The organism is Trueperaceae bacterium (genome assembly GCA_036381595.1).
Lineage (GTDB): Bacteria > Deinococcota > Deinococci > Deinococcales > Trueperaceae > DASVCN01.
The window spans coordinates 115,344-173,014 of the sequence record DASVCN010000020.1; the positions used below are offsets into that span (position 1 = coordinate 115,344).

The window sequence follows — 57,671 nt, forward strand, 5'->3', positions numbered from 1 at the left end:
TCTTCGATATCGAGCGCCTCCGGGTCGACCCCGAACTCACGCAGCTTCATCGTCACCGCGTACTTCCCACTGAGGCGACCGAGGGGGAAGCGCCGCTGGTTCCCGACGAGCTCCGGGGGGAAAGGCTCGTATACGGCCGGGTCGGCGAGGACGCCCCTGATGTGGTTGTCCAGTTGGTGAGCGAAGGCGTTTTCACCTACCACCGGCTTCGATTTTGCCAATGGCACCTGCGCCATCCTCTCCACCTGCCGGGCCAGTTCGGTCAGCCGGCCGAGGTGGATTCCGGTGTCGAAGTCGTAGATGTGCTCGAGCGTCATCGCCACCTCATCGAGCGAGACGTTGCCCGAACGCTCGCCCAGGCCGTTTACCACGCAGTCGACCCAGTGCGCTCCGGCCTCGACGGACGCGCAGACATTCGCCATCGCCAGGCCGAAGTCGTTGTGGACATGAACGCCAACAGGGACATCAACCGCCCCGACGACCGCCTCGACCATCGCTCTGAAACCCGTGGGGCCGCAGGCGCCCATCGAGTCGGTCACACGTAGTCGATCGACGCCGGCCTCCTCCAGTGTCCGTACGACCTCTATGAGGAAGTCCGGGTCGGCACGGGTGGCGTCGGTGGGAGAGAAGGAGACGAAGGCTCCCTGCTCCTTGGCGTAGCGCACGGCTTCCGAAATCGTTTGCAACACTTCTGCGCGGGTGGTGCGGAGGACGCGCTCGAGCCGGATGTCCGAGATGCCGAACTGCATGCTCACGATATCCACGCCGCACTCCAGTCCGGCTTCGACGTGGTGGCGCCAATTGGGTACGTGGATCATCGAGATGCTTTCGATCTTTGCCCGGAACCCCTCGGCGACGAACGTCTTGACGATCTGCTTGTCCTCTTCGGACACTCCGGGGTACCCCACCTGGATCTGCTTGATTCCGATGTCGTCGAGGCGGTGAGCGAGCTCTATCTTCTTCTCCAGGGAGAAGGCGGCTCCCGCGGATTGTTCTCCCTCGCGAAGGGTGCAGTCGCAAAGGAAGACGTCACGCGCCGCGACCCTCTGCCGCACCTCGGGCAGGGAATTCCAGGGACTGAGGGGAAGGCTCATACAGCGTCCTTTCCGCCGTCTGATCCGGCGCTAGTTCTCTGCCAGGCGGCGATGATCTCAGCGGAGGTTGTCAGTTCGTGGCGAGCAGCCTGAACTCGGAGCGAGGCCTCGTGAAGCTCCTTGTTGGTCGTCGCCACAAGGTCCACGGGCAGGACCGCGTAGTAGTCGTGGAAGGTCGCGTCGCGGCCGGTCGACTCGACACATCCCTGAGTCGTGGTTCCCGTGAGGATCACCGTTTCCACGCCCGATTCCTTCAGTAGCCGGTCCAGTTCGGTGCGGGTGAAAGCGCTGCTCCGCCACTTCCTGACAACGGTGTCGCCACTCCGAGGCTTGACCATATCTACGAAGTCGTGACCCCAGGTGCCGAGAATGGTGTACTGCCCGTCCTTGCCGTCACGGGTCTTCAGACGCAGCCAGGCCGGGGAGTCGCTCTTGCCTTCGGGGAGGGTCGTCTGCTGGATGTAGACCAGGGGGACGCCGATTTTGCGGGCACGTTCGAGGAACTCGGCCAGAGGAGCGAGCATCGCCCGTATCGACTCGAGGTTCTTCCCTGCCTTGTCGAACGCCCCGCCAGGAGAGCAGAAGTCGTTCTGCACGTCGATGATCAGCACCGCGGTCCTCGAGGGAGCGACGATCTCGTCGAGCCGGTCGAGGACTTCGTGGTGGAAGATCCGCTTCATCTATGCCGCTTCCCGCGACCCGCTCCAGTCGGACGCGCGGTAACCGAGATCCGCGGAAACGGCAGCTCCGCAGGCGATCGCTCGGCCCAGGACCGCCTCCATCTGGGTGGGAGTCCAGCGGCTGCTGGGACCCGAAACGCTTATTACCGCGATGGCCGAACCATTCCCATCAAGAACCGGCACCGACAGGCCCGACACGCGCATGATCGTCTGCCCCACCGTCATCGCGGCTCCACGGCGCCGGATCTCCTCGAGTTCGATGAAGTACTGAGCCGGGTCGATAGTCGTCTGGGGCGTTACCTTCGTCAGACCACAGATGTCGACGATGCGCCGAGCTTCTTCGAGCGGCATGAAGGCGAGGAACACGCGACCTGTCGAACCCAAGGTCAATCTCTTTCGGTCTCCCACGCGCAGGCTGCGCCTGAGCTCCTGGTTGCTCTCGACCGAATGCACGCACACACGATCGAGGCCCTCTCGCAGGTAGAGCCCGACCGTCTCGCCAGTCAAGTCGCGAAGCTCCTCCATGTGCCGCTGTGACCTTGCTACCAGCTCGGCCTGGAAGGTGTTGCGCGAGACGAGCGTCAGCGATTGAGGTCCCACCCTGTACTTGCCGGACTGCTCGTCGCGCTCCACGAATCGGCGTCGAGCCAGGGTGGCGAGAAAACGGGCCACGCTGGCCTTGTTGACGTCGAGCCGCCTGCTGACCTCGTTCACCCCCAACGGTTCGGGGCTGGATGCGATCTCCAGGAGTACGTCGAGTCCGCGCTCAAGGGTTTGGATGCTCTGCATGTGTTTCTCCTAGAGAAACTCTTGTTGCTTAACGTGGAACAAGTTTAAGCAGGGCGGCATGACCTGTCAAGGTTCACCGGCCTTCAGTCGAGGCCCAGCGTCCGTTTGGCCCAGGCAACGCTGGGGGCGTCGATCATCTCCCCGTCCAGGTTGGCGACTCCCGATCCGCTATCAAGCGCTTTCCGATGCGCTTCCAAAGTGCGCCGGGCAAGCTCCATCTCCTCCTCGTTCGGTGCGAAGGCGTTCTGGACGAGCGGGACCTGACCCGGGTGGATGACGAGCTTGCCGGTGAAGCCAAGTTCTCGAGCATGAGCGCTGTCCTTCGCCAAGCCTTCGAGATCGTCGATCGGTGGAAAGATGCCGTCCAGCGGTGGTTGCAGCCCGGCGGCCAGGCTAGCGATCGCCAGCCGCGCCCGCGCCTGCTCGAGGAGCGGCTGATCGGCCCGCCAACGGAGTCCGAACTCGGCCAGGAGGTCGAGCGAACCCAGGGCGAACCTCTCCAACGCCGGGTGCGACCGGGCAAGCGAGCTCAGCCGTTCGAGGCCCGCTGCGCTTTCGATGGTGGCGACAAGGGGGAGGCCCAGGGCGCCAGGCGCGGCGAGGTGCTCCTCGGCGTCGACTTTCGGGAGCATGAGACCGTCGACTGGGACGCCTCCCTCGATGATGGCGCGGACGGCAGCCAGGTCGGCTTCACGCTCCGACCCGCCGGCGGCATTGATCCTGATGATGGCGCGGCACGAAGACCCCGAGCGGAGCAGATGGGCGCTCACCTCACGAGCGGTGGCACGCTCCTCGTCTGGCACCCCGTCCTCCCAATCCACCACGACGACGTCGGCCCTGCTGCCCAACGCCTTCTGCAGCTTGCGGCGGTCGTTACCGGGAACGAACAACCAGGCGCTCACCTGGAGGCCCGGCCGCCACTTCCCGCTGGCGCACCTTCCAGCAGGTGCGCCAGGAGAAGCTCCCCGGAGCGATGCACGTGCAGCCTGAGCAGCGCCTCGACCCGCTCCACGTTCCCCTGCTCGATCACCTCGATCAGAGCCAGGTGCTCGGCGACCGACTGCTTGATCTGGCCCGGAACCTTCAGCGGCGTGAAGGGCGGTTGCCCCAGCCACAGGCCATCGATCATCCGCACCAACCGCTCCATTCCACTCGCCCGGTAGAGGAGGAAGTGGAACTCGCGGTTGGCGCGCACGTAGCTGTCGCCGTCCCCCGTCTCGCCGGCGGCCGTCAGAGAGCCGGTGAGGCGCCGCAACTCCTTCACTGTTTCCTGCTCCAGCCTTGCTACCGCCCGGGCCGCGGCGTACGGCTCGAGCAGCTCGCGAAGCGCGAAGATCTCCCGAACCTCTTCCGGGCCGAACGACCTGACGAAATAGCTGCCCCGCCCCTTCGACTCCACCAGCCCATCGACCTCGAGCCTCCTCAACGCGTCCCTAACCGGTATGCGGCTCGTCCCCAGGAGGCTCGCCAGCTCCTCCTGAACCAGCCGAGCGCCTTCCGCCAGAGCGCCGTCGAGGATCGCGCGGCGCAACACCCGGTAAGCCTGCTCCTCCAGAGTTTCCTTGTTGACCGATGGCAGCGTCCGGCCTAGGGACATCTTCACTTCCCGTTCCCCTCTGTATACAGTTGACAGTATATGCGGGGCTTTCTAAGATGGCAATCCGACGACGACCTCGCCATTACAGCAGTTCGCCGGGTTCGTCGCTTGACGATCGGACCATAGGCAGGCCCTGCGACGAACGGGAGACGAACGACGATGGTGAAGAGCGGCAGCGTCGAAGACCAGGAACTCCACGCCGAGTTGCGGAGCGCGGTCAGGAAGTTGTGCCAGCGCTTCCCGTCGAGCTACTGGCGCGAGCTCGATGCCCGCAACGGGTATCCCGAGGAGTTCCTGGAGGCGATGACCGATGCCGGGTACTTGAGCGCCCTGATACCTGAGCAGTACGGGGGCTCGGGCCTCGGGATTACGGAAGCTTCGATAATCCTCGAAGAGGTGAACCGGTCGGGCGGAAACGCCGGCGTATGCCACGCGCAGATGTACATCATGGGGACCCTCCTTCGTCACGGATCGGAGGAGCAGAAGCGCCGCTATCTGCCGGAGATCGCCGCCGGAAGGCTGCGGCTGCAGGCGTTCGGGGTGACGGAGCCCGATGCGGGTTCCGACACCACGCGGATCAGAACGCAGGCGGTGAAGCGCGGCGACGTATACCTGGTCAACGGGCAGAAGATCTGGACGTCACGGGTGGAACACTCCGACCTGATGCTCCTGTTGGCGCGCACGAGCCCGGTTGCCCAGGGCGGCAAGAGGACAGACGGCCTTTCGATCCTGCTGGTCGACCTGCGTAGCGCGATCGGCCGCGGAATCACCATCGAACCGATCGACACGATGATCAACCATCATACGGCCGAAGTTTTCATCGAGAACCTCGAGGTGCCTATCGAGAACCTGGTCGGGGTGGAAGGCGGCGGCTTTCGCTATCTGATCGATGGGCTGAACGCCGAGCGCATCTTGATAGCGGCCGAGTCGATCGGGGACGGCGACTGGTTCATCGAGCGGTCGGTCGATTACTCGAACAACAGGCAGGTTTTCGGCCGGCCGATCGGCGCGAACCAGGGGATCCAGTTCCCCATCGCCCGCGCCTACGCCCACCTCAGGGCCGCCGACTTGATGCGCTATCAGGCCGCGCGGCGCTTCGACGAAGGCGAGCCCTGCGGAGGGGAAGCGAACATGGCCAAGATGCTGGCCGCCGACGCCGCCTGGGAAGCCGCCAACGCTGCGATGCAGACCCATGGGGGTTTCGGCTTCGCGCGCGAGTACGACGTGGAGCGGAAGTTCCGGGAGACCAGACTGTATCAAGTGGCGCCCATCTCGACGAACCTGGTCCTGTCTTACATCGGGCAGCACATCCTGGGAATGCCCCGCTCGTACTGATGCCTCCACTCGACGGCACACTCGTAGTCTCGCTCGAACAGGCCGTCGCCGCTCCGTTCGCCACCCGCCAACTCGCCGACCTCGGCGCAAGGGTCGTCAAGATCGAGAGGCCCGGCGGCGGCGATTTCGCCCGCCATTACGACACGACGGTCGACGGCAGTTCCAGCTACTTCGTCTGGACGAACCGTTCCAAACAGTCGATCACCCTCGATCTGAAGAATCCCGATGGAGCCGTCGTCCTCTCTCGCCTGCTCGACAAAGCGGACGTCTTCATCTACAACCTGGCGCCGGGCGCCGTAGACCGCCTCGGGCTGTCCGACATCCGCTCCCGCCTGCCCCGGCTGATCACCTGCTCGATAACCGGTTACGGTCCGGATGGGCCGCTCCACGACAGGAAAGCGTACGACCTCCTGATTCAGGCCGAAGCGGGTCTCATGTCGATCACGGGCACCGACGAGTCCCCGTCCCGAGTGGGTGTCTCCGTGGCGGACATAGCCGCCGGCATGTACGCCTTCAGTGGGATACTCACTGCGCTTCTGCACAGGCACCAGACCGGTGAGGGCGTTCACATCGAGGTTTCGCTGCTCGACTCGCTGGCGGAGTGGGTCAGCCAACCGGCCTACTTCGCCCACTACGGCGGAGATGCTCCTCCACGCTCCGGCCCCTACCACGCCACCATCGCCCCCTACGGTCCGGTGCTGACCGGGGAGGGTGACACGCTGCTGATCGGATTGCAGAACGAGCGCGAGTGGAGCAGTTTCTGCCGGCTGGTGCTGGAACTGCCCGAACTCGAGACGGACGAGAGGTTCGACTCCAACCCGAAGCGGGTAGCGAACCGGCTTGCCCTTCAGGAGGAGATGAACCGGTCGTTCGGTGCTCTGAGCACGGATGCGGCCACGGGCCTGCTGCGAGAGGCCGGAATCGCCTTCGGACGGATGAGGGGCGTGGAGGAACTCGTCGAGCACCCACAGTTGCGGGCACGGGGCCGGTGGCAGCCTCTGCCGACGGCGGGTGGGAAGGAGATCGAGGCTCTCCTTCCACCCGTCACATCGGACGCTTGGGATCACGTGATGGGACCGGTGCCCTCACTGGGGGAGCACACCGAGACGATCCTCGAGGAGCTCGGCTACCAACGAGAAGCACTAGCGAGGCTGCGTGATGCGAAGGCGATCTGAGCAGGAAAGGCGGACGAAGTGGGCGTGAAGGAAGGCTGGAAGGGCCGGTTCTACGAGGACTTCGAGGTCGGTGATGTCTATGAACATCCCCTTGGCAGGACGATCTCCGAGGCGGACAACACCTGGATGACGCTTCTGACCGTCAACAGCAATCCGATCCACTTCGACCACGAGTACGCGTCCCACACAGAGTTCGGCCGGCCGCTGGTGAACTCTCTGCTCACCCTCGCGGTCGTCACCGGTCTCTCCGTGAGCGACATCTCGCAGAACGCGGTGAACCTGGGCTGGGACGAAGTCAGGTTGCCCCAGCCCGTCTTTCATGGCGACACGATCTACGCCCGTAGCGAGGTGCTGAGCAAGCGGTTGTCGAAGTCGCGGCCGAGCATGGGCATCGTCTCGTTCCGTACTACCGGCCTGAACCAGTACCGGTCGCCGATAATCCACTTCAGGAGGACGGCGCTGGTGTACCGGCGGAAGCAGGAGAAGGAAGCGTGAAGAAAGCACTTGACCTCGAGCAGGTCTTCCCTGAGGTCAACGAGATCACCGATCAGCGCCTGCGTAGTTCGGTGATGAAGGTCTGGCAAGAGCTTTGGAATGCCTCCGAGTGGAACGATTTTGCCGAGGTGCCCACCTCCCGGGAGATTCCCTACTCCCACGTTCCCCACAACCGAGCCGTCGTCAGGATGGCGATAGCGGTTGCGGACGTTTTCGAGGAAGTTCATGGAGTGAAGGTCGATCGCGACCTGCTGATCGCGGCAGCGCTCCTTCAGGATGCAAGCAAACTGGTGGAGATGCGGCCCGGCGCCGACGGCAAGGCCGAGGCCTCGAGGATCGGCAAGAGTTACCCGCACGCCTTCTGGGCAGCCCACGTGGCTCTTCAGCAGGGGGTGCGCGAGGACGTCGTTCACATCATCCTGACTCACTCGCCAGGCTCACCGAAGTTCCCCGAATCGCTGGAAGGAAAGATCCTCTACTACGTCGACCAGCTCGACGTCCTGGCCATCTACAAGGACCGCTGGAAGAAGCAGCTGATGATCAGCAAGTAGGCCGGCAGCTTGGACCAGATAATTCATCGACCGGCCCCCTGTCGGCCGAACCGGCCTCCTCCGACGGATCACGGCAGCCCCCTCGCAGCGGGGAGGCAGTACCTGTCGCGCGTCGGCCCGGTAGGGGCCCTAGTACTGAGCCTTCTTCAGACGAGGGCGATATTGTGCCACAGGCTGAGCGCAGCCAACGAAGCGGATCGCAGAAGGAGAAAAGCGTGGAATTGGGGCTGATCGGCCTTGCAGTGATGGGGCAGAACCTCGTACTCAACATGAACGACCACGGCTACCGGGTAGCGGTGTACAACCGCACAACCGAGAAGATGCGCGATTTCATGCGCGGACCAGCGGCGGACACCGAAGTGAGGGGCTTCGAAACCCTCGAGGAGCTGGTGGGAGCCTTGGACCGGCCACGCAAGGTGATGCTAATGCTGCGGGCCGGGCCAGTGGTCGATCAAGTGATATCGAGCCTGCTCCCGATGCTCGAATCGGGCGACATCATCATCGACGGCGGCAACTCCAACTACAAGGACACCAGGCGGCGAGGCGAAGAGCTCGAGGAGAAGGGAATCCGCTTCCTGGGCACCGGCGTATCCGGCGGTGAGGAGGGGGCCCGCAACGGACCATCGATCATGCCTGGCGGTCCGAAGGAGGCCTGGCACGAACTCGAGCCGATCTTCCAGGAAATCAGCGCCAAGGTGGACGGCCAGCCGTGCTGTGAGTGGATGGGCGAGGATGGCGCCGGCCACTTCGTGAAGATGGTCCACAACGGCATCGAGTACGGCGACATGCAGCTTATCGCCGAGGCGTACCACATGATGCGCGACGGGCTGAACCTGAGCGCGAAGGAGATGCACGAGAGCTTCGCGCGGTGGAACCAGGGACCGCTCGACTCATATCTGATCGAGATCACCCGCGACATCCTGGGCACTTACGATGACGAGGGCAAGTTGGTGCTCAACCGAATCGTGGATCGGGCCGGCCAGAAGGGCACCGGCCGCTGGACCGCCGAGGAGGCGCTCGAACAGGGCGTGCCGCTGACTCTCGTCACCGAGGCGGTGTTCTCCCGTTCCCTTTCGGCGCTCAAGGAGGAGCGCGAGACAGCCGCGCAACACTTCAAGGGCCCAGGCGCGAGCTTCGATGGCGACCGTGTTGAGTTTCTAGACGATTTGGAGGCGGCCCTCTACGCCTCGAAGATCGTCTCCTACGCACAGGGTTACATGCTGATGGCCACAGCCAAGGAGACCTACGAGTGGAGCCTGGACCTGGGCGCGACCGCCGCAATCTGGCGGGGTGGCTGCATCATCCGCTCGCGGTTCTTGAACGACATCGAGGCCGCTTACAGGCGGGATCCGAACCTGACCAACCTGCTGCTCGACCCATTCTTCCGTGAGGCCGTGGAGAACGCTCAGGCTTCCTGGCGACGGGTGGTGTCCCAAGCTGTGGCGTTAGGCATCGCGGTACCGGCGATGTCGGCGGCATTGGCCTTCTACGACGGCTACCGCACAGCCGACGGCCCGGCCAACCTGATCCAGGCGCAGCGAGACTACTTCGGCGCCCACACCTATGAGCGGGTGGATAAGCCACGCGGGGAAAAGTTCCACACGAACTGGACGGGGCGTGGGGGCGAGGTGGCTTCGGGATCTTACGAGGCGTAGGCGAAGGGTTTACCTGCTTTCGCCCGCTACCCCCCGAACAGGCTCGACCTGTAGACAGAGCTTTCTCGCGCGGCTACGCTCTGCCCAAAGTATGGATGACCAGTGGAAGCACCAGCAGGTCATCGAGGACCTAACGGCTGTAACGCGTTCCTGGGATGCGCAAACCGACTCTCGTATCGAGAAGCAGTGCAATTGCCCGCTTCGAAGGCATCAGGGGACTGACCCGCCGAACACCAGTTATGGCGCTAACGGGGAACTGTTCCCTCCCCTTACCTACTTAACCTCAATGACCACCGTCGCCCAGTAGTCGAGCCCCGGCAAGGCGATCGCCGACCCTCGCTCGCCCTTCGAGATCGCCAGCTCGCGAGCGGCTTCCCCATCGTCGGGCGACGACCACACGACCTTCTCGAGATCGAAGTGGTTGGAAAGCAGGAGCGTGAGGTCCTCGAGCCGTCGGGGCCGCTCCTTTGGAACGTTCCAGAGCGAATTCTCGGCCCCAGCCAGGTTTACAAGGTTGATTACAAACTGGCTACCTCGCTGCCTGACGTTCAGCCAGATCGCGCCCGACTCGGGCCCGACGCTGAACGGTGCGCCTTCGAGGGCAATCTCCTCGTTCACTCCGGAGGCGAAAGAACCAGCCACGTTCTGCAGAGAGTCAGCGAAGAGGTAGTGGTGGCAGGCGGCGGTATGGTCGTAGTAGCGGCGCATGATCCGGCTGAACTCCGGTCGCATTCGCCCATGGTTGGCGTAGTAGGGATCGCGCAGAACCCCTGTCCCCTCGCCCAACAACAGATGGAATCCTCCCGCACTGGCGATCACAGCCGTCGTCAGCAGGGCAGAATGTTCGGCCCCCTCGCACTCCTCCCTGAACGGTTCGAGGTAGGCCGCCAGGATCACCTGCTTATTCGAGAGGTAGCGAGCGCGCGTCACCAGTTCCACCAGGTCTCTGTAGCGCTCGTGGGACGGCCACACCTCGATGTACACCGCGGCCTGGTCGCTGCCGGCCACTCGCTCGATCGGCCAATTGTTGACTGCATTGAAGATAACGGCAGCACCTTCCCGAAGGGTACCGACCCTCTGGGCAGCCTCGTCGATCAAGCCGGGGAAGTGCTCGGCCAGGTCCACCGCCTCCCCCTTGGCGTCGTAGCTCCACTTCGGGAAGCCGTACTGGTCCATGTGGATGCCGTCGAAGCCGGCACCCGTCAAGGCGCTCTCGAACTCGCGGAGGATGTGTTCACGCCACGGTGCATCGGGCCGGATGTCGGTGATGTAGAAGAGGTCGATCAGCGAGAGCCTATCCCCTTTCGCATCACGTAACACCCACTCCGGATGCTGGTCGACGAACTCCGGCTCCGGCCCATAGACGGCACCGTAGGCGATTGCAGCCATCCCCGCCGCATGGCAGGCGTCGACACGAGCACGAACAGTCGTTAGCGAGAGACTGCGTCCCATAGCGTCTACGAACTCGTCCTGAGGCGGCAGGAAGCGGTAGTGTCGGTACACCCAGTCGTAGAACTGCACGACGTTGACATGGAACTTGGACAGCTCCCGAACCCGCTCGACCCCAGATTCCCCAGGGGCGAACTCGCTGAGGAAACCGTAGCGGGGAGCAACGCGCCAGTGACTGGCAACGAGGACGGCGGTACGCGCGACGGCGGACGAGTCGCGGAAATCGAGTCGCAGCATCGCCTCGTAGCCGCGCCCGTCGATCGCGGGCGACCTTAACTGGATTTCCAAGCAGCTCCGCCCGGGTTCTAAGCCGACTCCTCGGCTTTCGCTTGCCACGACCCGGGAAAGGTCGCGCAACTCAGCGGAGAGGCGGCAGCTTACCTTTTGCCCGTTGTTCTCCACTTCCAAACGAAGCGTCACTGGTTCGCCAGGTTTGGTCATGGCTGAATCTGGATAGGCGTCGATAACAGTGATGGTCACGGGACCTCCAGAGCCTTGACCAAGGTGAGGTAAGTGGCGTGCGACCAGAGCAAGGGACAGGCGCTTCTGCCCCAGCGCTCCTCCCACTTCGGAAGGTATGCAGGGTCGTTGAGGAAGCGCGAGGTCTGCTCGGGCAGGTGGCCTTCGGGTGTTGCCTGCGATTCGATCCAGACAAGCAGCCTCTCGGCTTCGGTTCGGTCGCCCACCGCCAGATGGTCGTGGGCGAGCGCGGCACTGAGGATTATCCAGCTGCCGCCGCCGTAGTAGGTGTCACGCGCATACCGGTGCACGCCCCCCTCCGGATCGAGCAGGTCGGCACGGACCTTCCGGGCGGTTGCGCGGGAGATCGGGTGATCGGCGGTCAGGACGCCGTAGGGGACGGTAAGCCAGAGGAGGTTTCCGTCCACCTCCTCGCCGCCAACGTGCTTGCTGAAGTGTCCGTTCTGTACGCCGTGCGTCAGAAGATACGCCCGAACCGCGCTTGCGGCGCCCTCGTACTGCGGTTCGCCCAGGATCTTGGCAGCCCCGAGCAGGCCTGCGTAGACGGCTCCGAGCGTCGCCGAGTGTAACTCTTCAGCATTCTCTTCCCAGCAGTCGAAGTTGGGCCGTGCCCATAGCGCCAGCAGGTAGTCGGCCACCACTCGGGTGGCGGAACGTTGTGAATCGCTCGCCTCCAGGCCATGCCGGGACAGGTGCCGCTCGAGGGCCCACAGCCAGGTGGCCAGACCATCGAGCTGGAAATTGGGCCACTCGCTGCTGCCTGGACTACCGTCGGCGCGGTAGCGGGTGTGGAGCAAGTGTCCCGGCTGGAATTCGCCGTCGGCCGAGACTTGGCCTGCCAACGAGGCCTGGGCAGCGATAGTTTTCACGGTCCAGTTGTGGAAAGCCCCGGCGCTGTCGGAGTGACCCCAAAGGTCCATGGCCTCTGCGATGAACGCACCGTCACGAAACCAGCTGTAACGGTAGGTGGGGAAAGTAGGACAGGCGAGGTAGGCGCCCTCGGCCGACTGGCCCTCCCTTATGACAGCGAGGCTGGCAGCGACGAGGGGCGAGGTGGTTGCTGGTATTGACATTGTCCTCCGTGACAATCCGGCGGTGTAGCGACTAGCCCTTGATGCCGCCGGTGCTTATCCCCTTTACGAACACGTTCTGGAAAGCGACGAATACGATCACCACCGGAACGATGGCGATGAGCGAGGCAGCGAAGACGAGGCCCCACTGAGTGCCGTGCTGCGCCTGGAAGAGCCTTAGCGCGATGGGCAGGGTGCGGAGGCCCGAATCGTTGATGATCGTCAGGGCCCAAGTGAACTCGTCCCAGGAGGCCAGGAAGGCGAATATGGCAGCGGTCCCTAGCCCGGGGCCGGCAAGCGGCACGGCGATGCGCGCGAAAGCGGTAAAGCGGTTGGCGCCGTCGATGTAGGAAGCCTCGAGCAGTTCGTTCGGAATGGCCTCGAAGAATCCGCGGAGGAAGAAGGTCTGGAACGGTATCGAACCGACCACATAGAAGACGATCAGTCCCAGATGCGTATTGAGCAGACCCATCGTGCGGGCCTCGAGGAACTGGGGGATGATCATCAGCATGGCCGGAATCATCATGGCGATCAAGTACATGTAGAAGAGCAGGTCCTTGCCCGGGAAGCGCATGCGGGCGAAGGCGTACGCCTGAGTGGCGGCGATGGCGACGGTGAAGAAGGTCGTGATTATGGCGACTTTGAGGCTGTTGAGGAAGTAGCGCTTGAAGTTGTTGCTGCCCCAGGCGTCGACGAAGTTCTGGGCCGTTGGCCGATCAGGGAAGAAGTCGGCAGTGAAGACGAAAGCGTTGGGTTTGAGTGCCGTCGATACCGTGTAGAGGAACGGAATCATCATCACCAGCGCCCCGATGATCAGGGCGGCGTAGATGAGGATCCGCTTGAGAAGGGCCCGACTGACCATCAGTAGCTGTAGGTCTGACGGATGAATCTGAACTGAATGACGCTTATCAGCAGGATCAGGCCGGCCAGCACCCAGGCGATCGCGCTGGCATATCCGAAGTCGAGGAAGTTGAACGCCTGGTTGTACATGTAGGAGAGGAACACCTCGGTCGAATGGAAGGGGCCGCCCCCGGTCATTATGTAGAACTGTATGAAGCTCTGGAACGCTCCGATGGTGAGCAGCACGAGGATGAAGAGCGTGGCCGGGGCCAGTAGCGGAATCGTTACGAAGCGAGCGACCTGAAAGCCGCTTGCCCCGTCTATGCGCGCGGCCTCGGTCAGTTCCTTGGGTACGCCTTGAAGCGCGGCAAGATAGATGATCATCACCCAGCCGACCCCCTTCCAGATACCCAACAGGGCGATGACGGGCAGGGCCGTGGCCGCGTCGTTAAGCCAGGCGGTATTGGGATCAACCCAGCCGAGTGATTCACCGAAGAACCGGTTGATAAGTCCTTCGGAATTGAACAGGAACATGAAGATAAGGGAGACGACCACCCAGGAACAGATCACCGGCAGGTAGTAGATCAGTCGCAGCACCACCTTGCCCCGTGTCGCCTTCGCCAGTAGGAGGGCGATTGCGAGGCCGAGGATCATCTGCCCTGGAATGCTGATCAACGCGTAGACGACCGTATTGCGCAGGGCAATCAAGTTCACCGGATCCTGGAAGACACGGGCGTAATTGGCGAGACCGATGAACTCGCTGGTACCGCGGATCCGCCATTCGTGGAGGCTCATCCAGAAGGCGTAGAGCAGGGGATATAGGGCGAATGTCCAGAACCAGATGAGCCCCGGGGCGAGGAAGAGGGCGGCGACGACGTATTCGCCCTTCCTCCACGGCGACACACGCGGGAAGATTCTGAAGCTGCTCCTCGCTACGGGTGCTGTTCTCACGCGGTTCATCTCATCGCTCCTGTTCGGGGGGTGCCCGGCGGTCGCCGGGGCACCCCGGTGAGCTACTTGAGTAGAGCGTCCACTTCGGCAGCGGCCCGATCGAACGCTTCCTGGGCGGATGCGTCGCCGGCCACCACGCGCTGGAAAGCCGTCTGGATAATTCCTTCTATCCTCGGCCACTCGGGGTGGGGCGTGCGCGGCTTAGCCGTCTGAAGCTGCTCGAGGTAGATGCCGTAGAAGGGGTGCTCCTGGATGTATGGATCCTGCAGCGCCTCCTTGATCACGGGGATCTGCCCGGTCGGAGCCATCGTCATCTGCGCCCACGGGCTAAGCAGGAACTGGGTGAACTTCCAGGCAGCCTCTTTGTCGTCGGAGTCGCTGAACATCACGATGTCCTCGCCGCCAACCACTGATATCGAGCCGCCATCGCCCGCCGGGAAGGGCGCATGAGCGAAGTTCATGTCGGGGTATTGGCTGGTGATGCTCGGGTAGGCCCACGGACCGTCCTGGGTGGCCACGTACTGACCGCTGCCCAGGCCCTCCCAGCTGCCCAGTCCCGAACCTGCGATAGTCGGGGCCAGGAAACCCTCGTCATAGAGCCCGACCAGCATCTCGACGGCCTCGACCGTGGCCGGGCTGTTGAGGTAGCCGGACGCGACGGTGATGTCCGGATCGGTCACCGCGCCGCCGTTGCTCCAGATCCAGGGTAGGAAGTACCAGGCGTAGGGACCCGGCAGCGAATAGCCGAAGACCTCCTCGGTAGGGTCGCTGGCCTCCTGAACGAATGTCACGAACTCGTCGAAGGTTGCCGGTGGCTCGTCGATGGCATCGCTGTTGTATAGGAAGACCTGGGTGTTGGTGTCGAGCGGCAGGCCGTAATAGTGGCCGTCCCAGAAGTTGGTCGCGAGGATTCCCGGGAACACCGAGCTCTGAAGTTGGGCGAATCCGTCGTATTCGTCGAGCTGCTCGAGCGCGCCCATGTCTGCGAACTCGGGCACCCAGATGATGTCCATCCGCACGAGGTCGGGCACTACGCCGCCAGCGAAGGCGGTGAGTAGTTTCTGCCTGAACTCTTGATAGGGGAACGCCGTGGCTTCGACTGTGATCCCCGGATTCTCGGCCTCGAAGCGGGGGATGACTTCTTCGAGCATCGTCTGCTCCTCGCCGGAGCCGGTGCTGTAAGTGTGCCAGAAGGTGATCGTCTGAGCCATGCCGACCGAGGCTGCGAGCATCGCAACGGTCAGAAGGGTCATGTGGAAAGGTTTCGGCATGTCTACTCCTCGTGAGGGCTAGATGTTGGTGACGTCGAGCTTGGGTCCCTGGTCGGGCTGCTGATCACCTCCCACGCTCATTGCGGCATTCGTTAGATAACGGCTTGCCGCCAGTCCGGCGGCGCCCCGGGCCCAGGCGTCGTCGCCCCAGGGGTCGACGACCAGGCTGACGCGCTCGCCCAGATCACCGAAGCTGAGTCGCTTGAGCTCGGCCTCGGCACTAGGCAAGAGAAAATCGGCTGCCCGCATCCCCTCGCCGCTCAGGACGATGAGACTGGGGGCCAGGATGTTGACGAGTGTGCTCATGGCGCGGCCCAGGGTCTTGCCGGCCTTGGCGTAGATCGACACTGCCTGCTCCTGCCCTTGGCGGGCCAGCTCGACAAGCTGATCGACCGGGGACCGTTCGGACAAGGTTGCACCAGCGAATCCGGGTATCCGCGCCTTGGCTTCCCGCACCAGCGCCTCGTCCGAGATGTAGGCCTCGAGCGTGCCCTTTCTGGCGTGGCCGGTTTCGGGCCCGTCGGGGTCGAGGAGTACGTGACCGATCTCGCCCGCGCCGCCGTTGGGACCGCGATAGAGCTCACCGTTGATAACGATTCCCAAGCCTACGCCGCGACCCAGCGTCAGCACGAAGAAGCTGTCGTGCTCGCGGCCGTGGCCGTACCAGGCCTCGGCGAGGGCCAGGGCATTCACGTCGTTCTCGACGAGTACCGGCACACCAAGGCGGGCCTCGAGGATCTCACCCAGGGCCACCTGGTTCCAGCCCAGCAGAGGCGAGTGGCGCACCGTCCCCTGATCGCAGTCGACTATGCCGGGGAGGTTCACGCCGAGAGCCCCGATCAATCTCTCCTCTTGCAGGTGCTCGAACGCCGCGACGATCTCATCTATTACCGTGTCGGGATCGGTCCTATCTAGTGCCGTGCTCTGCGCGCACTGGACCTCGGCGTTCAGATTGGTAAGGGCCAGCGTCAACGCAACATTGCTGACCTTTATCCCTGCGACGAACGCCTGGTCGTAGTTGACTTCGAGGAGGATCGCCTTTCGGCCCACCCCGTCTGAAGCTGCCTGCCTGGCCTCGTAGATCAGTCCGCGGTCGATGAGCTCGGCCGTGATGCTGGTGACCGCGGCCGGGCTCAAATGGAGGCGCGCAGCGATCTCCACCCGTGAGATCGGGCCCTCTAGGTGGACTATCTGCAGCACCGCGTTCTGGTTTAGAGAACGCAGCGCGTCTCGCGCTGTCGCGTTGGTTCGCCTGCCTGACAAGTTACCTCCATTGCTTGGGGACAGTTGCTCGCTTCGTGAAGGGAGTGCCATACACGCCCAAGAACTAGTTGGTTCATTTTGTGAATGAATTATTATAGTCCTGCGGCAACAATGTCAAGTTGCCATGTCCTCCACCGCTCGGGCGCCGTCTTCGGATGAACCTCGCGCGCCGAACAACGCTCGGGCTTTCCGCACTTTTCTCCAGGGTCGCCCCGACCGGCGGTCGTTACCGCGCCAAACGTTTTTCCAGGGCGTAACTGGCCGACGACATCGCGTACGAAAAAACCGCGTAGATGAGGGCGATGGCTATATAGACCTCCTTGTAGAGGCCCAACCAGTCCGGGTTGTTTACGATGACATTTCCCATCCCCAGGAGATCGGTCAGTCCGACGATCGATACGAGCGACGTTTCCTTGAATAGCTGGATGAACTGGCCGGTGTTGGCGGGAATGACCGCCTTCAAAGCCTGAGGCAGGACGATCAGCCGGAGCGTCTGGAAACCTGTCAGGCCCAGCGCACGGGCCGCCTCGGATTGGCCGATCGCGACCGACTGCAGGCCGCCCCGTACATTCTCGGCGACATAGGCGGCCTGGAACAGCGCGATCCCGATGATCGCCCGGGTGACCTTGGGTATCGGAAAGTCTGGTAGGAACAGCGGTACGAACAGCTGGGCGAGGAACAACACCACCAGGAGTGGCACTCCGCGCACCAGCTCGATATAACTCGCCGCGAGCATGGAGATGATCGGCAGTTTGGAAGTTCGGGCGACCGCCAGGACGACGCCGATGGGAAAAGAAGCGACGATCGCCACGATCGAGATGAGCAGGGTGAGCAGCAGGCCGCCCCAAAGGTTCGAGCTAACGCCGCCGCCGCCGAGGTTGGCGCCAAGCAGGTAGATGAAGCCGAAGAACACGACGGTCCAGAACACGGCGAGCAGTCGCTTCGACGGACGCGTGAACCAGGCGATGAGGTAGCCCACGAAGATCGCGCCCACCGCAGCCGCACCGAACGTCCTCACCAGCGGGTTGCCTTGAAGCACCAGCAGCGCGACGGCGGTAATTGCCAGGACGACGAAAAGCACCGGATTCGCTCGGCGGGCCCGCCCCCACTGGAAGCCGAGCACCAGCGAAAGAGCGGTGACTCCCACCCAGATGCGCCACATCTCGTCGATCGGATAGGGGCCCACCATCAGCAACCGGAAGTTCGCCGGTACGACCGACCAGTTTGCTTCTGTGAAAGCCCAGCGCAGTAGGCCGCGCAGTAGCGCGCCCAGCGCCACAGCCGTGGTCAACGTCAAGAGGCTGTTGGCTATCGACGAGAAGAGGTTCTCGCGTACCCAGCGAATGGCTGAGCTCGACCTGACTTCGGTCGGAACAGCGCTGTCCTGAACCCTCATTACCTGGTCCTTATCTGCACACGGCGGTTGAGGAGGTTCACTCCTGCGGCGATTACGAGTGTGAGCGCCAGGTAGGTGAGCATCACCATCAGCATCACCTGTACGCTATTCCCCGACTGACTGCCGATCGTCGCCGAAAGCCCGAAGAGATCGGGATAGCCGACTGCCACGGCGAGGCTCGAAGCTTTCGTCAGGTTCAGGTAGATGTTGCCCAGCGGCGGCACGATGACTCGCATCGCCTGCGGCAGGATGATGATGCGCAGCGTGGTGAGGTAGCCGAGGCCCAGGGCGCGGGCCGCCTCCCACTGCCCCTTGGGAACGGCGGTGATGCCGCCGCGAATGACCTCGGCGATGAAGCCCCCGAAGTAGAAGACCAGCGCGGCAAGCAGCGCGGCGAACTCGGGGCTCAGGCTCACTCCTCCGGTTACACGGAACGTGCCCACCACCGGCATGTCGAGCCGCACAGCCTTGCCGCTGCTGTAATATCCGACGGCTACGAGAGCCGCGCCAGCGGCGAGGGCAACGAATGGAGCGAACGTGCGTCGCCCGCTCCGTCTCTGCAACCGCCCCAGAAAGGACCCCAGCAACAGGGCCGCGACGATACCACCCAGGCAAGCGGCCCAGAAGACGGTTGGAGCCTCTATCCCCGGCAGCACCAGACCGCGTTGAGATAGATAGATGTTGGGGCCGAACTTGATGGCGTCGCGCACGCTGGGAAGCTGTAGGACAACGGCGAAGTACCAAAATACGAGCTGAACCAAGAGCGGCGTGTTGCGCACGAGTTCGATATAGCCGAACGCCAGTCGATTGACCAGCCAATTGTTCGAGAGCCTCGCGGTACCCACGATGAGGCCGAGGAGCGAGGCGAGCAGGATGCCCAGGATCGTCGCGCGGAAGGTATTGAAGAGGCCGATCATGAACGCCTTGAGATAGCTGTCCTGTGGTGAGAACGTCAGGCCCTCAGAGATACGGAAGCCCGCAGGGCGTCTGAGGAATTCAAAGGAGGTGCTGAGGCCCTGCGCCTCCATGCCGCGTCTCAAGTTGAGCAGCAGCAGGACGGCTCCGGCGATTACGGCCAGCAACACTACGCCCTGCCAGATGTAGGGAAGTACCTTGGCGTTCCGATAGAAGGGGACCTGGCCGGCGCTTCCGCTCGAAGCTGGTGGTGATGTGCGCGTCTTCTGCATGGGGAAGCTGCTGCTACTGGATGAGGGGCGGCAGCGCTGCGCCGCCACCCCTCGAACCGTTGTCTAGCGGAACGGCGGTGAGTACATGAGCCCACCTTCTGTATAGAGGGAATTGATCCCGCGGGGAAGGTCGAAAGCGGTGTCTGGCCCGAGGTGACGGTTGTATATCTCGCCGTAGTTCCCTTCGGCTCTGATCACGCGGGCGGCGAAATCGGGGGCGAGGCCCAGGCGTTCGCCGGTGTCACCCTCGAGTCCCAAGAAGCGGCGGATCTTCGGATTGTCGGTATCGGCGAAGGAGCCGACGTTCTCCTGGGTAATCCCGAGCTCCTCGGCATTGATGGTGGCGAAGACGATCCAGCTGATCGCATCGAGCCAGACCGAGTCGTTCTGCGCCACGAACGGCGCCAGCGGCTCCTTGGAGATGGTTTCTGGGAGGATGCGGTACTCACTCGGATCAGAGGAGGTGGCCTTGCGGGAGACGAGCACCGAGCGGTCGCTGGTGAACGCGTCGCAACGCCCCTCCTCGAACGCCGACATCACCCGGTCGAAGTCCTGGTAGGTGACCAATTCGAACGGCACGTCACGCGCGCGCATGTAATCGGTGATGTTCTGCTCCGAGGTCGAGCCCTGGGCAGTGCAGATGACGGCCCCTTCGAGGTCGGTAATCGCTTCGACCGGGAGGTCGGCTCGCACCATCACGCCTTGGCCGTCGTAGAAGTTGACCGGGCCGAAGTCGGCGCCGGCGTCGCGTGTCGAGGTGCGAGTGGTGCTGCGAAAGACGACATCCACCTCGCCCGACTGAATCGCAGTGAAGCGAGTGGAGGAGGTCAAGGGGACGAACTCGACCTTGGTGGGGTCGTCGAAGATCGCCGCTGCCACTGCGCGACAGAAGTCGGTATCGAAGCCGGCGTACACCCCCTGCTCATTGAGCCCGCCAAAGCCGGGCTTGGCGTTGTGCACGCCGCAGATCAGATGACCCCGTTCCTTGACCATGTCGAGGCGCGACTCACCCTGGGCGAGGGCGCCTGACACCAACGTCAGGATGAGGGTAAGTAAGGTGACAGCCTTGAAGATCTTGAACACTTTGTTGCTCCTTGTCGTGCCGCTGCGATGGCGATCGGGAGGAATTGCAGCCTTTTCGAGTAGCTGCGCCTAGTGGCGGATTCAGTGACGGTTCGCTACCGGATCACCCCCTTCTCGCGCAGGATCTGATCGATCTCCGGCTTGAAGAGGACGCCCGCTGCGATCTCCGAGAGGCGCGCTGTTTCGCTCTCGACCTTGGCGACCGCCAGCTCGGCGATGGTGGGAGCGTCGTCGAGCGGCACGATTGTGACGCCATCCTGGTCGGCCACGACCACATCGCCGGGGCGGACCGCTACCCCACCGCAGGCGATGATCGTGCCGATCTCCCCGGGACCGTCCTTATCGCAGCCCGTGGGGCTGAGCCCGCGGGAGTAGACCGGCAGATCGAGTTTCTCGAGATCGAGGCCGTCGCGAACCACGCCGTCGACGACCACAGCGCGGATGCCGGCCCGCACCGCGGCATTGGCCATCAGCTCGCCGAAGCCGGCATTGGCGACGTTCCCCTGCGTGTTGACCACCAGGATGTCACCTTCCCGGGCGAACGAAAGGGCCTTGTGCATCATCAGGTTGTCCGCCGACCTGGCCCAGACCGTTAGGGCCGCACCTATCACTCGGGGTGAGCGCCACAGCGGACGGATTCCCGGGTCGACCGCGCCGAAGCGCGACATGCAGTCGGCCACCTGGGAGCTTGCAGCCGCTCCGAAAGCAGCAATCAGCTCGTCGCTCGGCCGCTCCCATTCGGAGTTGATTCGAAATCCTGCTCTTCCCTGCACTTTCTCCTCCTTCTCACTCACTGCTTCGAGCGGCTGCCTAGCCGTTCTCTCGTTCAGCATCCGGCGTCTGCAGTACACCGGGCGGTCGGCGCCGCCCACCCGCTCACCCTCGGAGCATTTCCGAGCCCGCTGCTACGCCCGCCCCCAAGTCGACAGCGCTCTCAAGATCGTTCAGAGTGGCCGCCAGGAAGTGCAGGTCGGCGAGGATGTCGGCCTCGGAGACGCTGCCCATGGTGCCGATGCGGATCACCCTGCCGGCAAGGCGGTTCCTCGAACCCGCGATAACCGTGCGGTAGTTCCGGTAGAGGGTCTTCACGATCTCCCCACCGTCGAGTCCCTCGGGTACGGTCAGAGCGGTCACCGAGTTCGATGCGGCAGGCGGCTCGGGGAAGCTTTTCAGGCCCAGTGCGTCGCAACCGGCACGAAGCGCAAGGGCAAGACGGGCATGGCGCTCGAGCACGTTCGCCACGCCTTCCTGATGGATCATCAGCAGCGCCTCGCGTAGGCCGCCAATAAGGGAAATGGCGGGAGTGAAAGGTGTCTCCGACTTCTCGGCGGCAGCCGCGGCCTTCCGAAAATCCCAGTAGAACCGGGGCGTCGAGCGCTCCTCCCTAACGACTCGCCAAGCCCTCTCGCTGACGCTGGCCAGTCCCAAGCCGGGAGGGCACATGAGGCCCTTCTGCGACGCCGAGATGACTATGTCGGCCCCCCAGCCGTCCTGATCGACCTCGACGCAGGCGAGCGAACTCACCGCGTCGACCACGAGCAGGGCGTCCGAACCCCGTACCCTCTCGCCGATCCGGGCGACATCCGCCACCACTCCGGTCGAGCTTTCGTTGTGGGTGATGAGCACCGCCCTGTAGTGGGCGCTCGCAAGTTTCTCCCCGATCGCTTCAGGGTCGGGCGCTGTCCCCCATGGGAACTCGAGACTGTCCACTCGAGCTCCGTAAGCGGCGGCGATCGCCGCGAAACGCTCTCCCCACTGGCCGTTCTTCATGACGAGGACCCTGTCACCCGGGGCGAGGATGTTGGCGAGACTCGCCTCCATCATCCCGGTCCCGGAAGCGGCGAAGAAGAGGACCCGGTTCTCGGTCCCGAACAGCGGCCGCAGCAGCTCCTCGGTTTCATGCAGCAGCTCGCGGAACTCGGGCCCGCGGTGATTGACGAGTTCGCGGGCGATCGCTCGTTGCACCCGGTCCGGCACTTCGGTAGGGCCGGGGAGCCGAAGTCGATATCCCCGGACGGCCTCGTTCCTGCTGGCGACTGGGGTGGTATGCCCCATCAGGAGCGGAATCCGCCATGACGGGCGAAGTAAGGCACCAGGCCGCCGGCTTCGAAGATTCCCACCATGATGCCGGGGATCCTCTGTCCGGCGATCGTGCGACCGGTCGTGACGTTGTTCACGTTGATGGCTTCCTCCACGGAGATCTGTAGCCGGTCCCCCTCGGCGATGGATGAGGTGTCGCATTCGACCGGGAGCAGACCGTTGTTGATGGCGTTTCGATAGTAGGTGCGAGAGAAACTCCGGGCGCACACCGCCCTGATGCCGGCAGCTAGCACGACGGTGACAGCCACCTCCATGGCCGAGCCGCAACCGAAGTTCTCGCCCGCGACTATCAGGTCGCCCGGCTTCACGGTTGCGGCGAACCCAGGGTCGAGGTCCTCCAGCAGGTAGTTCTTCAGGACATCCCCATCCAACGTGTCGCGCTTGCGGCGCGAGGAGATGATGTAGTCGGTATTGATGTCATCACCCAGCAGTCGAGCTCTGCCCTCGATCGTCAACACGCTCACGCCAGGAACTCCCGAGGGTCGGTGATCCGACCGGTGGCGGCAGCTGCCCCGCAGGTGGCCGGCGACGCGAGGAAGATGGAGGCGGTGCTGTTGCCCATCCTCCCCTTGAAGTTGCGGTTGGCTGTCGAAATCACGTTGGCGCCGTCCGGCGGGATGGCGCCCGCGGTACCGCAGCAGGCTCCGCAGCCGGGCGTCGTCAGCAGCGCGCCCATGGCGAGCAGATCGGCCATTGTGCCATCGGTGAAGAGGCGCTCCATCACCGAGCGCGAGGACGGCGTGATGACGAGCTGCACACCCGGGGTGATGCCGCCCGCCGCCTTCAGAACCGCGTGCGCCTCGTGGAAGTCACGCACCTGACCGGCGGTGCAGGTGCCGAGGAAGACCATGTCGACCCTGGTGCCGGCAACCTCCGATACCGGCGCGACGTTATCGGGCAGGTGGGGACGAGCGATCAGCGGCACGAGCTCGGAGAGGTCCAGCTGCAGCGTCGATGCGTAGATGGCGTCGGGATCAGGCGCGATGGCTTCGAAGCTGTTGCGTCCTCGCTCCCTCAAGAACCGCTCGGTCTTCTCGTCGGCAAGGAAGATGGCCGCCTTCGCCCCCATCTCGGTGGACATGTTGCTCAGCACGAGGCGCTCCTCGAGAGCCAGCCGGCTTGCGCCACCACCCACGAACTCCAGTGTGCGGTAGGAAGCTCCGTCCGAACCGAGCAGCTTCAGGAGCGCCAAAACGATGTCCTTCGGGTAGACGCCGGCAGGCAGAGAACCTTCGAACTCGACCCGGATCGACTCGGGGATCTTGAGCCAGATGCGCCCCGAGATCATCACGGCCGCCAGGTCAGAAGAGCCGATGCCGGTCGCGAAGGCGTTGAACGCGCCGTAGGTGACCGAATGGCTGTCTGCCCCAACGGCAAGATCGCCCGGGCCTGTCAGGCCGTTCTCGATGACGTGCTGGTGGCCGATGCCGTTGCCCGCTTCGAACAGGCGGATACTGTTGGCGGCAGCGAACTCCCGGGTTAGAGCGTGCAGATTCGCCGTCCTCGCGCTCGCGGCGGGGGCGTAGTGATCCAGGGAGACGATGAGCCGTTCCGGGTACAGCAAGCGCTCGCCGCCCATCTGCTGGTAGTAGTCGATCGCCATTGGCATCGAGGCGTCTGTGCCGAGCGCGAAGTCGACTTCGCAGACGGCCAGGTCGCCGGCGTGGCCGTCGATGCCAGCCTTCGCCGAGAGGATCTTCTCGCTGATCGTCTTGCCGCTCACGCGATAGCCATCAGTCTCTTCACTGAACTCCGGTAAGCAGTTGGACGACCCGCTGGCGGTGGCGGATCATAGCTGCCCGCGCTTCCGCGGGATCACGTGCTGCGATGGCCCGATAGATCGCCTCGTGCTCCTCGAACATCTCCTTTTTCCGCTCTTCGGTCAGGAGCTTCTGTCGGATCCCCTGTACCAGGTCGACGTGCAGGCTCATCATCCGCACGAATACGAAGTTGTGGGTGGCCGCCGCGATAGCCAGATGGAACGCCTTGTCCCCTGCGCCCTCCTCGGCCGAGAACGCTTCCGGGCCGTGCAACGCCTCATGGATGCTCTTCAGGTCTTCGGCCGTGGCCCGCTCGCAGGCCAATTCGACGATCCGCTCTTCGAGTGCCTGTCGTGCCTCCATCAGATCCACTGCCGCTGCGGTCCGGAGTTGGTTCACGTACTCCTCTGGCGAAGTCGCGAACTCGAGCGAGTCGAGTTGACGTAGTCGCCGCCCACCCCCTGCTCGAGTCACTATCACGCCTTCATGCTCGAGGATCCTGAGCGCCTCGCGGAGGGTTCCCCGGCTCACGTTCAGCCTCTCGGCCAGGTACCGCTCGGGGGGGAGCAGGTCGCCCGGTTGCATGCGCCCCTCGCTCATGAGCACGTGGAGTTGGTCCAGGATCATCCGGTGTAGTGGAACCGCATTGAGCGGTTTGAGTTTCTCCCAGGTCTCCGTGCTCACGCCTTCGTCTCATCCCGTCCGGTGAATTGGTCGATTGGTTGGACCAGTTCAGGAACATTACCCCGAATATCGAGCCGCTGTAAAGGGACCGACCTGAATCGCGGGTCGCGCGAGATGCATGTTCCACCTACCTGGCGCGCGGCCGGGATTAATCGCAATGGGGCTGCCTCATTCGAGCAGAACCGTGGAGCAGAAACTATGCGTCGTCTGGCCAAGTATCTGCTACTGCTGAGCAGCTTCACCCTTCAGACCGCTCCGGCCTTCGCGGCCCCGCCAGGAGCTGTTCCGGCAGCACTGGCAGGGGATTGGTACCAGGGCAGCGGATCCAGCGCCCACTACTACGACCCCAGCACCGGCGCCTACGAAGGCGAGGTGCCGGAGGTAGCGACCTTCTTCCGGGAGGTGGGTCGGGATCGGTAGGCGTGCAGGGGGCGAATACTCGCAGCTACCAGGCCTGGAAGTCGTGCAGGAAGGCAAGCAGCTCCTCGCTGCAAACCCTGAGGATCCGTTCGCCCTTCTCCAACGTCGCGAGTGAGGGGTCCCCGAAGGTGCCAGACGAGGAGAGCTTGTCGAAGGGGATGTACCGTCTCGCCGGAGCACCTTCGAACAGATCGGTCGAGAGGTAGCCCGAGGGTAACTCCGGATAGGCGACTTGCGCCTCGTCGAGCTTCACCTGATCGGGCTGTGTCGCCAGCATCAGGGAGGTCTCGAACTCCCCGGCGTGGCCCGTGCCTCCCACTCGTGATTCGCGCATTTCGGCGGCGCGACTGGCTACCAGATGCCAGTAGGTGAGCGCGACGACGCGTTCCGTCTCCAGCTTCCGTTCCCCGAGTCGCGCAAGAGCAACATCCATCGCCGAGATGTTGCCCCCGTGTCCGTTCAGGAGAAGGATCCGCCTTACGCCATGGTGGAGCAGCGAGATGCAGATGTCTTCCAGCACCGAGATGAACGTCTCGGACCGAAGCGTGATCGTTCCCGGGAGATTCATATGGTGAGGCGACAGGCCGGTCCAGAGAGTGGGCAGGAGGAAGACCTTCCGCCTCCCCTGCCACGACTCGACCGCCCGCCGCGCCACCGCCTCGACTGCGAAACCGTCAGTCCCTACCGGTAAGTGATTCCCGTGCTGCTCGATCGATCCCACGGGAACGACCACGATCGGATCCTCCGCAATTGCCTGGCCCAGCGACGGCGAGGTGTTGTCTGCCCAGTTCGAGCTGTTCACGAGGGCCGCCTTATCCCAGGTCGATGCTTATGGTCTTGAGGTCGCTCATCTCGCGCAGGGCATATTTTCCGCCCACCCGGCCGACTCCGCTGAACTTGCCCGACGCACCTCCGAAGGGCACATGCAGTTCCCAGTAGGTCGAGGCGTCGTTGACGTTCACGGTCCCCGTCTTGATCCCTTCGGCGAAGTAGTAGGCACGGTTTATGTCCTGGGTGAAGACGCTCGCTACGAGGCCGAAGGTGTTCCGGTTGGCGATCTCGAGCATCTCTTCGTCGCTGCTGACCCTGATCAGCGGGACGACCGGACCGAAGGTCTCCTCGAGGTTGAGTCTGCTGTCGAGGCTCACATCGCTCAAGACGGTTGGCTCGAAGAATAGGCTGCTTCCGAGGTCCCCCCTCGACCTCCCGCCGAACATCACGCTCGCGCCCCTGTCGACGCTGTCGGCGAGGTGCTCGGCCACCTTCTGAGCCACCCCGGGGTTGTTGAGCGGCCCCATGCTGCTTTCCTTGTCGAAAGGATCTCCCAGCCGCACGTTCCTGGCCGCCTCCACAGCGCGCTCGGCGAACTCTTCGTAGATCCGGTGGCCCACGAGAACGCGCTCGGATGAGGAGCAGATCTGGCCGGCGTTGGAGAAGCTGCCGCCGCAGGTTGCCGCGATCGCCTTCTCGATGTCGGCGTCGTCCAGCACTATCACGGGACCGTTCCCGCCCATCTCCAGAAGGCATGGCTTGCCAGCGGCGCGGCGGGCGATGTGAACACCGGTAGCGGCGCTCCCGGTGAACCCGACCGCATCGACGTCAGGATGACCGACGATCTCGTCACCCACGACGTCTCCGGGCCCGGTGACGAGGTTGACGATGCCTTCCGGCAGACCCGCTTCCACAAGGCACTCCATCAGCTTTACGGCACAAACGGATGTCGTTGGCGCAGGCACCCAAACTATGGCGTTGCCGGCGGCAAGCCCCGGAGCGAGATACTCGACCGGTATGTTCATCGGGAAGTTCCACGGTGTCACCACGGCATAAACCCCGCGCGGCTGATAAATGGTGAACACCCGCTTCCTAGGATCTTCCACCCTGATGGTTTCGCCCTCGAGCCACTTGACGTGCTCGGCCGCGTTCCGGAACCCCTCGATCGCTTTGCCTACCTCGAACAGGGCCTCGGACCAGAACGGCTTGCCCTGGTCCTCTGTGAGCGTCCTGGCGAGTTCCTCGCGGCGCGCTTCCATGACGTCGGCTATCGCCAGCAACATCTTCGAGCGCTCCCACACAGACATCGAAGCCAGTCGGGGTTGGGCTTTGCGCGCCTCCGCCACCGCCAGCCTGGCGTCTTCCCTGGTACCCTTAGGCAGCGTGGCTATGACTCGACCGGTTGCAGGGTTGAAGGCTTCAAACGTTTCTCCGCCCCCGCTCTCGACCCAGCGACCGCCGATGAGCATGCGCAGCCCTTCGACCGTTTTCTCCCGTTTCACATCTGTCGTCATCGCACGATCCTCTCACTCGAATTGAACTTGAAGTCCGATCCGTTCAGGGGAAGCGCTTCGCTCGTACTGGAGCGGAGCGATCGATGAAGGGCGGCACAGAGTTCCACCGCTGCCAGCGCGCTCCATCCCGTCGAAACCGGCTCCGCGTTACCAGCGAGGCAGTCGAGGAAGTGGCCTACCTCTTCGCGAAGCGCGCCTGTCACTCGTCCATGCAACCGCGGCCAGTGCCTGGTTTCCGGGATGCGCCAGCCACCTTCGTCGACACCGATCAGGTTCATGTTGCGGAAGTCGAGCGACAGCATCCCTTCCTCGCCGAACACGTCGAGTCGCACATCTCCGAAAGGTAACCACTCCGCGGGCGCCCGCTGCGGGTTCCAGGAAGTCGGCAGCGTCCACCCGCTTTCGACGGTAGCGATCGAGCCGTCGCCGTACTGGAGAACGGAAACTACCACGTCGGGAGTTCCGTAGCGTTGGGAGATTATTCCGTGAGCAGCTGTTGCCGTCACTGCGACGGGAGCATCCTCCCGCATCCAGTTGAGGATGTCGAGGTCGTGAACTGCGAGGTAGTCGATGACGTGGGCTCTACCTTTGAACCGTTCGGCTTCTGTCCTTAGACCGTGTCTTCGCGCGAAAACGGACACCACGTTACCGATTACGCCTCCTCTGACCGCCAGCCTGAGGTTCGCATAGACCGTCTCGAACCTCAAAATGTGACCGACCATGAGCAGCGTGCCTGCCTCCTCGCATGCAGCCAGCATCTGCCTGGCGTCGCTCAGGGTGTGGGCAAGGGGCTTCTCGACGAGGACTGCCAGTCCGGCAGCTGCGGCGGCGTACACGGGTTCAGCGTGGAGGTCATCGGGGGTGGCGACTATCAGCCCGTCGAGCTCGAAGCCGGCGACGAGCTCCTCCAGAGTGTCGGCAACGCTTGCTGCGTGTTCCTCCGCGACCTTCTTTGCCGCCTGCCTGTCTCTGTCGAAGACAGCGGCTAGCTCGGCGTTCGCAGCTTGAGCCAGGGTGGCAGCATGGAGTGAACCCATGAAGCCGCAACCGACGACCCCGATTCGCAGTTGACTCACGATGGCACCGAGGTGTCAGAGCGGTGCGGGATGCTCGCCGCCTCGCCGCCACCCAGTTCTCTCGAGATCATCTGGGCGAAGTCGATCGCGACAGGAGCGAGCTCCATCTGCCGCCTCTCGTCGATGTAAATGGTCGCCCCGCTGATACTGAGGGCAGCAATGACCTTGCCACTCGAGTCCCAGATCGGGGCCGCCACGCAGCGAGTACCGGGTTCGTTCTCCTCGCGGTCGAACGCATACCCCTGCTGCCTCACCGATTCAAGTTCTTGCAGGAGCTGCTCACGGTCGGTGATGGTTCTGGGCGTCCTGGCGGGCAGGTCCAACAGGTGGCGATCCCACTCATCTCGTGGACGATGGGCGATGAGCACCTTCCCAAGTGCCGTCAACTGAGCCGGCGTCCTCAGACCGATGTGGGATCTCATCTGGAGTCCACGCTGACCCTCGATCTTGTCGAGATAGATGATGTGTCCGTCCGAGAGTTCCCCGAGGTGGACGGTCTCCTTCGTTCGGCGTGACAACTCCTCCAGGTGAGGCCTGGCAATCTGCAGGTAACTGAGTTGCCGTTTGGCCTTCTCGCTCAACTCGAGCAACCTGTACCCCAGCAGGTAACGATGGTCCTGATAACGGAGGAGGCCATTGTCGACCAGCACTGCAGCCAGTCGGTGGATGGTGCTCTTGGGCAATCCGCTAGATCTGGTCAGCTTGGGCAGGGTGTCGTCGCCGTTCGCAACGAACTCGAGCAGCTGTATTCCCTTGACGAGTGCTTGACTCACTTTCCACCTTCTTCGTCTATCTGCTGTCCCACCTGCTGGGACGCTGTCCTCTATGTTGACACGCCTCTGGGGGCACTCTATACTCGCGACACAAGTAACGCAACGTGCTTCGCCCGCTCGACGTGGCCAGAGCGCGCGGGACGCAGTCCGGCCGCCGGCTGCTCGACACCCCTGTCACGGAGGTTCTCGCCTGTCACAACATGGGTCTTCTGCTAACAGTTCGCCGTGTCCGATATTTTCCAACTCGAGGAGGATTCAATGAAAGCTACGCAGAGGCATTCGAGAAGTTTGGTAATGGTGCTGGTCCTGGCGCTTCTCTCGATCGGGTTCGCCCAAACCGACATCAACTTCGCCGTCTGGAACTACTCTCTCGACACTGTGCAGGACAACATAGCGAAGTTCGAGGAGGCGCACCCCGACATCGATGTCTCCCTCAGCGACTACACCTGGCCCGACTTCCACGACACCATGGTCCTGCGTTTCCGCGGGGGGAATGCGCCGGATGTGCTGTACGTCGGACAGGATTGGCTGCCTGCCTGGGCGTCGGCTGGTTGGCTCACCCCGCTGTCCGAAGCTTGTCCAGACCTGACCAAGTACAACCAGGACGCCGCCGACTACGCGGTGAGCGACATGACTTACCAGGACCAGGTGTACGGTCTCCCCTACTACGCAGACACCATCAGCTTCCTCTACAACGCCCAAGTTCTCGAAGAGCACGACATCCCCGTTCCCGAGACGTGGGAAGACGTTCTCCAGGCCAGCCTGCAACTCAAGGAGGCGGGCATGGAGAAGCCGTTCGTCTACGAATACAACCAGGAACTGCCGAATTTCTACGACGCATTCGTGGCCCAGGTTTACGGCCGCGGCGGCGACATGTTCGACGAAGACCTGAACCCGCTCTTCGACGATCCTGAGAGCAATGCATTCAAGCATCTGCAGTGGCTGCAGGAGGCAAACACCGAACACGGAATCGTTCAGTTGGTCCCTCACGAGACCGATGTGATCAGGACGATGAACACCGGAGAGCACGCCTTCACCGTCGTCTACAACTACGTGCTGGCAGCGATGAACGAAGAAGCGACTCAGCCTCTCGCCGGAGATTTCGCTCTCGCCCTCATGCCGGGCGAGGCACATCAGACTCTCGGCTTCGCCAAGTTTTACTCGATCTCGAGTGCAGCCGCGAGCGATCCCGAGAAACGGGAAGCCGCCTGCGAGTTCATCGAATACATGGGCGGGGGTGACTACCAGGTCGCTACCCGTTGGGCCGCCGAGAAGGGCCTCGGGTTCGCTCAGCTGCCGCTGTTCGAAGACCCTGCGGTGATCGACAGTTGGAACGACTGGGTCGATATGGACGTGTTGAGGCAACAGGTGGCTACCGCCAGGAGTGGCACCTGGACCGAGTGGACCTCGATCTGGAGCGCCTACTTCCGCCCGCTCCTGGCACAGGCGATGGCGGGGCAGATGAGCGTCGAGGAAGCGATGAACCTCGGCGCGGAGAAGTGGCTAGAGTACCGCGAGATGGTACGCGGCGGCTAGCCGAAACAGTCGCGACCAGGTGGGGTTCGGCCATCGGCACGGCCGGACCCCGCTTGCCGCAGCCGACATGACCTATCGCCGATCCCTTCCTGCCTATATCTGGGTTTTGCCGGTCCTGGTGCCGGTGTTTCTCTTCACTCTCTACCCGGTAGCTCACGCGCTCTGGAAAAGCCTTCACCGGTCGCAGCTGCTGCTACCCGGAGAGCCGTTCGTGGGCCTGGCCAACTACGCCGACGTCCTGAGCGAACCCACCATCTGGACCTCACTGCAGAACACCCTCACCTTCACGCTGATCGCCGCCCCGGTGACGGTGGCATTGGGCCTGGGCGTGGCATATCTTCTGTTGGCCGATTACCCGGGACGCATCTACGTCCGTTCCGTCGTACTGCTCCCGTGGGCTCTTCCGGGCGCCATTACGGCCGTCATGTGGACCTGGGTCTTCCACCCTTCGTGGGGGCTAATCAACCATGGGCTGCGACTGGCCGGCCTCATCGACAGCAATATCCAGTGGCTTACGGAACCGGCCCTCGCCAAGGTGGCCGTGACAGTCGCGCACATCTGGGCCCAATTCCCGTTCGCGGCCGTCCTCATGCTGGCGGCCCTCTCGTCGATCGACGCGACGCTCTACTCGGCGGCCAAGGTAGACGGGGCCAACACCTGGGAGCGCTTTCGCTTCGTCACCCTCCCCCAGATAAGCACCATGATCGCGGTACTGTTGGTCTACGAAACCTTGATCGCGGTCACCAGCTACGACGTGACCTACGCGATGACCGGGGGCGGCCCCGGAAATGCGACCACACTACTCTCCTTCCAGATCTGGAAGCAGAGCTTCAGCATGCTGAACTTCGGTAATGGCGCGGCCCTGGCCTTCCTCACGGCACTGCTTTCACTGGTCTTCATAGGCCTTATCCTGTGGGCCATCCCGGCCGAACTGTTCAGAGCGGATGACGAGAAGTGAGCAGGAACAGAGTCCTCTCCCGAACGATGCTGCTGGTCGGTGCGCTGCTCGTGTTCCTGTTCAGCGCTGGTCCTGTGATACTCAGCTTCATAGGAAGCATCGTGCCGGACCAGGCGATCTTCTCCTATCCCCCAAACTGGTTCGAGTTCGGGATCAACTTCGACAACTACCGCTACATATTTACCGGCCAGCTCCCGGAGGTGTACCAAGCGGAGGGTGCCAGCCGCAGCATGATCTCGGACGCAGCGAGACAGGTTCCCCGCGCGCTGCTCAACAGCATGATCGTCTCCGGAACCGTTGCCCTGATAAATCTGGTCCTTGGCGGGCCAGCCGCCTACGCCTACGCCCGCCTGCGATTCCGCGGTCGCCGTCTGACTTTCATGGGGCTGATCATGGCACCGCTCGTACCGGCTGTGGCGCTGATCGTGCCCTACTACCTGCTGGTGCAACAGTTCGGGCTGCTTGGCACCAAACTGTCGATGGTACTCATCCACTCGATCATGACGCTACCCTTCACCACGTTGATCCTGTCGGTGTTCTTCGGTCGCATCCCCGACGAGCTGGAGGATGCGGCGAAGGTTGACGGCTGCACGCCGTTCCAGGCGTTCATCCGCATCTTCGTACCGCTCATCAGACCTAGTCTTCTCGCCACCGGTCTCTTCGCGTTCATGCTCTCCTACGCCGAGTTCATGTTCGCTCACGCATTGGGCGGCAGTGCCGACAGCCGCCTCCTTCCGGTCGTCATGACGGCACTCGCTCGCAATACCGATGTTTCCTGGGGCCTCCTGAACGCCTCGATCTTCATAGCCGTAGTTCCTTCCCTGTTACTGGTCATAGTAGTGTGGCGCTTCGTGGTCGAGGGGCTGCTGGCAGGGAGCGTCAAGGGGTAGCAAGGAAATGACAAGCAGAGGTACTAGATGACAGCCGAGAAGAGAGTCGTTGAACTTGGATTGCAACTTCCGTCGCCGCCGGCCCCGGTAGCGTCCTATCTACCGGCCGTCCGATCCGGCCAGCTGCTGTTCGTGAGCGGGCAGGGTCCTACGAAGGACGGGGTACCGGTGTATCGCGGCAAGGTCGGCGGCGAGCTTTCGGAAGATGAGGGACGCGACGCCGCCCGCCTCTGCGCGATCAACCTGCTGGCTGTGCTGCGGAGCGAACTGGGGTCGCTGGATGAGGTAACGAGGATGGTGAAACTCCTCGTTCTGGTGGCCAGCGAGAATGGGTTCGACCGCCAGCCGTTCGTGGCCAACGCCGCCTCCGACCTGCTGGCGGAAGTGTTCGGTCCAGCTGGGCGGCATGCGAGGAGTGCAGTGGGTACCAACCAGCTGCCTTTCGACATACCGGTCGAGATCGAGTTGATAGCCGAGGTCGGTTCGAGATGAGCAGTCCCGACTTCAAGGACGCGTTACGGCGGAGCAGGGTGATCGCGATCGTCCGCGGCGACTTCGAAGTGGCGCAGTACTTGACCATCGCCCAGGTTCTGTTCGAGGCCGGCATACCGGCGGTCGAACTCACTATCGAGAAGCCCAATGCGCTCGAAGCGATCGCCAGACTCTCCCGCGAGGGTCCTGATGATCTCTGGATCGGAGCCGGCACGGTCCGCACCGGCGAGAGCGCGCGCAAGGCTCTGGAGGTCGGCGCCCGCTACCTGATCTCTCCGGGCTTCGTCCGTGACGTCGCCGAGGTCGCCCTCGCCGCCTCCGTCCCCTACCTCCCCGGAGTCTTGACCCCCAGCGAGGTCGAAACGGCCGTGGCAGCAGGACTCCGGACGGTGAAACTGTTCCCGGCCAAACCGCTCGGACCGGCATACCTGGAAGCACTGAAGGCTCCCCTGGCCGATGTCGAATTCGTACCCACGGGCGGGATCCAACCGGCCGACGCTCGACAGTTCATCGAAGCCGGCGCCCTGGCGGTGGGCCTGGGCAGCTCACTCACGGGAGTGAATGCCGATAGGGTCGAGATCGAGGAACGGGCGGGTCGCCTACTCGAGAGTCTCAGGTCGGGAGCCGCGAGTGCCTGAGGTAGCAGGCAGAGAACCCCGATTCGACGTGACTTCGATCGGCGAATCGATGCTCAGGCTCTCGGTGGGTATCGGTCACCGTATCGCTTCTGCGGGCTCCTTCGACGCGCATGTCGCCGGGGCAGAATCCAATGTCTGCGCCGCGCTGGCGGGACTGGGTCGCAAGACCGGTTGGGTATCCCGGCTGCCCAAGAATCCGTTGGGTGAACTGGTCCTCGCCAGAGCACGCAGTTGGGGAATCGACACCGAGCAGGTGGTCATGGCGCCCAACGGCAGGCTGGGGACCTATTTCGTTGAGTTGGCTGCTCCTCCTATGCCCGCCCGGGTGACTTATGACCGGGCAGGCAGTGCTTTCAGCGAACTGACCCCCGATGAGGTCGACTGGGAGTACCTGCTCGACACACGCCTCCTGCACCTCACCGGCATCACCCCGGCCCTGGGCGGCGCGCTGCCATCGTTGATAACAGACGCGGTTGCGCGCGCGAAGGAACGGGGCATACTGGTAAGCCTCGACGTGAACTACCGCGCCCAGCTGTGGGCAGAGGAGGAGGCGGCGAGATACCTGAGGCCTCTGCTCGAGGAGATCGACCTGCTCTTCTGCAGCAGTAACGACGCTATACGCGTTTTCGGGCTGGAAGCCGGTGATTCCGCTCAACTCCTCACCGGGCTCAGGGCGATGACCAGCGCAAGGCACGTCGTAGTAACGCAAGACAGCGAGGGCGCGATCGCCTGGAGCGACGGGCGTCTGTTGCATCAACCTGCCCTTCCAGTCACGATCGTTGATCGGATCGGGGCAGGCGATGCCCTTTCTGCAGGCGTGATCGACGGGGTGCTGGCTGGGGACGCCCAGGGAGGTCTTGCGAACGGGGTGGCGTTGGCGGCGGTAGCACTTTCTCAGCATGGGGACGTGGTCTCGGTAGGGCGGGATGAGTTGGCAATAGTCACCGCCTTCGCCAACATCCGAGGAACCAGCGTGCTCCGATAACGGCCAGCCTCTCTGCCACCGGTGGTACTGGCCGTCCCGACCTGCTCAGATGCGATCACGCTTTGATGCGGTCACTCTTCGTCCCGAGAGCCCGACCCGCTTCTGTGAGACCCTGCGGTATCTAGCGGAACCGCGACTCCGCCAGCCACATGTCCGGATCGCTGCCCACCTGCTGCTTGAGCTCATCGGTGATCGCGGTCATCTGTTCGAACAACTCGGCGGGAGCGTCGACGTCGGCTGCCGGTGCGTTCTGCCTAACCTGTTCTGGCGTTCGCGCGCCCACGAGGACGGAGGTGACCGCAGGCTGCCGCAGCAGCCAGGCGACGGCCAGCTGAGCAAGGGGGTAGCCAGCCTCTTCTGCCAACTCCTTCAAGCGGGAGATCGTTTCGAACGTCTCGCTTTCGAGTCCCGGCTGGCCATGCTTGCTGAGGGGGCGGTCCTTCGAGTAGAGCTTGGTCCTGGCGCGTCCTTCGGGGACGTCGTCGGCGGTCGGGAACTTGCCGGTGAGCAACCCCTGCATCAGAGAGCTGTAGGTGAGCACTCCTACGTTCTCCTCAGCGCACATCGGGATCAGCTCGAACTCGACGGCGCGCCACAGCAGGTTGTAGGGAAGCTGATTCGTCTCGGGGTGAACGTGCTCCAGGAAGTCGGTCAGGTCTCGAACGCCGAAGTTGCTCACCCCGACCGCACGCACCTTGCCCTCCCTCTTGAGCTCCTCGAGCGCCCCGATCGTCTCCTCCATCGGCACCTGCCAGTTCGGCCAGTGCACCTGATAGAGGTCGATGTAATCGGTCCGGAGTCGCCGGAGACTCCGCTCGCACGCTTCACGGACCTGCTTCGACCCGAGGTGGTCGGGGCTGACCTTGGTAGCTATCACGGTCTCATCGCGGCGGCCGGCGAGGACACGACCCAGCAACTCCTCCGAGAACCCGTCACCGTACGCCTCGGCTGTATCGAAGAAGTTGATGCCGGCGTCGAGGGCAGCCTCAATGGTCGCGATCGAGTCATCCTCGCGCTGATCCCCCCATGTCATTCCGCCCTCGAACACGTAACATCCCAGGCAGATCGTCGAAACGTCGATATCGGTCGTGCCGAGTTTCCTGTACTGCAAAGCCGTCTCCTCCTGGTCATGGAGCGGAACGCTCTGTACGGCAGAGTAACCAACAGGCACCGGAACTGTGTACGAGAACAGGCGGACCCCGCTTGACGGTCCGGCTGCATGCCCCATATGGTTGCCTTAGACCGGTCCAAATATCACGATTCGCCTGTCGCAACCTCGCGGTCGAGGCCCGAACCCGCGTCTTTACTTAGACCGGTCCAAGACTTGGAGACCGAATGCGGGAAACTGTGCCGCCAGGTGCGTTCGAGAGGAGCTACATGCGCTCACGGATAATGCAAGGCATCGGAAGAAAACTTCTCGCTCTCGCCCTGGTACTGCTGGCCGGCGCTTCACTCGTCGAAGCCCAGACGGTCGACGAGATCCTCGACGCCGGCCGCGTGAGAATCGGCGTGGTGACCGGGGTGCCGCCTTTCGGCAGCATCAACGCTGCGGGTGAGGTCATCGGCTACGACGTCGATGTCGCCAATCTGATCGGCGAGTACCTGGGGGTGCCCGTCGAGATCGTCGGCCTCACCCCGCCCGCCCGCATCCCGGCGTTGCAGGCCGGGAGAGTCGACATACTGGTAGCTACCCTGGGCCCCACGCCCCAGCGCGCCCAGTCGGTGATGTTCACCATGCCGTACAGCGCCTTCCTCATGACCATCGTCGCTCCGGTCGATGCCGACTACGAGGGCCTCGAGGACCTTGCGGGCGTTAGCGTCGGAGTCCCGCGAGGGAGCCCTCAGGACGTGCAGCTCAGCCGTCTGGCAGTCGAGGGCACCGACATTCAGCGCTTCCAGGACGACGCTACCGCCGCCCAGGCCATGTTCAGCGGCCAGGTCGACGCTATTGCCATCCCCAACATCACGGCCAACTCGATCCTCGAACAGCGAGGCGAGGAAGGTTATGAGATCAAGTTCGCCTTCGCTCAGCAGCCGAACTCGATGACGGTCCGCAAGGACGCCTTCGAGTTGCACCAGTGGCTGAACAACTTCATCTATTGGGTCAAGCTGAACGGCCAGCTCGACGAGATCAGCCAGAAGTGGATCGGCGAGCCGCTGCCCGAACTGCCCGTTTTCTAGTCACCACCGGCTGCGGACGATCCCATGTCCGCAGCCCCACTATCTGATGACTACTTCTTCCTCCAGAGCTGACCTCCCACCCGAGTAGAGGGCGACCGTGTACAACTTCAGCTTCCGGCCCGTCATCGCCAACTTCGATCTGCTGCTCTCCGGCGCGCTCCTCACCCTGGGCGTGACGGTCGCCGCGATCGTCCTCGGGTTCGTGCTGGGAGTGCTGTGCGCGGTCGCCCGCGCGATCGGCCCCAGACCGCTGGCGGCGATCGTCGCTGGATATGTCGAGGCGATCCGCAACACCCCCTTCCTCGTTCAGCTCTTCATCGTCTATTTCGGACTCCCGGCCATCGGCATCCAGCTCACGGCGCTGCAGGCGGGGATTATCGCCATGGTGATCAACCTCGGCGCCTACTCTGCCGAGATCATCCGCGCCGGCATCGAGTCGATCCACCGGCTCCAACTCGAGGCGGCATCTGCCCTGGGCATGACCAGGTGGCAGATGATGCGTCACGTCGTGTTGCCGCCAGCCATCGAGAACGTCTATCCGGCGCTCACCAGCCAGTTCATCCTGATGATGCTGGCTTCCAGCCTGCTTTCTGCGATCGCACTCAATGAGCTGGCCGGCCGAGCGGTGACCCTCGAGTCGCTCACCTTCCGCAGCTTCGAGATCTACTCGGTGGTCGCGCTCCTCTACATAGCGCTTACCCTCCTCTTCAAGGGACTCTTCCGCGCTATCGGCTACATGTCGTTCCGGCGCTGGCGGCGCCTGGGGCAGTCGGGGGCAGCAAGATGATCACCGACTTCGGACTGCCCGCCTTCTGGCTCCTCGTCAAGGCCACCCGCTGGACCATCTACCTGTCGCTCATCGCATTCGTGGCCGGCGGGATGGCCGGATTCATCGTGGCGCTCCTGCGTACCAGCCGCTCGGCCATCGTCAGGAACATCGTCGCCGTCTACATCCAGATCATCCAGGGCACCCCGGTGCTGATCCTGCTGTTCATGGCCTTCTACGGGCTGGCGCTGTTCGGCATCAGGCTCGGGCCGCTGGTTGCCGCCACCATCGCCCTGATGGTCTACAGCTCCGCCTACCTGGGTGAGATCTGGCGCGGTTGCATCGAGGCGATACCGAGGGCACAGTGGGAGGCGTCGGAGTCGCTCGCGTTCACCCGCTGGCAGGTGCTCCGCCACGTGATACTTCCGCAGGCGTTCCGGATATCGCTGCCCCCCACCGTCGGTTTCCTGGTCCAGCTCATCAAGCAGACCTCGGTTGCTTCGCTGATAAGCCTGATCGAGCTGACCCGCTCGGCGCAGCTGATAAGCAACGCAACTTTCGAGCCGCTCAAGACCTACCTGGCGGCGGCGGCGATCTATTTCGTCATCTGCTTCGTGCTGTCCCGTTACAGCCAGACCTTGGAGAGAAGGTTGAATGTCAGTCGCTAAGGCACAGAACGTCGTGAAACGCTTCGGGAAGCTGACCGTCCTCTCCGACGTCTCGTTCGAAGTCGACCGCGGCCAGGTCGTAGCCATCATCGGACGCAGCGGTTCGGGCAAGAGCACGATGCTGCGCTGCCTCAACGGCCTCGAATCGATCGACGGCGGGAAGCTCGAAGTCCTCGAACAGGATCTTCCCTGTCCGCCGCGCCAGCTTCGGGCGCTCAGGGAGAAGGTGGGCATGGTCTTCCAGAGCTACAACCTCTTCCCTCACAAGACGGTAATGGAGAACGTGACGCTGGCGCAGCGCATCGTCAAGAAGACGCCCAAGCGCGAAGCCCAGGAGGTCGCCCTCGAGGTCCTGGAGCAGGTTGGCCTGGCCGAGAAGCGCGACGCCCTGCCCGACCAGCTCTCAGGCGGGCAGCAGCAGCGGGTGGCGATAGCCCGCTCCCTTGCCATCAAGCCGCAGTTGATGCTGTTCGACGAAGTCACCTCTGCCCTCGACCCGCAACTCACCGGCGAAGTGCTCAAGGTTATCGAGTCGCTGGCGCGGAGGGGCATGACCATGATCCTCGTAACGCACGAGATGGGCTTCGCCAAGGGAGTGGCCGACGAGATCCTGTTCATGCACCAGGGCAAGATCTGGGAGCAGGGACCGCCAAGCGAGCTGCTGGGGTCACCACGGACCGAGGAGCTCAAGGTTTTCCTGGGCGCCGGCGAACTGAAGTAGGCCGGCTCCGGTGAGCGACAGGACCAGACGCAAGGTAGTCACGCTCGATGACCTGGCACGGCACGCCGGGGTCTCGCGCTCGACAGTGTCGCTGGTGCTGCGCGGCAGTCTGCTCCCCGCCGCCACCACCCGCGAGCGTGTCCTCGAGGCGGTGAAGGCGCTCGGTTACGTGTACAACCGGGGCGCCGCGTCCCTGCGCTCCAGGCAGACGATGGTCGTAGGCATGGTCGTGGGGGACATCGCCAACCCGTTCTTCGCCGACATGGTCGCCGGCGCCCAGAGCACCCTCGACGAGGCTGACCGGGTGCTGCTGCTCGTCGACACCAGCGAATCGCACGACTCGCAAGAACGTTACATCGCGAGACTGCGCGAGCACGGGGTAGACGGACTGCTGGTGTGCGCCGCGCCGGGAACTGAAGCCGCGCACCTGGAGCGGATCCGCAGCTCGGGAACGCCCATCGTCGAGGTGCTGAGGCGAGTGGAGGATAGCCGCGGAGACTTCGTGGGAATCGACTTCGAGGCTGCCAGCATCAGGGCGACCGAGCACCTGATCGAGCTGGGCCACCGCCGGATAGCGTTCATAGGCGGCGACCTGCCCCACTCTGCCGTTCGTGAGCGCCACGCTGGGTTCGCATCGGCGTTGTCGCGACACGGGCTCGAGCCCGGGCCCATCGTCGCCTGCCCGGTGACAAGGCAGGCGGGCTACGAGGCGGCTTCCCGGTTGTTGCAAGGGCCGGAACCACCAACCGCCGCGGTCGCCTACAGCGACCGAGTCGCCTTCGGAGTGATGGCCGCGGCCCACGACCGAGGCCTTCGGGTTGGACGGGACTTCGCGCTGGTGGGATTCGATGATCTCGAACAGGCGGACGTCTCTCGGCCCACCCTTACCTCGATCGCCACCCGACCGCAGGCGGTGGGCAGAGAAGCCGCCCGGGTGCTGGTCGACAGGATGCAGAATCCGGACCGGCCGTCGGTAGAACGGTTGATCCAGACCGAGTTGATGGTCCGTCAGAGCAGCGCACCCCCCGAAGCCGATAGTTAGGAAGTGAAGATGAAACCCGAAATCCTGGTGATCAAGCAGATGGCGCCGGCGGAAACCATGGCCGCTCTGGAAGAATCGTTCGAGTGTCACCACCTGTGGCGGGTGCCTGCGGCGGAGCGGGAGAAGTTCGTCTCCGAAGTTGCGCAGGGAGTACGCGGCGTTGCTACCACGGGAGGAGACGGGATCTCCCGCAATCTGATGGAACGCCTTCCCAACCTGGAGATAGTCGCCGTATACGGCGTGGGAGTCGACGCCGTCGACCTCGACGCAGCCCGCGAGCTGGGAGTAGAGGTCAGCAATACGCCCGACGTACTCACGGAGGACGTCGCCGACCTAGCCGTAACTCTGCTGCTCGCGGCGTCACGGTCGCTATGTCGGCTGGACGGCCACGTCCGCTCGGGCGACTGGGAAGAGGGCGTGCCGCTGGCGATGCCGCGGAGCGTGCGCGGCAAGACCGCCGGGATCTTGGGGCTCGGCCGCATCGGGCGAGCGGTGGCGTCGCGTCTATCGGCGTTCGGGATGAACGTCCGCTACTACCAGCCGCGGCCGAAGGAGGATGCGCCGGTACCGCGGGTGGAAAGTCTGCTGGAGCTGGCTCGGATGAGCGACTATCTCGTGGTGTGCGCGCCGGCGCGTCCGGAGACGCTGCGCGTCGTCGATGCCTCCGTGTTGGAGGCGCTCGGTTCCTCCGGCGTACTGGTCAACATCGCGCGGGGATCACTCGTGGACGAGTCGGCGTTGATCGACGCTTTGCGAGACGGCCGGCTGGGCGGGGCGGCGCTGGATGTTTTCGCGGACGAGCCTCACGTCCCCGAGGAGTTGCGGAAGCTGGAGAACGTGATACTCACCCCACACATCGGGAGCTTCACCTTCGAGACTCGGCAGGCGATGGGAAGGCTGGTGGTCGAGAACCTGAAGGCGCACTTCGAGGGGAGGGGGTTGGTGACGCCGGTCGATTGAAGTATCGAGGGTATCGAGCGGAGGTTTCGGCGTCTGAACGTGCCAGTGGTCCTGCCGCCGAACGTAGGTAGCCTTGGCGACCGGTATCTCGAACTTCTCTCCAGCTGGCCGCCGCCACGCTTGGCGCACTTCGAAGATCTCCACGCTCTGCCCCCCGATACGGTACGCAGGTCCAACTCATCTCTGATTTCCGGCGGGGGACGCATTCGTACGAGAAAGGTCGCCAAGGACCGAGCGACGCGCTCGATTCGGAGTCGGTCAGCGCCATGAGGACCAAGTGCGAAAGCTCCGACGTGTGGCTGGTCCGCGGCGTGCTCGACCATATTCATTCCCATGGAGGCTGATCCTCTACTTCGATATTTCATGAAATATCGAAGCGCAAGCGCGATATTTCAGCCGACCCTCGCCCCGCTAGGCGTCCATGCTCGCCACTCGCGTCCACGGTTCGAAGCGCACACACTCGTCGAGCAGCGGCAATTTCGTATCGTCAGTAACTTACGAACTCGAGGTCGGTCTCGGCAAAGTCACTCCCTACGAAAAGCAGCGGCAGTCGTGACAGCTTCGCTACCGAGTAGGCGAGACAGTCGCCGAAGTTCAGGCCTGCCTTGTGCCTGCCCTTCCCGTACCTCTCGTACGCGCGCACTGCCTGGCTCCAGTGGTCCCCTCCGAACGTCACCGTTTCTACGGCGAACTCCTGCACGAACCGGTGAAGCTTGGCCGACTCGAACCCGTAGCGGTTCCCAAGGACGATCCCCGTCTCCGCAAGAGTCGGCGCGCCGCAGCCGATGGTCGCTGCCCCTTCGAGGGCATTCAGCAACCGATCCCACTCAGGTTCCCGGACGAGAATTGCGATTATCGCGCTGGAGTCGAGAATCATACGCCGTCAGGCCCGAAGCCCAGGATGGCTTCTTCCTCCTCCTTGCTCAGGTGGCGGCCCAGCTGCCCTTCTGGCACATACGGCCAGATTTCCGATTCGAGGAACTCGATCCACCTATCTCGCTTGCCCACTCTGATTCCAGCCGACAGGCTGGCCTTCCGTAGTTCGAGCGCCTTCCTTATCGCTTCGGTCTTGTTCTCACCAGTTGCTTCCGCCAGTTCGCTGGCGAGCCGCTCCACCTCAGGGTTCTTTATGTTAAGCGCCACGATTCCTCCTGGTGTAAGTATACCAGAAGGGTAGATGGGTAGAGGGGCCGATCCAGCTAATCGGCTCGCCGGGTGCGAACGAGCAGGACAGCCAGATGGGCGCTCGTCGAACTCCCTCGAGTCCTATGCGCGTCACTTCAACGCCGTGGAGCTAGAGAGCCCGTTCTACAACATCCCGAGTCGCGGACGCTCTCGGGCATCCGCTCGACCACCTCGGTCAGGGGTGGGACGGCCGTAGTACCCCTTGACGGCGTCCACTCCTTGCCCTTCCGACTCCTCTCACGGACGTTGACGAGCCCCGCCGGCGTTGGCTATCATTCGGCTTCGAACTGGCCCATACCAATTTCCCATACGGGGAAGGATCTCGAGTTTGTCCCAACCTGAATCAGACGGAAGCAACGAGGCGACCAGCAAGGAGCACGCGTCGCCGTTCCGCCAGGTGGCCCAGCGTATCGCCGAGCAGATCTCGGCCGGCGAGCTGTCACCGGGAACCCGCATCCCCGCCGAGCGCAAGCTCGCCGAGGAGTACGCCATCTCCCGTATGACGGCCAGGGCGGCCGTCGAGCATCTTGCTCAGCAAGGTCTAGTCGAGCGGAAGGACCGGTCCGGCACCTATGTCGCCCAGCCGAAGGTGAGACTCGACCTCTCCGTAGCGGCTGGCCTGAGCGATCAGTTTCGGGGAGTAGGGATAGTGCCGGGTGCGAAGTTGATCGTGGCACGAACCTTGCCGGGAGGTTCGGTAGCCAAGGAGGTCTCGAACGCGCTGGACCTCCGGGAGGACGACCTGATACACGAACTCAGGCGCCAGCGCACCGGGAACGGTGAGTCGCTGGTGCTCGAGGAGTCGTACTTCCCGGCATCCCGCTTCCCCGGACTGCTGGACCACGACCTTACCGGATACTCGATCTACCACCTTCTGCAAGAGGAGTACGGCCAGAGTCTGCACCGGTTCAGGCAGGAGCTCGAACTGGTGCAACTCGACGCCGAACGAGCCCAGGTGCTCGAGACACGGCCAGACGTGATGTCGTTCAGAGTCACCAGAACTGTCTGGAACTCGGAGGGTGCGGCGGTCGAGTTCGCTCGGGACTTCTACCGGGCCGACAGGGTGGTGTTCACGACCGCAGCTACCAAGTAACCGCGACGGCGCCGGCGATCGACCATTGTCCGGGCCGGGCCCATGAGGCCGGGAGGTCGAATATGGAGCAGTTCGACGTGGTGATCGTTGGTTCAGGACTCGTCGGCGCCGCCGTCGCCTGGGAACTCTCGCGGGCCGGAGTGCGTACAGCAGTGCTCGAAGCTAGCAACGAGATCGCCGCCGGTGCCAGCCGCTCGAACTCCGGCCTGCTCTGCACCGGCTTCGACTCCGAGCCTGGCACACTGGAGACCGAGATGATCCTCGAGCAGGGGCGGCGCTGGCGCCCGGTGTTCGACTCGCTGGGAATCCCCTACCGCATCCCCGGCGCCCTCGTACTGGCGCACGATGAAGCCCAGGAGGCGCGGCTTCCTGCGCTGGCGCGGAACGCCAGCCAGAACGGCGTGGAGACGACGCTGCTCGACAGGGCGGAAGTAGCCAGGCGGGAGCCTGGCGTTCGGGCACGAGCGGCCCTGCTGGTACCCGCTGAAGCGATAACCGACCCGTACGAGGTGGTGCGCGGGCTGCTGTCCCAGACGCCCGAGGTACGGCTGGAGTGGCCGGTGCGCGAGGTGAGCAGCGTGAACGGTGGCGCCGAGGTTGCCGGACCTGCGGGCCGGATCGCTGCTCGCTTCGTGATCAACTGCGCCGGCCTCTATGCCGACGAGGTCGCCGCCGACGGCGCCTTCCAGATCACTCCACGACGTGGCGAGTTCCTGGCGTTCGGCGAGGGCTCGGCGGAGCGGATCAGGCATATCCTGCTGCCGGTCCCCAGCGGTCGCACCAAGGGTGTTCTCCTCTTCCCCACTGTTCACGGTCGTCTGTGCGCCGGTCCCAGCGCAATAGACCAGGTCGACAAAGAGGATTGGCGGCCGAGGGCGAACGAGCTCAGCCGGATCCGCGCCCGTGCCGCGGAGATCCTCCCCGAACTCGCTTCGGTAAAGCCTGTGGCAGCCTGGGCCGGACTCCGACCGGTCGGGCATCCGCGTAACTACTACGTCGGCTGGTCGAGCCGCGTCCCGTCGATGCTCAGCATCGCCGGCATCCGCTCGACCGGCCTCTCGTCCTGCCTCGGCCTCTCCAGCCTGGCTCTACGACTGCTCGAGGAACGAGGACTGGAATCACGCGGGCGAGAACTTCGCCCGCTCACGCCTGCGGCAGAGTCGATGCCGGTTCCCTGGTGGGAGCGGCTTAACCGGCTGAGGAACTGGAGCGGCTGATCAGCGTGAGCGTGCGGACTGGTCTCGTGCTGGGCACACGCTGCTCCCACCACGTGCCAATCGCTCAGGCCGCCGTCTGACCGTGCGCCGCGCTCGCGCAGGGTCGTGAGAGCTGAACCTGGGAGTCGATGGACCGGGCGCCGGCCACCACCGGGCGACCAAGCTTGACAACTCCCAAGTACTTGTCTAGACTCTGGCCTATACCAATTTTCTGCTGCCGGTGAACCCGCGAACTCTGAGAGCGGGGAGTCCTAGTTCAGAAAGGATGTCAACCCAAGCCCGCCCGCAACTCCTCGCCTGGTGCGCGGAACGCCGATGGCATCTCCTCGAACCCACGAGCCGCCCGGCACCGGTCGCGACACGCTCCCTGTCAGCCGCCTCCTTAGGTGAGACCGGCACCCGGAACAGCACCGGGACGTAAGGAGAGACGACGTGCTCGAACCATCCTCAAGGACACCCTCGCTCCGTAGGTCATCGCTCGCCCTGTTGTTCACGATGGCCGCGACGATCCTCGTCAGCGCCGTCGCGCAGCAGTGCCCCACGGTCTCCGATCCGCAGGGCCTGATAAGCGAGTGGCCACAGCAGCTCGAGCTGGCGGAGTTCGAGGCGCAGACCGAAGAGTCGCTCGCGTTCAGCGAGAATCCACTCTTCGCCGATGCCGTGGCGGCAGGAGAGCTGCCACCGGCGGAGGACCGCCTTCCCGCCGAGCCCCTCGTCGTCCTGCCCTATGACGACTGCGGCAGCTACGGAGGTACGCTCCGCGGTACCTCGCGCGCTCCGGAGTCGGGCACGTCGGAACTGCTCAGCTGGCGTCAGGTGAACCTCGTACGCATGAGTGACGACCTGAGCACCATCGTTCCCAACGTCGCCAAGTCGTGGTCGTGGAACGAGGATCTCAGCTCGATAACCTTCGTCCTGCGGGAAGGCCATCGCTGGTCGGACGGCGAACCGTTCACCGCCGACGACGTGGTGTTCTACATCGAGGACATCATCAAGAACGAAGAGCTCCACCCCACCGTGCCCGATCCCTGGCTCGTCGCCGGGGAACCGGTGGTGGTCGAGAAGATCGACGACCTCACCTTCACCTTCCACTTCGCAGCGCCCGCCCCCGGCCTCCTTCACTACTTCGCCACCGGCGGCTCCTACTTCGCGCCATACGCCCCGGCCCACTACTACGAACCGCTGCACATCGCCTACAACGAGAACGCCGACGAAGAAGCCAGGGAGGCCGGATTCGACGGCTGGGCACAACGTTTCGACCAGGCCTGGGACGAATGGAAGGACGCCGAGGTGCTGGCGCCCGACGCCGTCAACCGTCCCACCCTCGAGAGCCACCTGCTCGAGGTCGACGCCAACACCCAGCAGAGGGTCTTCGTAGCCAACCCCTACTACTTCAAGATCGACACGATGGGCCAGCAACTTCCCTACATCGACCGTCATCACGAGCGCTTCCTCGACGCAGAGCTGAACCTGCTGGCGATCCTCAACGGGGAGGTCGACGAGAAGGCACAGGGCGTCGCCTTCGCCGACTACCCCCTGCTCAAGGAGGGGGAGGCAGAAGGCGGCTACACGCTGCGGACACCTCCTGGTGCCGTCGGCAGCTTCATAGCGTTCAACATCACCCATCCCGACCCGGCCCTGCGCGAGATCTACAGCGACGTCCGCTTCAGGCAGGCGATGTCGCTCGCCATAGACCGGGAGGAGATCAACCAGACGCTCTACTTCGGGCTTGGCACCCCGATGCAGGCGCTGCCGCCGGAGTCCCCCTTCACCACCGATGAAGACGAGTCGTACATGATCGACTACGACCCGGAGCGGGCGAACGCCCTGCTCGACGAGATGGGGCTCGAGCGGGGCGCCAACGGCATGCGGATGAGGCCCGACGGACGCCCCCTGCAGATCCTGTGGGAGTACTCCACCCAGTTCGCAAGCTCGAACCTGGTTCAACTAGTCAGCGACTACTGGCGCGACGTGGGCGTGGCCGTGCAGGTTAGGGAAGTCACCAGCGCCCTTACCCGGGAGAAGGCCTGGAACAACCAGAACGACATCAACATGGAGTGGGACGCGCCGTTCGAGCCCAACATGATCAGCCAGATCGACACTTACGTGCCCCCCTACACCCAGACGGGCCCGCTCTTCGGTGTGCCCTGGGTCAACTGGCGGAACAGCGGCGGAGCCGAGGGTGAGGAGCCACCCGACTGGGCCAAGCGCCTCTTCGAGCTGGCGGAGGAGTGGCGCACGGTCGAACCGGGCAGCGAGCGCTACATGGAGATCGGCCGTGAGATGGTGGATATCAACCTCGAGAACCTCACCATCATCGGCCTCGTCTCCCGGCTTCCGGGCCCAACGGTGGTCTCGAACAGATTGCGCAACGTAACAGAATGGCCCGTCCAGCACTACAACTGGGGACGCACTTACCCGGTGCGAGTCGATCAGTGGTATTTCGGCGACTGACGACGAGTCCAGCGGCTGGAGGGGATTACCTCCCCCTCCAGCCCATTCCACGCCTGCTAGTTGCGGGCTGAGGGGAAACAAGGATGCGCGGTCTTCGCTTCGTAGGCTGGCGGCTGCTGTCGATGGCCGGAACCCTGCTGGCGGTGTCGGTGGTGGCGTTCGTCATCATCCAGCTGCCACCCGGTGACTTCGCCGACGCCTACGTCGCCCAGAAGAGTCAGGCGGGCGGCGCCTTCAGCCGGACCGACCTCGCCAACCTGCGCCACTCCCTGGGGCTCGACCGGCCCTGGCACGAGCAGTACCTCTCCTGGATGAGCGGCATACTCCTGAGGTTCGACTTCGGTTACTCCTGGGAGTGGCAGCGACCGGTCACCGAGCTCATCGCCAGCCGCATGCCGCTCACCCTGCTGCTCGCCTTCTCGACCCTGCTCTTCATGTACGGGGTAGCTCTTCCCATCGGCATCTACTCGGCCGTGCGGCAGTACTCGGTGGCCGACTACAGCTTCTCGCTGCTCGGCTACATCGGGCTCGCCACACCCAACTTCCTGCTCGCCCTCATCCTCATGTACTTCGGGCAGCAGTGGTTCGGCCAGAGCGTGGGTGGCCTCTTCTTACCAGAGTACGTAGGGCAACCGTGGAGCTGGGCCCGGTTCCTCGACCTGCTGGCCCACCTGTGGGTACCGGTAGTCGTCCTCGGAACCGCCGGGACCGCCTTCCTCGTTCGCTCGATGCGGGCGGTCCTCCTCGACGAGCTCGACAAGATGTACGTCCTGTCGGCCAAGGCCGGGGGGATCGCGCCGCTGCGACTGCTCATCAGGTACCCGGTGAGGCTGGCCCTCATCCCGATAGTCGCCACCCTGGGCTGGCGTCTCACCTACGTGATATCGGGCGCCCCGATCGTGGGTGTGGTCCTGGGCCTGCCCGATACCGGGCCCCTCTTCCTCAAGTCGCTGCTCAATCAGGACATGCAACTCGCCGGCGCCCTGGTGTTCATCTTCTGCGCCCTCACCATCATCGGAACCTTCGTGTCCGACCTGCTCCTCGCCCTGCTCGATCCCCGCATAAAGCTCTCGGCATGAAGACCGTCGCCGCTCCCCGCTTCCTGCACCGGCCCAAGGGTCGCCTGCGGAGCTACGACAGCGCCAGCCAGTGGCAACTGGTCTGGTGGCGCTTCAAACGTCACCGGCTCGCCATGCTGGGCCTCGCCGTACTCGGCCTCATGGTTCTTGCAGGGTTGTTCTCCGGCTTCATCGCGCCGTACGCCTCCGGGACTCGCACCGCGGACTACCTCAACGGTCCCCCGACGCCGATCCGCTTCGTCGACAGCGAGGGCAGGTTTCATTTGCGCCCCTTCATCTACGGGCGCAAGATAGAGCGCGACCCGGTCACGTTGCGCCTACTGACCACACCGGACTTCGACCAGATCGTGCCCATCGAATTCTTCGTCCACGGCCAGGAGTACGAGTTCTGGGGACTCTTCCCCACGAACCTGCACCTGTTCGGCACCGACTCCGTCACGATCCATCTCTTCGGCACCGACAGCATCGGACGAGACCTCTTCTCCCGGACCCTGTACTCGACCCGGGTCTCCCTCTCGGTCGGAGCGGTGGGTGTATTGATCGCCTTCATCCTCGGATCGATAATCGGCGGCATCGCAGGACTCTACGGGGGCCTGATCGACAGCGTCATCATGCGGCTGATCGAATTCATCCGGTCGGTACCGACCCTGCCGCTGTGGATGGCGCTCAGTGCCGCCGTGCCGCGGACCTGGACTCCCCTGCAGACCTATCTTGCGATCACCGTGATCCTGGCGCTCATCGGCTGGACGTGGCTGGCCCGGACCATCAGGAGCAAGCTGCTGGCGGTGCGTAACGAGGAGTTCGTGATCGCCGCCCGCCTCTCGGGCTGCACCGATGCCCGAATCATCGGCCGTCATCTGCTGCCCTCGTTCATGAGCTATCTGATCGTCGATATGACCATCGCCTTCCCCGAGATCCTGCTGGCCGAGACCGCCCTCAGCTTCCTTGGCCTGGGACTGCGCGAGCCGGTCGAGAGCTGGGGGGTCCTCCTCTTCGCCGCCCAGAACGTGCGCTCCATCGCTCACACGCCCTGGCTCCTGATACCCGGCATCTTCGTCGTCCTCGCCGTGCTCGCCTTCAGCTTCGTGGGCGACGGCCTGCGGGACGCCGCCGACCCTCACGCCAAGGGGGGCAGCGTTCGATGACCGGCGAGCCGCTCCTTCGGGTGGAGGATCTCACCGTCGCGCTGCGCGTCGACGCCGGCCTGGTGGCGCTGATCGACAGCGTCAGTTTCAGCCTCGATTCCGGCCGGGTCCTCGCCCTCGTCGGCGAGAGCGGCTCGGGCAAGAGCGTTACCGCCCTCTCGCTCATGCGCCTCCTGCCCAACGCCATGAGGATCCACGAGGGCAGCATCAACTTCCGCTCCCGGCGCGCCGGCACTGTCGACCTTGCGGCGCTGCGACCGTACGGAAGGGAGATGCGCAGCATCCGCGGAAGCGAGATCGGCATGATCTTCCAGGAGCCGATGGCATCCTTCTCGCCGGTGCACACGATCGGCGAGCACATAGCAGACGTTCTGCGCGCGCACACCGACCTGAACTCCAAAGCGGTACGGGAGCGCGCCATCGAGATGCTTGACAGGGTGCAGATAGCCGACCCGCGGCGCGCCGTGGACCGCTACCCGCACGAGTTCTCGGGCGGCATGCGGCAACGGGCGATGATCGCCAAGGCCCTCTGCTGCGGCCCCGCCCTGCTGATAGCCGATGAACCGACTACCGCGCTCGACGTCACTATCCAGGCCCAGGTGCTGGAGCTGATGCTCGAGTTGCAGACCGAGTTCGAGATGGCGATCATCTTCATCACTCACGACCTGGGCGTGGTCGCTCAGATCGCCGACGAGGTGGCCGTGATGTACACCGGAAAGTTGATCGAGCAGGGGGACAAACGAGCAGTCTTCCGGCAGCCCGCCCATCCCTACACCCGGGAACTGCTGGCGGCGACGCCGCGGCTGGGACGCAACGGAGCGGCGGAACTGAGGACCATCCGGGGCAACGTACCCGGTCTGCTCGACCTTCCTTCGGGCTGTACCTTCCACCCGCGTTGCGACTCGTTCATCCACGGGTGCTGCGAACTTCACGAACCCGAGGACCGCTACCTGAGCGAGGAACACCGCGTGAGCTGCCACCTCTATGACTGAGCGGCCCACTACCGAACCTGCGGGGATCCGAGTCGGGAGTAGCGGCTCAGTGCTCGAGCCGGGTAAGAGTTCCGGCGGCGTCCTCCTGGAAGTCTCGAACCTGACCGTGGAGTTCCCTACAGGCCGCGGACAACGCGGCGAATCGAAGCGCCTGCTGCGGGCGGTAGATGGGGTGAGCCTCACCATCGAACGTGGCGAGACGCTCGGCCTGGTAGGCGAGAGCGGCTCCGGCAAGACCACCTTCGGCAGGGCGCTGCTGCGAGTGGTACCGGCGACGCAGGGAAGGGTCAGGTACTTCACCGGTGACGGCCGCTCCATCGAGGTGCTCGAGCTCGACAGGCGGGGCCTTCGGGGGGTGTGGCGCGAGATGCAGATGATCTTCCAGGATCCCTACTCCTCGCTCAACCCCCGCATGACGGTGGCGGACATCATCGGTGAACCGCTCGTCGCCAACCGACTGGCGAAGGGAGCGAGGCTGAGCGAGAAGGTGCGCGATATCGCCATTCGCTGCGGCCTCTCGCCGGAGCACCTGGGCCGGCATCCGCATGCCTTCAGCGGCGGCCAGCGGCAGCGCATAGCCATCGCCCGCTCGCTCGTGCTCGAGCCGTCGTTCGTGGTTTGCGACGAGGCCGTGTCGTCTCTCGACGTCTCGATCCAGTCGCAGATACTCAACCTCCTCTCGGAGTTGCAGCGAGATCTGGGCTTCACCTACCTGTTCATCGCCCACGACCTGTCGGTGGTGTCGCAGGTGAGCGACAGGGTCGCGGTCATGTACCTGGGCAGGATCGTCGAAATCGGTCCCACCGAGGCCATCTTCCGTTCCCCCAGGCACCCCTACACGGAGGCCCTCCTCTCCGCCATCCCAATGGCCGACCCCGATACCCCCATGAAGCCGCGACTGCTCACCGGTGAACTGCCCGACCCCGCCGACCCGCCCTCGGGCTGCCCCTTCCGAACCCGCTGCCGCTTCGCGGTGGAGCGGTGCGCCACTGAGCGCCCCGAGCTCGTCGAGGTGGGTCCGAAGCAGGCAGTCGCCTGCCACTTCTTCGACCAGTTCGACCTGCAAGGGGCGATAGATCATGCGCCCGGGAGTTCACCCCTATGACAACCGAGCACTTCGATGTGGCGGTGGTAGGCGCCGGCCTGGTAGGGGCGGCGATCGCGCACGAGCTAGCTCGGGCAGGCGCTTCCACCCTGGTGCTGGAGGCCGGCCCCGAACCGGCGCCGGGGGCGAGTCGCTCGAACTCCGGCATCCTCCACACCGGCTTCGACTCCCCGCCCGGCACTCTGGAGACGGAGTTGATCCTGGAGCAGGGGCGGCTGTGGCGGCCCCTCTTCGACGAGTTGGGCATCCCCTACCGGGAAACCGGCGCGCTGCTGGTGGCGTCGGACGAGGAGCAGTTGGAGCGCCTGCCCGGCATAGCCGAGAACGCCGAGCGCAACGGCGTCGAAGTGCGCCTGTTGAACGAACAGCAGACCCGGCAGCTGGAGCCGGGGGCGGCCGCCAAAGGCAGCCTGCTGGTTCCAGGTGAGGCGATAACCGATCCCTTCGAGGTCACCCGCCGACTGCTCTGCACCGGAGCCGTGAGCAGATACGGCTGGCGAGTGCAACGGGTGGTAGAGGGTCCGGCGGGGGCCGAGGTCGATGGGGAGCGCGGCCGGATCTCGGCCGGCTTCGTGATCAACTGCGCCGGGCTCTACGGCGACGAGGTTTCGGGCGACGACAGCTTCAACATCACCGCGCGGCGCGGCGAGTTCGTCGTTTTCGCGAAAGGGAGTGCGTCCCTGGTCGAGCACATCCTGCTGCCGGTACCATCCCCCTACAGCAAGGGAGTCCTGGTCTTCCCCACGATCTACGGCTACCTGTGCGCCGGCCCCAGCGCCATAGACCAGGACGACAAGGAAGACTGGCGACCCCGGCGCGACTGCCTCGAGGAGGTGCGCCAGCGGGCCGGCAATCTGTTCCCACCACTGCTCGAGCTCGACCGGGTGAACGCCTGGGCGGGCTTGCGGCCGGTAGGGCAGCCGCGCAACTACATCATCGAGTGGTCCCGGTCGACTCCGTCGCTGCTCAACGTGGCGGCGATCCGCTCGACCGGTCTCTCGGCCTGCCTCGGGATCGCCCGCCATGTCCTGGCGATGCTGCGTGAGCGCGGTCTAGAAGTCAAACCTTCGGTGAGCAGGACGGAGATACCGGACCTGGAGCCGGAACCGTGGTGGGAGCGGCTCAACTCACTTAGGAACGTGGGGACGCCGTGCTGATAGGCATCGACCAGGGCACTACCGGCACCACCTGCCTCGCCCTCAGCGACGACTTGACGCCGTTGGCCCGGGCTTACCGCGACCTTCCGAACCGCTTCCCACGCCCCGGCTGGGTCGAACAGGAGCCCGAAGAGATCCTGGCCACTGTGGTGGAAACGGTCGCCGAAGTTCTGCAGGTGGCGGGCGGGGAGGAGGTGCGAGCCGCAGGCCTGGCCAACCAGGGCGAGACGGTGGTGGCCTGGGACCGCTCGACCGGGGAGGCGCTGGGGCCGGCGATCGTCTGGTCTGACAGGCGCTCCTCTACGGTGGTGGACGCGCTGGAGCGAGCCGGGAAGGGCCAGGCGATCAGTGAGTTGAGCGGCTTGCGGCTCGACGCCTACTTCTCGGCATCGAAACTTAGTTGGCTGCTCAGACACGACCGCAGGGTGCAGGCCGCGCGCGAGGCGGGCTCGCTGCTGCTGGGAACACTCGACGCCTGGATCGGCTGGCGACTCGCCGGGCGAACGCACCTGACCGATCACTCGACCGCCTCGCGCACCCAGCTCCTCGGTCCCGGCGGGGACGACTGGGACGACGAGCTGCTCGACCACTTCGGAGTGCCGCGCGAGGCGCTCCCGAGCGTCCGGACATCGCTGGGTGCCCGCGGCGAGCTCGAACACCCCTCCTGGGGCAGGCCCCTGCCCTGGACCGCCAGCCTCGTCGACCAGCCGGCGGCGTTGGCCGGCAACGCCTGTTTCGCGGAGGGCGAGACCAAGGTCACCTACGGCACCGGCTGCTTCGCCCTGGCCAACGCCGGCGGCACACCACCCACCCCGCCTGCCGGACTCCTGCCCATAACCGCCTGGAGCGAGGCCGACGATCGGGTCTACGCGGTCGAGGGGGGCGCCTTCACCGCCGGCACCGCCATCAACTGGCTGATCCAGGTTGGTCTGCTGGCCGCCCCAGGCGAGACCGCCGACCTGGCCGAGAGCGTCGAAGACGCGGGAGACGTCCGGTTCCTGCCTGCCTTGAGCGGGCTGGGAGCACCCTGGTGGCAGCAGGAAGCCGCCGGCGCATTCGCCGGCCTGAGCAGCGGCACCACCAGAGCACATCTGGTGCGGGCGGTGCTCGACTCGATCGCACTGCGGGTCCGGGACATCCTCGAAGCCGCCTGGAGCGCGGGGATTCGGAAACCGGTAGCTGGCCTCCGGGTCGACGGCGGCCTCACCTCCAACCGTTACCTGATGCAGCGACAGGCCGATCTGCTCGGACTCCCGCTGCTTCTCTCCCCCAACCGTGAGGCCACGGCACTGGGGGCGGCGGCGATGGCCGGTATCGCCGCGGGCCTGTTCGGCAGGGACGAGGTCCGCGAGGCCGTCGCCGCCCCTGTTCGCATCGAGCCCCGCTCCTCGGCAAGAGAGCGGGACGCGGAGTACTACGAATGGCTCGATTGGGTAGAGCGAGCCTGCCAGCTTACCGAGCGCACAGCTCGAGTTGAGGAGCGATAAGATGCCCAGAGTCCTTTACATCAGTTCGGATGGCATGCGCCCGGACGCCATCTCGGCCGCCCGTGCCGACAACCTGCTCTCTCTCATGAGCCGGGGAGCCTACACGCTGGGCGCCTGCTCGGTCATGCCCTCGGTGAGCCTCCCCTGTCACATGAGCATCTTCCACAGCGTGCCCCCGCAGCGGCATGGCATCGTCCAGAACACCTTCACTCCCATGGCGCGGCCGGTGCCGGGACTCATCGACGTGCTGCAGGAGGCCGGCCGCAAGTGCTGCAGCTTCTACTCATGGGAACCGCTCCGGGACGTCAGTCGACCGGGACGGCTGGCCGTCTCGTCACTGATCGCCTACCGGCGCAACCCTGAGGAGGCCGACGATCTGGTGGTGCGAGCGGCCTTGCCGCACCTCAGCTCGGGCGACTTCGACTTCGCCTTCCTCTATCTTGCGACGATGGACGAGGTGGGCCACGACCACGGCTGGATGAGCGAGCGCTACCTAGAACAGGTGGCGCATGCCGACCGCCTCATCGGGGAAGTCGTGGAGAGCCTGCCTTCCGACACTGTCGTGCTGGTCCACAGCGACCACGGTGGTCACGGCAGGACGCACGGTACCGACGCGGCAGAGGACATGAACATCCCCTGGATAATCGCCGGCCCCGGGATAAGACGAGATCACCGGATCGAGAGTTCGGTGAGCCTGCTCGACACCGCGCCCACGATCGCCGCGATCCTGGGCGTGGAACCCGCCGAGTCGTGGGAGGGACGCGCGGTCGACGAGATCTTCCTGCCGTGAGCGAGCCGCTCTCGTGTTACCTCGACTTCGCGATCCAGACGGCGTACGAGGCAGGCAGACTGACACTCGGATACTTCCAGACCGACCTGCGAACGGAGTTCAAGAGCGACGACAGCCCGGTCACAGTGGCCGACCGGCGTGCCGAGGAGCTGATCAGGGCGCGGATCGAGTTTCGGTTCCCGACCCACGCCATGCTGGGCGAGGAGTATGGCGACAAGGTCGCAGAGGGAGCGACACACCGCTGGATCATCGATCCGATAGACGGCACCAAGGCGTTCATGCGAGGCGTGCCGCTATACGGGGTGCTCCTGGGTCTCGAGATCGAGGGGGCGTGCGCCGTGGGGGTCGCCTACTTCCCGGCGCTGGATGAGATGCTCTCGGCGGCCAGCGGACTAGGCTGCCACTGGAACGGCCGGCCCACCCGCGTTTCCAATACCGAGTCGCTCAGCCGGGGCATCGTCTCATGCACCGACAACGGCTCCTTCCGTCGCCACGGCGTTAGCAGGAGTTGGGAAGCGATCCAGGACGCCAGCTACCACCGGGTGGGATGGTCGGACGCCTACGGCCACCTGCTGGTAGCGACCGGTCGCATCGAACTGATGATCGAGCCCTCGGTGAAGCCGTGGGACTGCGGTCCGTTCCCGGTCATCCTGCGCGAAGCCGGAGGCTACTTCGGCGACTGGCAAGGCAGCGAGACCATCTACTCGAAACGGGTGCTGAGCACCAGCCGGAGGCTGCTGCCCGAGGTGCTCGGGCTCGTCGCGGCGGAGGGTTCCTAGCCGCTGGGCTTCCTTCCGCGAGCGGTCCCCGTGCGCCTTCGCCGGCGCGCCCGCGCCTAGCAGGCGGATGATCGAGCTCGCAGCGCGAGAGGCCAAGCGCTCTTTCGCGTGAGCATCAACCATCACCCTCCTCGTCACCGAGCGCGATCTTCAGCGCCCGGTCCAGGGTGAGCTCGCGGCCGGCCTGTAAGGCCGACTCGAGCTCATGATGCGGCAGGTTCTCGCGAAGACGAGCGAGGGTGTCTTCCAGCTCTTCCTCCTCGGCGTTGTCGAGCGCTTTCCCGGTCGTCCGGCGCAAGGTCTCGGCCGCCCCCAGCAGTAGCGCGGCCCGTTTCGGACTCCCCAGCGCCGCTTCTACCGTTGCCAGACCGGCGAGGCTGTCATCGAGAAGCCTTCGGCCGCCAAGCTCCCGCTCCAGTTCGATACTCTGACGGAACCAACTTCGCGCCACCTGGTAGTGGCGCTGTTTCGAGGTCACGAAACCCAGGTTGCAGAGCGCGATGACGACCCCCTCGAGGTCGTTGACCCGGCGCCTGATATCGAGGCTCCTCCGGTAGAGGTCGTGAGCCTGCTCCAGCTCGCCGCGCCTCTCGGCCGTGAGCCCGAGGTTGCTCAGGGTGCTGGCGACGCCCTGATCGTCACCCAGCCGTTCGCGGATCTCCAGGCTCCGGCAGTAGTATTCCGCGGCGGCTTCCAGGTCTCCTTCACGACGGATGACGTTGGCGAGGTTGTTCAGCACCATCGCCACGCCCTGCTCGTCTCCTTGGGCCCGGCGCAGTTCGAGACTCTCCAGGTAGAAGCCCTTGGCCGCCTCGTTGTCGCCCTCCAGGAACGCCAACGAGGCCGCGCCGTTGAGCGCCTCCGAACGTTCCGAAAGCAGCTCGCCGGCAGGTGCGGCCGCGAGCATCGCTTCCAGCCAACGCCTCCCTTCGCGGAACTGACCCCACTGCCGCCAGTAGCCCCAGAGGCGGCGGACCAGACCGAGTCCCAGGCCGGCGTCGTTCTCCTCGGCCCAGGTCAACGCGGCCCTGAGGTTGTCCTGCTCGCGGCGCAACAGTTCCGCCCAGTAGGATTGGTCCTCTTCCCAGCGGCGGATGAGTGCCTCTCTGACCCGTTCGAGGTAGTACTCGGCGTGGAGCCGGCCCGCCCGAGCCAGGTCACTCGGACGTCCAGTAAGCTTCGAGAGCGCGAACTCCCGGACGAGCGGATGGAACTCCAACCTCGCGTCGTTGCTCCTACGAAGGAGCGACTTGCTGACGAGCGAATCGAGCGACCGTTCATCTGCTCCTGCCAGCTCGGCAGCGGCATGAGCCGTGAATCCTCCGGCGCAAACGGCCAGACGTTCGAGAGAACTTCTTTCGGCCTCCGACAGTAGCCTCCACGAGTGATCGAAGACGGCGAGCACGCTTCGGAACCGCTCCGGCAGGTCCCGAGCATCGCTGCCGAGCGCCTCGATACCGTGAGAGATCGAATCGGCGATCTCGGCGGCGGTCATCCTCCAGCGGCCCGAAGCCGCCAGTTCGATCGCCAGGGGATGGCCTTCCACCAGCCGGCAAATCCGGGCGACAGCTGCCGCCTCGTCGGGGGATTCCGCTGGGCTGACACCTACCCGATCGCTCGTCTGGGCGAAGAGCAGTTCAGCATCGGTCAACGTTCCAGCCTCTCGGGCGACCTCGGAGAGTGGGAAGTCCAGCCCGTTCAGACCTACCAGCCACTCACGCTTCAGGTTCAGGCGGGAACGGCTGGTGACGAGGATCTTCAGACCGGGCGCCCCGTCCAGGAGCGTTACCAGCAGGTCGGTCCCGACCTCCACCAACTGCTCGAAGTTGTCGAGCAGGAGCAGAGTTTCGCGCGCCTGCAGCTCTTCGACGAGCGACTCCTCGGGATCGGCC

The 57,671-nt window shown here is 64.2% G+C and carries 56 protein-coding genes (2 of these 56 cut by a window edge); 29 read left to right on the forward strand and 27 right to left on the reverse strand.

The annotated features are described in order from the left end of the window. From VF168_05650 to VF168_05670, 5 genes are all read right to left on the reverse strand, one after another. On the reverse strand, window positions 1–1,094 hold the 5' portion of the coding sequence (locus VF168_05650) for a hypothetical protein (protein HEX7003649.1). 106 nt of this gene lie to the left of the window's left edge; 1,094 of the gene's 1,200 nt are visible here — the first part of the coding sequence; the start codon lies at window positions 1,092–1,094; its stop codon lies beyond the left edge, outside the window. After that, a complete protein-coding gene (locus tag VF168_05655) occupies window positions 1,091–1,774 on the reverse strand; it encodes an isochorismatase family cysteine hydrolase (GenBank protein HEX7003650.1) in 684 nt (227 codons plus the stop codon). The genes VF168_05650 and VF168_05655 overlap by 4 nt, the downstream gene beginning before the upstream one ends. Then, on the reverse strand, window positions 1,775–2,563 hold the full coding sequence (locus VF168_05660) for an IclR family transcriptional regulator (protein HEX7003651.1): 789 nt from the start codon (window positions 2,561–2,563) through the stop codon (window positions 1,775–1,777). 83 nt (window positions 2,564–2,646) lie between these two features. Next, entirely contained in the window at window positions 2,647–3,465 is an 819-nt protein-coding gene (locus tag VF168_05665) for a CoA ester lyase (GenBank protein ID HEX7003652.1), read from the reverse strand. Further along, window positions 3,462–4,160, reverse strand: a complete 699-nt coding sequence (locus VF168_05670) for a GntR family transcriptional regulator (protein HEX7003653.1) — start codon at window positions 4,158–4,160, stop codon at window positions 3,462–3,464. Before VF168_05670 ends, VF168_05665 begins: the two co-directional genes overlap by 4 nt. 159 nt (window positions 4,161–4,319) lie before the next feature. On the opposite strand from VF168_05670, the gene VF168_05675 reads away from it, so the two are divergent. From VF168_05675 to gnd, 5 genes are all read left to right on the forward strand, one after another. Then, on the forward strand, window positions 4,320–5,495 hold the full coding sequence (locus VF168_05675) for an acyl-CoA dehydrogenase family protein (GenBank protein HEX7003654.1): 1,176 nt from the start codon (window positions 4,320–4,322) through the stop codon (window positions 5,493–5,495). Further along, on the forward strand, window positions 5,495–6,670 hold the full coding sequence (locus VF168_05680) for a CaiB/BaiF CoA-transferase family protein (protein ID HEX7003655.1): 1,176 nt from the start codon (window positions 5,495–5,497) through the stop codon (window positions 6,668–6,670). Before VF168_05675 ends, VF168_05680 begins: the two co-directional genes overlap by 1 nt. 24 nt (window positions 6,671–6,694) lie before the next feature. Next, on the forward strand, window positions 6,695–7,165 hold the full coding sequence (locus VF168_05685) for a MaoC family dehydratase (GenBank protein ID HEX7003656.1): 471 nt from the start codon (window positions 6,695–6,697) through the stop codon (window positions 7,163–7,165). Then, a complete protein-coding gene (locus VF168_05690) occupies window positions 7,162–7,716 on the forward strand; it encodes an HD domain-containing protein (GenBank protein HEX7003657.1) in 555 nt (184 codons plus the stop codon). The genes VF168_05685 and VF168_05690 overlap by 4 nt, the downstream gene beginning before the upstream one ends. Before the next feature lie 215 nt (window positions 7,717–7,931). Beyond that, the gene (gene gnd, locus VF168_05695) at window positions 7,932–9,371 is read left to right on the forward strand and encodes a decarboxylating NADP(+)-dependent phosphogluconate dehydrogenase (GenBank protein HEX7003658.1); all 1,440 of its coding nucleotides are present in this window, start codon (window positions 7,932–7,934) and stop codon (window positions 9,369–9,371) included. A gap of 273 nt (window positions 9,372–9,644) precedes the next feature. Here gnd and VF168_05700 read toward each other — a convergent pair whose 3' ends face one another. From VF168_05700 to VF168_05765, 14 genes are all read right to left on the reverse strand, one after another. Beyond that, window positions 9,645–11,261 (reverse strand): glycoside hydrolase family 66 protein, encoded by a 1,617-nt coding sequence (locus VF168_05700; protein ID HEX7003659.1) that lies wholly within the window; start codon window positions 11,259–11,261, stop codon window positions 9,645–9,647. Window positions 11,262–11,296: 35 nt separating this feature from the next. Beyond that, complete coding sequence (locus VF168_05705) at window positions 11,297–12,373, reverse strand: glycoside hydrolase family 15 protein (protein ID HEX7003660.1); 1,077 nt, start codon at window positions 12,371–12,373, stop codon at window positions 11,297–11,299. A gap of 31 nt (window positions 12,374–12,404) precedes the next feature. After that, a complete protein-coding gene (locus tag VF168_05710; protein HEX7003661.1) occupies window positions 12,405–13,232 on the reverse strand; it encodes a carbohydrate ABC transporter permease in 828 nt (275 codons plus the stop codon). Further along, window positions 13,232–14,113, reverse strand: a complete 882-nt coding sequence (locus VF168_05715) for a sugar ABC transporter permease (protein HEX7003662.1) — start codon at window positions 14,111–14,113, stop codon at window positions 13,232–13,234. Before VF168_05715 ends, VF168_05710 begins: the two co-directional genes overlap by 1 nt. 110 nt (window positions 14,114–14,223) lie before the next feature. Next, entirely contained in the window at window positions 14,224–15,432 is a 1,209-nt protein-coding gene (locus tag VF168_05720) for an extracellular solute-binding protein (protein HEX7003663.1), read from the reverse strand. 18 nt (window positions 15,433–15,450) lie between these two features. Then, complete coding sequence (locus VF168_05725; protein ID HEX7003664.1) at window positions 15,451–16,695, reverse strand: ROK family transcriptional regulator; 1,245 nt, start codon at window positions 16,693–16,695, stop codon at window positions 15,451–15,453. 226 nt (window positions 16,696–16,921) lie between these two features. Continuing rightward, window positions 16,922–18,091, reverse strand: coding sequence for an amino acid ABC transporter permease (locus VF168_05730; GenBank protein HEX7003665.1), 1,170 nt, complete (start codon window positions 18,089–18,091; stop codon window positions 16,922–16,924). Further along, window positions 18,091–19,278 (reverse strand): ABC transporter permease subunit, encoded by a 1,188-nt coding sequence (locus tag VF168_05735; protein HEX7003666.1) that lies wholly within the window; start codon window positions 19,276–19,278, stop codon window positions 18,091–18,093. The genes VF168_05730 and VF168_05735 overlap by 1 nt, the downstream gene beginning before the upstream one ends. Before the next feature lie 63 nt (window positions 19,279–19,341). Next, complete coding sequence (locus VF168_05740; GenBank protein HEX7003667.1) at window positions 19,342–20,361, reverse strand: amino acid ABC transporter substrate-binding protein; 1,020 nt, start codon at window positions 20,359–20,361, stop codon at window positions 19,342–19,344. 95 nt (window positions 20,362–20,456) lie between these two features. Beyond that, on the reverse strand, window positions 20,457–21,134 hold the full coding sequence (locus tag VF168_05745) for a hypothetical protein (protein HEX7003668.1): 678 nt from the start codon (window positions 21,132–21,134) through the stop codon (window positions 20,457–20,459). A gap of 103 nt (window positions 21,135–21,237) precedes the next feature. Then, on the reverse strand, window positions 21,238–22,326 hold the full coding sequence (locus tag VF168_05750) for an alanine--glyoxylate aminotransferase family protein (GenBank protein ID HEX7003669.1): 1,089 nt from the start codon (window positions 22,324–22,326) through the stop codon (window positions 21,238–21,240). Between the two features lie 89 nt (window positions 22,327–22,415). Next, the gene (locus tag VF168_05755; GenBank protein HEX7003670.1) at window positions 22,416–22,925 is read right to left on the reverse strand and encodes a 3-isopropylmalate dehydratase; all 510 of its coding nucleotides are present in this window, start codon (window positions 22,923–22,925) and stop codon (window positions 22,416–22,418) included. Further along, window positions 22,922–24,184, reverse strand: coding sequence for an aconitase/3-isopropylmalate dehydratase large subunit family protein (locus VF168_05760; GenBank protein ID HEX7003671.1), 1,263 nt, complete (start codon window positions 24,182–24,184; stop codon window positions 22,922–22,924). Before VF168_05760 ends, VF168_05755 begins: the two co-directional genes overlap by 4 nt. A 19-nt stretch (window positions 24,185–24,203) precedes the next feature. Then, window positions 24,204–24,905: a FadR/GntR family transcriptional regulator gene (locus tag VF168_05765; protein ID HEX7003672.1), complete on the reverse strand. Its 702-nt coding sequence runs from the start codon at window positions 24,903–24,905 to the stop codon at window positions 24,204–24,206. A 198-nt stretch (window positions 24,906–25,103) separates the two neighbouring features. Between VF168_05765 and VF168_05770 the strand changes: the two genes are divergently transcribed. Next, window positions 25,104–25,325 (forward strand): hypothetical protein, encoded by a 222-nt coding sequence (locus VF168_05770; protein HEX7003673.1) that lies wholly within the window; start codon window positions 25,104–25,106, stop codon window positions 25,323–25,325. Between the two features lie 25 nt (window positions 25,326–25,350). Here VF168_05770 and VF168_05775 read toward each other — a convergent pair whose 3' ends face one another. From VF168_05775 to VF168_05790, 4 genes are read right to left on the reverse strand one after another with little or no spacing between them, the layout of a single operon-like run. Continuing rightward, window positions 25,351–26,127 carry a creatininase family protein gene (locus VF168_05775; protein ID HEX7003674.1) on the reverse strand — a complete coding sequence of 259 codons (777 nt, stop codon included), beginning with the start codon at window positions 26,125–26,127 and terminating at the stop codon, window positions 25,351–25,353. Window positions 26,128–26,137: 10 nt separating this feature from the next. Then, on the reverse strand, window positions 26,138–27,610 hold the full coding sequence (locus VF168_05780; GenBank protein ID HEX7003675.1) for an aldehyde dehydrogenase family protein: 1,473 nt from the start codon (window positions 27,608–27,610) through the stop codon (window positions 26,138–26,140). Then, window positions 27,607–28,686 carry a Gfo/Idh/MocA family oxidoreductase gene (locus VF168_05785; GenBank protein HEX7003676.1) on the reverse strand — a complete coding sequence of 360 codons (1,080 nt, stop codon included), beginning with the start codon at window positions 28,684–28,686 and terminating at the stop codon, window positions 27,607–27,609. Before VF168_05785 ends, VF168_05780 begins: the two co-directional genes overlap by 4 nt. Further along, window positions 28,683–29,459, reverse strand: a complete 777-nt coding sequence (locus VF168_05790) for an IclR family transcriptional regulator (protein ID HEX7003677.1) — start codon at window positions 29,457–29,459, stop codon at window positions 28,683–28,685. The genes VF168_05785 and VF168_05790 overlap by 4 nt, the downstream gene beginning before the upstream one ends. Before the next feature lie 294 nt (window positions 29,460–29,753). Between VF168_05790 and VF168_05795 the strand changes: the two genes are divergently transcribed. From VF168_05795 to VF168_05820, 6 genes are all read left to right on the forward strand, one after another. Then, window positions 29,754–30,995, forward strand: a complete 1,242-nt coding sequence (locus VF168_05795) for an extracellular solute-binding protein (protein HEX7003678.1) — start codon at window positions 29,754–29,756, stop codon at window positions 30,993–30,995. Window positions 30,996–31,101: 106 nt separating this feature from the next. After that, complete coding sequence (locus tag VF168_05800) at window positions 31,102–31,953, forward strand: sugar ABC transporter permease (protein HEX7003679.1); 852 nt, start codon at window positions 31,102–31,104, stop codon at window positions 31,951–31,953. Next, window positions 31,950–32,843: a carbohydrate ABC transporter permease gene (locus tag VF168_05805; GenBank protein ID HEX7003680.1), complete on the forward strand. Its 894-nt coding sequence runs from the start codon at window positions 31,950–31,952 to the stop codon at window positions 32,841–32,843. The genes VF168_05800 and VF168_05805 overlap by 4 nt, the downstream gene beginning before the upstream one ends. A 27-nt stretch (window positions 32,844–32,870) precedes the next feature. Beyond that, window positions 32,871–33,335, forward strand: a complete 465-nt coding sequence (locus VF168_05810) for a RidA family protein (protein HEX7003681.1) — start codon at window positions 32,871–32,873, stop codon at window positions 33,333–33,335. Then, complete coding sequence (locus VF168_05815; protein HEX7003682.1) at window positions 33,332–33,973, forward strand: bifunctional 4-hydroxy-2-oxoglutarate aldolase/2-dehydro-3-deoxy-phosphogluconate aldolase; 642 nt, start codon at window positions 33,332–33,334, stop codon at window positions 33,971–33,973. Before VF168_05810 ends, VF168_05815 begins: the two co-directional genes overlap by 4 nt. Beyond that, window positions 33,966–34,958 carry a sugar kinase gene (locus tag VF168_05820; protein ID HEX7003683.1) on the forward strand — a complete coding sequence of 331 codons (993 nt, stop codon included), beginning with the start codon at window positions 33,966–33,968 and terminating at the stop codon, window positions 34,956–34,958. Before VF168_05815 ends, VF168_05820 begins: the two co-directional genes overlap by 8 nt. A 121-nt stretch (window positions 34,959–35,079) precedes the next feature. Here the strand turns inward: VF168_05820 and VF168_05825 are convergent, their stop codons facing one another. After that, entirely contained in the window at window positions 35,080–36,129 is a 1,050-nt protein-coding gene (locus VF168_05825; GenBank protein ID HEX7003684.1) for an aldo/keto reductase, read from the reverse strand. 164 nt (window positions 36,130–36,293) lie between these two features. Between VF168_05825 and VF168_05830 the strand changes: the two genes are divergently transcribed. The 6 genes from VF168_05830 (at window position 36,294) to VF168_05855 (ending at window position 41,296) form a co-directional block, all read left to right on the forward strand. Further along, entirely contained in the window at window positions 36,294–37,139 is an 846-nt protein-coding gene (locus VF168_05830; GenBank protein HEX7003685.1) for a transporter substrate-binding domain-containing protein, read from the forward strand. Between the two features lie 97 nt (window positions 37,140–37,236). Beyond that, the gene (locus VF168_05835; GenBank protein ID HEX7003686.1) at window positions 37,237–37,926 is read left to right on the forward strand and encodes an amino acid ABC transporter permease; all 690 of its coding nucleotides are present in this window, start codon (window positions 37,237–37,239) and stop codon (window positions 37,924–37,926) included. After that, on the forward strand, window positions 37,923–38,573 hold the full coding sequence (locus VF168_05840; GenBank protein HEX7003687.1) for an amino acid ABC transporter permease: 651 nt from the start codon (window positions 37,923–37,925) through the stop codon (window positions 38,571–38,573). Before VF168_05835 ends, VF168_05840 begins: the two co-directional genes overlap by 4 nt. After that, a complete protein-coding gene (locus tag VF168_05845; GenBank protein HEX7003688.1) occupies window positions 38,560–39,294 on the forward strand; it encodes an amino acid ABC transporter ATP-binding protein in 735 nt (244 codons plus the stop codon). Before VF168_05840 ends, VF168_05845 begins: the two co-directional genes overlap by 14 nt. A gap of 10 nt (window positions 39,295–39,304) precedes the next feature. Further along, on the forward strand, window positions 39,305–40,336 hold the full coding sequence (locus VF168_05850; GenBank protein ID HEX7003689.1) for a LacI family DNA-binding transcriptional regulator: 1,032 nt from the start codon (window positions 39,305–39,307) through the stop codon (window positions 40,334–40,336). Window positions 40,337–40,345: 9 nt separating this feature from the next. Continuing rightward, the gene (locus VF168_05855) at window positions 40,346–41,296 is read left to right on the forward strand and encodes a 2-hydroxyacid dehydrogenase (protein HEX7003690.1); all 951 of its coding nucleotides are present in this window, start codon (window positions 40,346–40,348) and stop codon (window positions 41,294–41,296) included. Between the two features lie 487 nt (window positions 41,297–41,783). Here VF168_05855 and VF168_05860 read toward each other — a convergent pair whose 3' ends face one another. Continuing rightward, window positions 41,784–42,173 carry a type II toxin-antitoxin system VapC family toxin gene (locus VF168_05860; protein HEX7003691.1) on the reverse strand — a complete coding sequence of 130 codons (390 nt, stop codon included), beginning with the start codon at window positions 42,171–42,173 and terminating at the stop codon, window positions 41,784–41,786. Next, window positions 42,170–42,439 (reverse strand): type II toxin-antitoxin system VapB family antitoxin, encoded by a 270-nt coding sequence (locus tag VF168_05865; GenBank protein HEX7003692.1) that lies wholly within the window; start codon window positions 42,437–42,439, stop codon window positions 42,170–42,172. The genes VF168_05860 and VF168_05865 overlap by 4 nt, the downstream gene beginning before the upstream one ends. Before the next feature lie 370 nt (window positions 42,440–42,809). Here VF168_05865 and VF168_05870 point away from each other — a divergent pair, with 370 nt between their 5' ends. The 11 genes from VF168_05870 to VF168_05920 all read left to right on the forward strand — a co-directional run bounded on the left by VF168_05870 (window position 42,810) and on the right by VF168_05920 (window position 55,779). Then, window positions 42,810–43,574 (forward strand): GntR family transcriptional regulator, encoded by a 765-nt coding sequence (locus VF168_05870; GenBank protein ID HEX7003693.1) that lies wholly within the window; start codon window positions 42,810–42,812, stop codon window positions 43,572–43,574. A gap of 62 nt (window positions 43,575–43,636) precedes the next feature. Continuing rightward, the gene (locus VF168_05875; GenBank protein ID HEX7003694.1) at window positions 43,637–44,791 is read left to right on the forward strand and encodes an FAD-dependent oxidoreductase; all 1,155 of its coding nucleotides are present in this window, start codon (window positions 43,637–43,639) and stop codon (window positions 44,789–44,791) included. A gap of 495 nt (window positions 44,792–45,286) precedes the next feature. Further along, window positions 45,287–47,245, forward strand: a complete 1,959-nt coding sequence (locus VF168_05880; GenBank protein HEX7003695.1) for an ABC transporter substrate-binding protein — start codon at window positions 45,287–45,289, stop codon at window positions 47,243–47,245. An 83-nt stretch (window positions 47,246–47,328) separates the two neighbouring features. Then, entirely contained in the window at window positions 47,329–48,324 is a 996-nt protein-coding gene (locus VF168_05885) for an ABC transporter permease (GenBank protein HEX7003696.1), read from the forward strand. Further along, on the forward strand, window positions 48,321–49,469 hold the full coding sequence (locus VF168_05890) for an ABC transporter permease (protein ID HEX7003697.1): 1,149 nt from the start codon (window positions 48,321–48,323) through the stop codon (window positions 49,467–49,469). The genes VF168_05885 and VF168_05890 overlap by 4 nt, the downstream gene beginning before the upstream one ends. Next, a complete protein-coding gene (locus VF168_05895; protein ID HEX7003698.1) occupies window positions 49,466–50,461 on the forward strand; it encodes an ABC transporter ATP-binding protein in 996 nt (331 codons plus the stop codon). Before VF168_05890 ends, VF168_05895 begins: the two co-directional genes overlap by 4 nt. A 49-nt stretch (window positions 50,462–50,510) precedes the next feature. After that, complete coding sequence (locus VF168_05900) at window positions 50,511–51,566, forward strand: oligopeptide/dipeptide ABC transporter ATP-binding protein (protein HEX7003699.1); 1,056 nt, start codon at window positions 50,511–50,513, stop codon at window positions 51,564–51,566. After that, on the forward strand, window positions 51,563–52,723 hold the full coding sequence (locus VF168_05905; GenBank protein HEX7003700.1) for an FAD-dependent oxidoreductase: 1,161 nt from the start codon (window positions 51,563–51,565) through the stop codon (window positions 52,721–52,723). The genes VF168_05900 and VF168_05905 overlap by 4 nt, the downstream gene beginning before the upstream one ends. Then, window positions 52,717–54,210: an FGGY family carbohydrate kinase gene (locus tag VF168_05910; GenBank protein ID HEX7003701.1), complete on the forward strand. Its 1,494-nt coding sequence runs from the start codon at window positions 52,717–52,719 to the stop codon at window positions 54,208–54,210. The genes VF168_05905 and VF168_05910 overlap by 7 nt, the downstream gene beginning before the upstream one ends. Window position 54,211: 1 nt before the next feature. Beyond that, window positions 54,212–55,000, forward strand: a complete 789-nt coding sequence (locus tag VF168_05915; GenBank protein HEX7003702.1) for an alkaline phosphatase family protein — start codon at window positions 54,212–54,214, stop codon at window positions 54,998–55,000. Beyond that, a complete protein-coding gene (locus tag VF168_05920) occupies window positions 54,997–55,779 on the forward strand; it encodes an inositol monophosphatase family protein (protein ID HEX7003703.1) in 783 nt (260 codons plus the stop codon). The genes VF168_05915 and VF168_05920 overlap by 4 nt, the downstream gene beginning before the upstream one ends. Before the next feature lie 115 nt (window positions 55,780–55,894). Here the strand turns inward: VF168_05920 and VF168_05925 are convergent. Next, the coding region annotated (locus tag VF168_05925) for a tetratricopeptide repeat protein (GenBank protein HEX7003704.1) crosses the window boundary (this coding region is incomplete at its 5' end): on the reverse strand, window positions 55,895–57,671 show 1,777 of its 2,445 nt. The annotated region continues 668 nt past the right edge of the window.

What these genes read in the sequence shown, in the direction of transcription:
- VF168_05655 (HEX7003650.1), bottom strand. Translation starts at nt 1,774, where the DNA reads ATGAAGCGGATCTTCCACCACGAAGTCCTCGACCGGCTCGACGAGATC.
- VF168_05660 (HEX7003651.1), bottom strand. Translation starts at nt 2,563, where the DNA reads ATGCAGAGCATCCAAACCCTTGAGCGCGGACTCGACGTACTCCTGGAG.
- VF168_05670 (HEX7003653.1), bottom strand. Translation starts at nt 4,160, where the DNA reads ATGTCCCTAGGCCGGACGCTGCCATCGGTCAACAAGGAAACTCTGGAG.
- VF168_05675 (HEX7003654.1), top strand. Translation starts at nt 4,320, where the DNA reads ATGGTGAAGAGCGGCAGCGTCGAAGACCAGGAACTCCACGCCGAGTTG.
- VF168_05680 (HEX7003655.1), top strand. Translation starts at nt 5,495, where the DNA reads ATGCCTCCACTCGACGGCACACTCGTAGTCTCGCTCGAACAGGCCGTC.
- VF168_05700 (HEX7003659.1), bottom strand. Translation starts at nt 11,261, where the DNA reads ATGACCAAACCTGGCGAACCAGTGACGCTTCGTTTGGAAGTGGAGAAC.
- VF168_05705 (HEX7003660.1), bottom strand. Translation starts at nt 12,373, where the DNA reads ATGTCAATACCAGCAACCACCTCGCCCCTCGTCGCTGCCAGCCTCGCT.
- VF168_05710 (HEX7003661.1), bottom strand. Translation starts at nt 13,232, where the DNA reads ATGGTCAGTCGGGCCCTTCTCAAGCGGATCCTCATCTACGCCGCCCTG.
- VF168_05720 (HEX7003663.1), bottom strand. Translation starts at nt 15,432, where the DNA reads ATGCCGAAACCTTTCCACATGACCCTTCTGACCGTTGCGATGCTCGCA.
- VF168_05730 (HEX7003665.1), bottom strand. Translation starts at nt 18,091, where the DNA reads ATGAGGGTTCAGGACAGCGCTGTTCCGACCGAAGTCAGGTCGAGCTCA.
- VF168_05735 (HEX7003666.1), bottom strand. Translation starts at nt 19,278, where the DNA reads ATGCAGAAGACGCGCACATCACCACCAGCTTCGAGCGGAAGCGCCGGC.
- VF168_05770 (HEX7003673.1), top strand. Translation starts at nt 25,104, where the DNA reads ATGCGTCGTCTGGCCAAGTATCTGCTACTGCTGAGCAGCTTCACCCTT.
- VF168_05780 (HEX7003675.1), bottom strand. Translation starts at nt 27,610, where the DNA reads ATGACGACAGATGTGAAACGGGAGAAAACGGTCGAAGGGCTGCGCATG.
- VF168_05795 (HEX7003678.1), top strand. Translation starts at nt 29,754, where the DNA reads ATGGTGCTGGTCCTGGCGCTTCTCTCGATCGGGTTCGCCCAAACCGAC.
- VF168_05810 (HEX7003681.1), top strand. Translation starts at nt 32,871, where the DNA reads ATGACAGCCGAGAAGAGAGTCGTTGAACTTGGATTGCAACTTCCGTCG.
- VF168_05815 (HEX7003682.1), top strand. Translation starts at nt 33,332, where the DNA reads ATGAGCAGTCCCGACTTCAAGGACGCGTTACGGCGGAGCAGGGTGATC.
- VF168_05830 (HEX7003685.1), top strand. Translation starts at nt 36,294, where the DNA reads ATGCGGGAAACTGTGCCGCCAGGTGCGTTCGAGAGGAGCTACATGCGC.
- VF168_05840 (HEX7003687.1), top strand. Translation starts at nt 37,923, where the DNA reads ATGATCACCGACTTCGGACTGCCCGCCTTCTGGCTCCTCGTCAAGGCC.
- VF168_05845 (HEX7003688.1), top strand. Translation starts at nt 38,560, where the DNA reads ATGTCAGTCGCTAAGGCACAGAACGTCGTGAAACGCTTCGGGAAGCTG.
- VF168_05855 (HEX7003690.1), top strand. Translation starts at nt 40,346, where the DNA reads ATGAAACCCGAAATCCTGGTGATCAAGCAGATGGCGCCGGCGGAAACC.
- VF168_05860 (HEX7003691.1), bottom strand. Translation starts at nt 42,173, where the DNA reads ATGATTCTCGACTCCAGCGCGATAATCGCAATTCTCGTCCGGGAACCT.
- VF168_05875 (HEX7003694.1), top strand. Translation starts at nt 43,637, where the DNA reads ATGGAGCAGTTCGACGTGGTGATCGTTGGTTCAGGACTCGTCGGCGCC.
- VF168_05880 (HEX7003695.1), top strand. Translation starts at nt 45,287, where the DNA reads ATGGCCGCGACGATCCTCGTCAGCGCCGTCGCGCAGCAGTGCCCCACG.
- VF168_05885 (HEX7003696.1), top strand. Translation starts at nt 47,329, where the DNA reads ATGCGCGGTCTTCGCTTCGTAGGCTGGCGGCTGCTGTCGATGGCCGGA.
- VF168_05890 (HEX7003697.1), top strand. Translation starts at nt 48,321, where the DNA reads ATGAAGACCGTCGCCGCTCCCCGCTTCCTGCACCGGCCCAAGGGTCGC.
- VF168_05895 (HEX7003698.1), top strand. Translation starts at nt 49,466, where the DNA reads ATGACCGGCGAGCCGCTCCTTCGGGTGGAGGATCTCACCGTCGCGCTG.
- VF168_05905 (HEX7003700.1), top strand. Translation starts at nt 51,563, where the DNA reads ATGACAACCGAGCACTTCGATGTGGCGGTGGTAGGCGCCGGCCTGGTA.
- VF168_05915 (HEX7003702.1), top strand. Translation starts at nt 54,212, where the DNA reads ATGCCCAGAGTCCTTTACATCAGTTCGGATGGCATGCGCCCGGACGCC.